The following is a 53,941-nucleotide window of genomic DNA, read 5'->3' on the forward strand; positions in this document are numbered from 1 at the left end:
ACGACAACGATGCGGCGGTGGCGTACGCGCTGAAGGCGGGCGGCGATGTCGTCGCCTACCCGCCCAAGAGCGCGTCCGAGCAGTCCGTCGCCGGCGCCTGACCGATGCCCGCCCCATCCATCGACATCGTCAAGAGCTGGGTACGGATCGGCGATGCGTTCGACACCCTGCTGCCGATGATGATCGCCTCCGCAACGCGGCTGGCCGGTCACGAGACGGGGCAGGGTGACGAGCACTACATCACCGCCGACATGCCCGAGCCCGTGCAGCAGTGGGTCGCGGCCAACGTCGCGTACTGGATCGAGAACCCCGAGGCCGCATCAGAAAAGGCGGCGCAGCCATCGCCGTTCCTGGAGCGGCTGCTCGATCCATACCGGGTGTACTGATGGGCGCCGGCCAGTACACCGAGCACGTCACGCTGCAGCGTCGCGTGCCGGGCCGGGACGCCCACGGCGGCATGGTCGATGCCTGGACAGACGTCTGCACTGCCTGGGCAAGCGAGCCAAAGCTCTACTCCGGCGAAGACAAGAAGGCCACCGCCGCCGCCGGCGGCCAGCTGCCCGTCGCCCGGGTCGAGATCCGCATGCGCTGGCGTGACGACGTCACGCCTGGGCACCGCGTGCTCTGCGGGAGCACCGTCTACAACATCCGCAGCCTGGCCGGCTCCCGCCGCGGCGGGCAGCTCATCCTGGTCTGCGACACGGGAGCAAACGATGGCCGATAGCAAGCCGGAGGTCATCGGCGTCCCGGAGCTGCGCGCCGCGTTTGCCGAGCTGCGCGGTGCGGACCGGGGCGCCCGCGTTGTCGTCGTCGCCGGCGGCCGGGTGCTGAAGGTCGAGGCGAAGCGCCTGGCCGACACGGCGGGCCTGCGCCGCACTGGCGCGATGATCGACAACATCGTCATCAAGCGCGAGAAGACGCCGGCCGGCAGCGGCGTGGCCGAGTACCACCTCGGCGTGCGCCATGGGCACTCCATGACGCGCAAGCAGCGCAAGGAGAGCGGCAAGCGCCTGGCCATCTCGAAGCGCTCCGGCCGCATCGTCACCCGCTACGAAAACGACCCGTGGTACTGGCGGTTCCAGCACTTCGGCACGAAGCATCTGCAGGCCAATCCGTTCCTGAGCCAGGCGCTGGAGAACAAGCGCACTGAGGCGCTGACGGCCATGCAGAAGGCCGCGCTGCGTGAACTGATGCGGCAGAGGAGGCGCGCGCGATGAGCATCAAGAGCCTTGTCCTGGGCCTGCTCACGCCCATCCTGGACAACACATGGGCGGTCGAGCTGCCGCCCGATCCTGCGTGGCCCGCCGTCGTCTTCGACATCGCCACCGAGCCGGAGGACGGCTGGGTGATGGGTGGCGGCTACGACCAGCACGGCGTCACCGTCATTGTTCTCGCCCGCACCCAGGGCGAGATCGAAGCCCTCGTGCAGCCGATCCGGGCAGCGCTGGAGGGACATGAGCAGTCGATGGGCATCCAGTCCCACGGTGACGCGGATTACGAGCCCGACCCGGCGGTCTACGCCTACCACCTGACCGCAATCCTGCGGACTCCCGCTTTCTGAAGGAGCGTTTCCATGGCAACCAAGACGCCGGCCACCGCGCCGGCCAGCACGGCCGCGTCCACGCCGGCCACCGAGTCGCCCGCTGGCGGCGCCGCGCCGGCGCAGCAGGCCTGCCCGCTGGCCGCGATCTTCGGCGACCAGCACGCCGACCGCGGCGGCAGCTTCATCTTCGACCCCGCCACCGGCAAGCGCACGCCGGCGGCTGAAAAGGAGGCCTGACCCATGGGCAAGAAATTCCGACGCGCGCTCATGCTGAGCAAGCGCGAACAGGTGTACGGGCAAGAGCATGCGTCCGGGCTGTCCCCGGCCAACGATGCAATGCTCGTGCGCAATCTCAACTTCAACCCGCTCAACACCGAGCAGGTGAAGCGGGATCATGTGCGCCCTCACTTCGGCAACGCTGGGCAGCTCGTGGTCTGGGGCAACACCACGGCCGATTTCGAGATCGAGCTCGCCGGTCGCGGCGCCCCCGGTGTACCGCCGCGCTACAACGAGCTGCTGCGCATGTGCTCGCTCTCCGAGACCATCACGGCCGGCGTGTCGGTCGTCTATGCGCCGATCTCCGACGTCACCGAGTCGTGCACGCTGCATTACCTGCTGGACGGACTGCGTCACCGTACGACCGGCGTGCGGGGCAACCTGGAGCTGACCTGGGCCACGGGTCAGCTGCCGTCCGCCAAGGTATCCGCCACCGGGCTGTACGTGGATGCCGAGGACTACGCGCTGGCCGAGGCGCCGAACTACACGGTGTGGGGCCAGGCGCTGCCGGTCAACAAGGCCAACACGGTCGTTACGCTGTTCGGCAAGTCCATCGTCATCGAGAGCGTGTCCGTCAACATGGGCAACACCGTCGAGTACGTGAACCGGCCCGGCCAGGAGTACGTGGACGTCACGAACCAGGAATCCAAGGGCACGGTCGTGTTCGAAGCCACGTCGATCGCCTACAAGGACTGGTTCGACGCCATCAAGCGGGGCTTGACCGGCGCCTTCAACCTGGTGCACGGCGGCGGCCAGGCGGGCAAGACCATCACGTTCAACGCCCCGGCGGCGTACCTGAGCAACCCGCGCTACAGCGAGAGCAAGGGGCAGCTGATGATGACCGTGGACATGGACCTGTCCGCCGGCCTCAACGGCGCCAACGACAGCTTCACGCTGGCCTACACCTGACCCGTTTTTCCCTGTCGCGGGGCGCCGCCTTCGGGCGGCTTTTTCTTGCCCCGCGATTTCTTCACCTCACCTCAACCGCGACAGAGGACACCATGGCTTTCAATCTCAACCGCAAGGGCACCTTCAAAAGCGACGTGTCGATCAACGTGCCCGTCAACGAAGGCACCGTCACCGAAACCATCAAGGTCGAGTTCAAGCGTCTGAGCACCGATGAGCTCAAGAAGGCGCAGCGCGGCGGCGATGCCTCGCTGCTGCGCGAGGTGGTCGCCGGCTGGGATGGCGTCACCAACGACGGCGCGCCGGTGCCGTTCACGCCCGAGAACCTGGAGGCGTTCCTGCAGGTGCCGACCGCCGTCCGCGCGACCGCACTGACCTATGCCCAGGACATCCTCGGCATCCGCGAAAAAAACTGATCGCGGCGGCCCGCCGCTGGGCCGGCGCGGATGACGGCGCCGGCGCCGGCGACACCGCCGCGCATCTCAACGACCTGGCCGATGCCATGGCCGCCGCCGGCGCGGCGCCGCACCTGGTTGCCCACGCACGCGGCAGCCCGCTGGAGCGGCCGGGCCTGGAGGTCTTCCCTGACTGCTGGGACGCCGTGCAGGTGTTCCTGCTGCTCGGCCGGCAGTGGCGCATCGAAGTTGCGCCCAACGGCAAGCTGATCCGCCACGGCCTCGACCTGGCCGCGCTGCCCGGCGTCATCGACGCCTACGGCGTGCCGCAACCCGAGCGGCGCGCCCTGATCGCCGACCTCCGACTCATGGAGGAAGCGGCCCTTGAAGTTCTCAACGCCCACCTGGACCAACCATGAGCGCTCTCGGAAGCCTGATCGTCAAGCTCGCCCTGGAGTACGCCGAGTACACCAAGGGCCTGGACAAGGGCGAGCAGGAGGCCCTGCAGTTCGCGAAGAAGGTCCAGGGCCACATGGACACCATGGCCGCCGGCGTGAAGGGCCTGATCGGCGGCATGGCCGCCGGCCTGGCCGGCGCCTTCAGCGTGGGCGCGATCATCAACGGCCTGCAGAACGTGGTGCAGACCATGGGCGAGGTCACACAGGCGAGCCAGCAGCTGGGTATCGCCACCGAGCGCCTGGTGGGGATGAAGCTCGCCGCCGAGCTCGTCGGCATCTCGTTCGACGACTTGGTGGAAGGCATGGCCGGCCTGTCGGAGCAAGCCAGCTCGGGCAAGGAAACCTTCGGCCAGATGGGCATCAATCTCAAGGACGCACAGGGGCATCTCAAGGGGCTGGACACGCTGCTCTACGAGATCGCCGACGCGTTCCAGAAGAGCGCCGACGGCACGGCCAAGGCGGCTATCGCCCAGGACATCATGGGCGACGCCGGCCTCAAGCTCATCCCGTTGCTCAATACGGGCGCGGCCGGCCTGAAGGCCTTCCAGGAACAGGCCGAGCAGCTGGGCCTGACGTTCAACGCTTCTACCGGCAAGGCGGCCAAGGAGTTCGGCAACACGCTGAAGCTCGTGAGCGTCGGCTTCGACGGGGTCTATACCCAGGTCGTGGCCAAGTCGCTGCCTGCGATGCAGGCGGTGGCCGAGGCGTTCATGAAAGCGGCATCGTCTGAAGGGGCCGTCACGGCTGCTTCGCAAGTGCTCACCGGAGGCATCCGCGCTGTCGCCACTGCCGTCGTGGTGACCGCAACGGCGTTCCGCCAGTTCGGCACACTGGTCGGTGGAGTCGCCGCGGGTGTCGTCGAGGTGTCCGGCGGCATCACGGACGCCTTTGCGGCGGTCGTGACACAGAGTGGCTCGATGCTGAGTGCCCTGGGCTCTGCCGTGCGCTTGGCGCTCTCCGGCGATTTCGCTGGCGCGCTTGATGCTGCGAGGAGCGGCTTGATCGGACTGGGTCAGGGTACTGACCAAGCGGCCGCCAGGATTCAGCTGGGCTTCAAGCTCATGACGGACAGCTCGGCCGAAACCATGCGCATCGGCCGTGAGGCCGTGACCACAGTGCGTGGGATCTGGACCGGTACCGGCGACGGTGTGTCCAAGCTCGCTGAGGCCGCTGCCACCGGCAAGAAGCACCTCGGCGACCTCACCGGCGCCGAGAAGGCGGCAGCCAATGAAATGAAGGGGCTGCTGGGCGAGTGGGCTGGTCGCGCCTCCGCGCTCAACGCGGCGTCGGCGGCGACGTCTGCGCTCACGGCAGAGGAGCAAGCCCTTGTCGCGCTGCGGTCGAAGCTCGCGTCCGGCACGTCTGCGCTGGGGGACAAAGAGAAGAAGCTCATCCTGACGTATGCCGAAGCGGTGGCGGAGATGAGCCGGAACAACGCTGCTCAGCAGACCGCGGCGGCGCTCAGCGCGCAGCTGGCGGAGGCATCACACAAGGCAACCGAAGAACTGCAGTCGCAGATCAAGGCCGAGCGCGAGAAGAACGAGGCCATTGGCCTGAGCGCGCGCCAGGTCGTCGAGCTGGAGGCCGCGCGCATGCGGCTGACGGCCGAGGAAAAGGGCGGCTATGCCACGGCGCTGGAAACGGCATCCGTCTACGCCGGCGACTACGCCAACGCCTACATGGCTGCGGCTGCAGCGGCACGGCAGCAGGCGTCTGCACTGCGCGAGCTCGCCAGCGTCAGGGTGTCTGGTGCCGTGAAGGCGCAAGGCGTGGAACTCGACTCGAAGGCGCGCCAGGAGCTCGATGCGTTCCTGGACCCGGCGCGCGCGCAGACGTTCGGAGAAGCGTTGCGCGATGCATTCGGCGCCGCCAGCAGCGCGCTCGGCAATCTCGCCAGTGCCATGGACGAGTACGCACGCAAGCAGGCTGAAATCGAGAAGCAGCGGGTCAACGTTTCCAAGATCGAGGACCAGTCCGAGCGCTGGAGCAAGGAAGCCGAGCTGAGCCGCCGCGAGACCGAGATGCAGGTTTCAACCTATGCGGATCTCACGGGCGCAGCGAAAGACTTTTTTGAAGAGGGCAGCCGCGGTTACAAGATCATGGCTGCGGCCGAGAAGGGGTTTCGGGCCCTAGAGCTGGCCAACGCGGCTGCGAGTGCGGCGCAGCAGCTCGGCCTCATTGGCCAGGTGACGGCAACCAAGGTGGCCGGCGAGGCGGCCAAAGTGGGCGCGGTGGTGGCTGGCCAGGCCACCGAAACCGCCGCGGTGACGGCCGGCGAGGCCGCGCGCAATACCGCCAAGATCCCGGGCGTTTTCATGGCCTTCATGTCGGCGCTCGGTCCCTGGGGCATGGCCGCCGCGGGCGTGGCCATCGCGGCCGTGCTCGGCGGCGCGGTGAGCGGTGGTGGCGGCGCGGTGGTGGATCCGGGCAACACGGGCACCGGCACCGTGCTCGGTGACGTCAGCGCGCAAAGCGAGAGCATCGCCAACAGCATTGACGCGCTGCGCGAAGTGGACACGCTGACAATGCGCTATAGCGCCGCCATGCTGTCCTCGCTGCGCAACATCGAGAGCAGCCTGGCCGGTGTGTCGAGCCTGATCGTGCGCGCTGGCGTGGTTGAAGCCTCTGGCGCGGGCATTGCGGTGGGGCGTGAAGTCTCGACCATGGGCAAGATCGAGGGCGCGGCAGTGCGCGCCGCGGCCGCGTATGTGAGTTTCGGACTCACCGAGGTGCTGGGCATCGGCAAGGCCCTGAGCAACCTCGCCGGCAAGATGTTCAGCACCAAGACGAGCATCACCGGCCAGGGCATTACCGCGGATCCGCAGGCGCTGGGCGCAATCATGGCGAGTGGTTTCCAAGCCAGCTATTACGCCGACGTGTACCAAAAGAAGAAGCGTTTTGGCTTCACGGTGGGTGAGAGCAATTACACGGCCAACACCGGCGCGGCGGATCCCGAGCTTGAGCGCCAGTTTGGTTTGATCCTCACGGGGTTTGCCGATACCGTGCGCGCCGCGGCCGGGCCGCTGGATGAATCCTTCGCCCTGGTCGAGCAGCGCCTGGCGGCCCATGTGGTCAAGATCGGCAAGATCAATATTGCTGGGCTGACTGGCAGCGAGATTCAGGAAAAGCTCTCGGCCGTGTTTGGCGCCGCCGGCGACGAGATCGCAGCAGCCGCGCTGCCTGGGCTGACGGACTTTCAGCGGGTGGGCGAGGGGTATCTGGAAACCGTGGCGCGCGTGGCAAGCGGTGTGGAAGTGGCCGGCGCGGCGCTCGACGGCTTTGGCGTGACGGCCTTGAATTTCCGCAACCTGGCCAACAAGCAAGGAGACGTTGCGGCCGAAATCGTGCGCGAGAGTTTGGTGGCAGCCGAGACGGCGGCCACCAGCCTGACCACCGTGCGGCTTTTCGGGTTCACGTTCACGGTAGCGGCCGAGACAGTCACCAGCGGCATTGGCAAGCTGATCGAGGGATTCGACGGCACGGCCGAGGAAATTGGCGAGGTTTACAGGGCGCTCGATGCCTTGCGCGACAGCATGGCCGCCATTGGCCTACGTGCAGCCGATGTCACCTCGGCCATGCTGCTGGGTGCCGGCGGCCTGGATGCGCTCACCGAGGGCCTGGGATCATTCCGCGAGGGGTATTACAGCGAGGCCGAGCAGCTGGCTGCGCTCGGCATCGAGCTGGCTGATGCGTTTCGCCAGGCGGGCACCGCCATGCCGGCTTCGCGCGAGGCTTTTCGCCTCATGGTCGAGGGCATCGACCGCACCGGCGAGGCTGGACAAAAGTTGTTCGGCCGCCTGGTGACACTGTCCGATGGCTTCGGGCAGTGGGCCGATGGCGTCCAGGCCCAGGCCGATGCCTGGGCACAGCTGCAGAAGACCATTCGCGCGGGCAGTGGCGCGCGTAATCAGCAGGATTCGCGCGCCGATGTGTGGCTGGATGCGCAGCAGGCCGCGGCGGCTTTGCGCGACAACATCACGGACATGCTGAGTGCTGCTCAGAAGCATGGCGCGGCCGCGTATGCGCAAGCGCGCGAAGCTGCGGGCGCCATGGCCGGCGCGCAAGCCGGCTGGATGCTGTTGTCGAAGCCGCTCAACGGCATGGCGCTGGAGATGGAGCGCGTGCGTGCCAATGCCGAAGCGATGCGCCCGGTGCTGGTCGAGCTGTACGGCAGCACGTGGCAAGCGAGCCAGATCATCCCGAAAGCCATCGCCCAGCAGACGGCGGCGCTCAAGAAAAACTTCATGTCCGACGTCACCGACCAACTCCTGCAGCTCACGGACGCCAGCGCCTACGCCGCCAAGCAGCTGAAGGAGGAGCAAGCCCAGCGCCTGGCCGACGCGAAGGCACTGGGCCTGTCGGCCGCGGAGATCGCGAAGGTGACGGCGCTGCACAAGGCGCAGACGTCTGCACTGCAGGCAGAGGCCGCCGCGTGGAAAGCAAGCGCGGCGAGCAATCTGCGCGGCTGGCTCGACGGCCAGCAGCTCAGCGACAGGTCGTCTCTCGACCCGGGGCGCCAGTTCCAGGCCGCGCAGCAGCAGTTCGCGAGCGTCGTTGCCGCCGCGCGCGGCAAGGACCAGGCGGCCCTGGACCGCGTCACATCGGTGGCCGACACGCTGCTGAGCACGGGCCGCGGCATGTACGGCTCGGGCTCGCAGTACGTCGCGCTGGAGGCGATGACGCGGCGCACGGTCGAGTCCCTCGGCCGCGCGCTGGAACTGCCTGGGTTCAGCCTGGCTGAGCAGAAGGCTGAGCAGCTCAAGCAGACGGCGGAGCTGAAGAAGCAGACCGAGGAGCTTAAGGCGCTGGTTGTGCTGCAAGGCGCCGGCACCAAGGACGTGCTCGCGGAGCTGAAGCTGCTGAGGCAGCGCATTGAAGACCTGGAGAGGCCCCTGAGGCAGGCGGTGGCATGAAGACCTACGCGATCGAAATGACGGTAGCCGTCGATGCGGCCGGGACGCTGCGCACGCTCTACGTGTCCAGCGGCCCGCTCGTCACGGGCCCGGATGACACGCCGCCGCACACGGCGTTCATGGGGCGGGTGCAGCAGCCCGCGCTGTACCGCACCGATCTCTGGGAGCCCGGCACCACGGGCGGCGCTTCCCGCGTTTCGACCGGCGAGGTCGTGCTCGTGAACGTTGATGAAGCGCTTGACGACTGGATCGGCTACGGCTGGGCCGGGCGGGAGATCGTGCTGCGTGTCGGCGAGCCGGGCACGGCCTACCCAACAGCATGGTCGCGCGTGCTGACCGGCACCATGGAGCAAGCGACGTTCGAGGGCGACCGTGTCGTGATCCGCGTACGCGACAGGCAGGCGGTGCTGGACGTGCCGGCAAGCCCCAACACCTACGCCGGCGACAACGCGCTGCCGGCCGGGCTGGAGGGCGGCGCCGACGACCTGGCGGACCAGCGCAAGCCACGCTGCTGGGGTCTGGTGCGCAACGTCTCGCCGCCGTGCGTGAACAGCGCCCGGCTGATCTACCAGGTCAGCGACGGTTCGGTTTCGTCCGTGGATGCGGTCTATGACCGTGGCGTCGCGCTCACCGCGGGCGCGGTGTACGCATCGCAGGCCGAGATGGAGACCACCGCGCCGGCGGCAGGGAGCTACCGTGTCTGGCCGGCCGGCGGCTACGTCCGTCTCGGATCGCTGCCGGCTGGCCAGCTCACGGCCGACGTCACTGCCACCACTGGCACAACGGCCCGTGCCGGCTCGCTGTTGCAGTCGCTCGCGCTGACCGCTGGGCTCGCCGCGGGCGATGTCTCCGCGGCCGATGTGTCGGCGCTCAACGCGGCTGCGCCGTATGCGCTGGGCCTCTGGCTGCCGTCTGGCGATGAAACGACGTGCCGCGCGGCCATGGACCGCGTCGCCGCATCGGTGGGTGCATGGTGGGCCTTCGACTCGCTGGGTGTGCTCCGCATGGGGCAGCTCGTGGACCCCGCAGGTGACGTGCCGGCGATGGCAATCGAGTCGTGGCAGATCATGCAGATCCAGCGCCAAGCGCAGCGCGATGCGGGCGCCGGCGTGCCGGCGTGGCGTGTCACCGTGAATGGCAACCGGAATTGGTCGGTGCAAAGCGACGTTGCGGGTGCCGTGACGGCGGCGCGCCGCACCTGGCTTGCCATGGCAACGCGCCCGCAGCGCTCGGCACAGGCCAGCATCAAGCTGCAGCACCTGCAGGCTGCTGACCTGGTCGTCGACAGCCTCATCGACACCCTGGCCGATGCCAAGCTGGAAGCTCAGCGCCTGCTGGCTCTCTACCGCGTCCGCCGTGACATGTTCGAGGTGCGGATCTCGGCCAGCGCCTCGGCGTTGGCATCGCTGTCGCCGGGCTGCTCGGTGCGACTCACCTGGAAGCGCTACGGCCTCCAGAGCGGCCGGATGCTGCGCGTGCTTGGCGTGCAGCTGGATCTCGCGCGCGAGCGCGCGTACTTGACGCTGTGGGGGTAGGTGATGGCCAATATCCTGATCGCCTGGGGCAACGATGCTGATCGCGCGACGCTGTCCGGCGGCGCGTGGGTGTCCACGCTGCCGCGCACGAACCTGCAGACGCGTGAGCTTGCGCGGGTCGCCCGGTCGACATCGGCAGCCACGGCCGCCACGAAGTTCACCGCGACGTTCGCCGGCCGGCCACCGCTGATCGACTGCATCGTCTTGGTCGCTCACAACCTGAGCGCGGCGGCCCGGTGGAAGGTGACCGCCAGCAACGCGGCGGGCAGCAAGGTTCGAAGCACGGGCTGGATGGACGTCTGGAAGCGTAGCGACCCGGCAGAGCTGGAGTGGGAGGATGACCGGTGGTGGAGCGGTCTGCCGGACGCGGAGACCATCGCTGCCTTCACACCGCTACTGGTCTGGACCGGTGGACGCAAGCTCTGGCCGTCTGCTGATGACGTCACGAACCCGGCGACGTGGACGGTCGAGATTGACGACTCAACAAACCCGGCGGGCTATGTGCAATTTGGGCGGCTTTTCATGGGTCGTGCATTCCAGCCGAAATACAACTACGAATGGGGTTCGGGCCTGGGCTACGAAACTGAAACCACCGTCGATCAAAGCCTCGATGGTGTTGAGTTTTTCGGGCGCCGCCCGCCGGTGCGCATATTCAATTTCCGGCTTGGGAATCTGAATGACGCCGAGGCCTACGGCGCGGTACTGCTGCTGCAGCGCACTGTGGGGATTGATGGCGAGGTCGTCGTCATTCCAGATCCCGGCTCTAGCCAGTTCTCGCTGCAACGGAACATTTACGGGCGGCTGCGGCGGTTGAGCCTGATCGAGAACCCGCATTACCAGACCCACGGCCATGCATACGAAGTGAAGGAGATCATCGCGTGACTATCGTCGTGAATATCAACGGCCGAACATACTCGGACGATGACGATCCGGACACTGGCATGGGAGCGGGCGGTCACCGGCGGTTGCTGCTGCCGCTCGTGCATGACATCGTGACAGTCGCCGGAGCCGTGGCCAGCGCCGCTGAGGGGACGGCAACGAAAGCAGCGCAGGCGTCTGCAAGTTCGACGGCGGCTGCGGCCAGCGCTGCCGTGGCCAGCAGCGCCGGCGCCAATGCAACCGCGGCGGCTGCCGCGGTTGCCGCATTGGCGTCTGGCTCGGCAACGGCCCGCGCCACTGTGCCGCCATCACTGCTGCTGCCGTTTGCGAGTGGGCGGTTTGTGGATCCGCGCCTGGTATTCGGGCGCAGCTCCACGGCCCAGCGCATCAACGGACGCGGTCAGGTCGAAGCGGTGCTCGCGGGCGTGCCGCGCCTTGCGCATGATCCGATGAGCCTGGCGTGCCAAGGCGTGATGGTGGAGGCCGCGGCTACAAACCTGTTGCTGCACAGCAGCGACCTGTCCCAGTCGGCCTGGAACAAGAGCACCGTGGTCGGGCTCGATGCGACACGCTATCTGGCCCCGGACGGCACCATGTCGGCCTGGAGGGTGTACGAAACCGCCACCACGGCGCAACACACCGTGAGCCAGGCGTTCAACGTCGTGGCATCAACGACCTATACCGTGTCGGCCTTTGTGAAGGCCGCGGAGCGCACCCGCGTGCGCGTGTATATGGGATCGTTGGCCAACCAAGTGGCGTCCAACATCGTGGAGCTCAACTTGCTGACCGGGGAGTACACGACCCCGGACCCGTCGCGCACGCGGGTTGAGGCCTACCCGAATGGTTGGTATCGGGTGTCGGCCACATCGACCACCATCGCCGCGCCCGGGGCAAGCTGCTCGCTGAGCGTTCAAGTGATCGCGACGGCGAACGTTTCCAGCTACACCGGGGACGGTGCATCGGGTGTCCTGGTGTGGCACGGTCAGGCCGAGCTGGGCGAGCTGTCCACCAGCCCGATTCCTACCGCCGGCGCGCAAACGACGCGCACCGCGGAAACCTGCCCGCTGTCAGTGGGCGCGTGGCTGCGGCAGGGGGAGGGCACGCTCTACGCCGAGTTCATTCGGGCGGCGGCTGTGTCTACCGGTGCCGCGCCGGTGGTGCTCTCGCTGAATGACGGTACCGCCTCCAATCGCGTGGCCCTGGTGCTCGTACGCAATGCCGTGAGCGGGGCGAGCCAGGTAGCGGCATCGATCACCTCGGGCGGGGTGGATGTGACCTCAACGGCTGCGGTCATCGCGGCGGGCGCGGTGGTACGGGTCATGGTGGCCTATCGCGCGCTCGATGCGGCCCTGTACGTCAACGGGGTCGAGGTGTGGGCCGGCACCGGTGCGGCTATTCCCGCGGCGCTGTCGACGCTATGCCTTGGCGCTGACTCGGCGGGTGCCAACCAGGTCAACGGCGTTCTCGGGTGCGTGGCCTATTTCCCGGCGCGCCTGGCCGCCGTGCAGTGCATCGCTATGACGGCGTGAAGGAGAACAGATGCCCGATCTCGACATCATCGGCCTCCTGTGCGCTATCACCGGCGACACCGCCGTACAACTGGCCGGTTGGCACATCAACAGCACGGCGCCGCTGCCAGGCCTCGGCCTGTACGAAGTCACGCCGAAGGCCCCGCAGCGCGTGTTCGCCGGTGTGCAAACCCACTTCTACAGGTTCGAAAGTCGCGAGCAAGCCGAAGAACTGCTGGCCACCGCCGCGAGCCTGCCCGCGCAACAGCCATAAAAGGACGCGACATGCCACAGCTTTCAGGTACCGCAAACAACCAGACCCCAACCAACGGCGACCTGGGTGGGATGGCCCACCAGTCGCCGGAAGGCTTCGTGCTGCGGCCGCAGTCCAGTGCGACTCCGTACAACCCAGGTGACATGGTCTTCCAGTCCACTGAGGCCGCACTCACGGTCAAGCGACGCATGGCAGACGGCAGCGTGAAGTCGATCAGCTGGCCGTGGTCGTGACGCATTGCGCGACAGGACCTCAACGCAGTACCCATGCCCGCCACTTGGCGGGCATTTTCATTTCAGGGAGGCACCCATGGGTGGTGACGCAGTGCAAACGTCTGCACGGGATGGAGAAGCGGCCGATGACGTGGGCGGCGAGTGCTTGGCAGGGCTGACGCCGGAGCAACGGCTGGATGCGATCGAGCAGCGGCTGCGCCGCGGTGCAGACAGGATTGCGGCGCTGGAAAATGGCCTGGCCACGAACACACAGCTCACGACTGAAATCCGCGAGCTGCTGGAGTTTGGCCGTAACGGGCTGCGCCTGCTCGGTCACCTCGGCGTCGTGATGCGCTGGGCCGGCGGCATCGCTGCCGCGGTGAGTGCCATGGTTGGCCTGTGGCATGCCGTGCGCTCCGGCGTGCCGGTGGACAGCGGCGACGTGCTGTCCGCTGTGGTCCAGGCCTACCGCGACGGGAGCCAGAAATGAAATCGGGCCGTGTCGCGATTGCCGGCCTGAGCCTGTCCGCTGCGGCGCTGATTGGTCTCTGGGGTCGAGAGGGGTGGACGGAACGGGCTGTCATCCCAGTGCCCGGCGACGTGCCGACGATCGGCCCCGGGCTGACGCAGCGCGCGGACGGCACGCCGGTGCAGCTCGGCGACCGCATCACGCCGCTCGACGGTGCCCGGCGCAGCCTGGCGCACATCCAGCGCGACGAAGCAGGCCTCAAGCGCTGCGTCACCGTGGAGCTACACCAAGCGGAGTACGACGCGTACTTGAGCTTGGCGTACAACATCGGCGTAGCGGCTTTCTGCAGCTCAACGCTTGTGAAGCGGCTCAACGCCGGCGACTACGCCGGCGCGTGTGCCGAGATCCTGCGTTGGGACAAGTTCCGTGGGCAGCCGCTGCGCGGGCTCACGCTGCGCCGCCAAGCGGAGTACCGGCAGTGCGTAGACGCCGGCTGAGGTTGTGCCGGCATGCATTGCGGAAACGGTGCAGAAGCGATGCGGAAATCATGTACTCGCGCGGCCTGGAATAAGTTGTTCACCGTGCTGCGCACGACCCGCGACGCTTGGAAACAGCGCTTGGCGGCAGCACGGCTCACGGTGAGTTTCTTCCTAGAGAAGGCGTTGCCGCGATGTACATCGCTGCCGCGCGCCGGCCGATGCTTGCCAACTCTTCCGGTGGCGGATGCACATCGCCGGACGCGGCTAAGTCAGCCGACTCCACCAGGATGCAATTACCGGCACTCTTGGCCGCAGCTTCTTGGGCCGCGCGCATGGCCTCCAGGTCGGCCGCACTTTCTGTCGCGATTGACTGCAGTTTCACGATGATGAAGGGCATGTCGGGGTCGCCACGGCCACTGCGCCACTCCGCGATCATGCGTTGCAGGTGGTCGGCATAGTCAGCATGAGCTGGGACGTTGCTTTCGCCTTGCCACCACACCACGCCGCGAGCGGGCATGCGGTATAGCGGCCGCACCCATTCTTTCGCCATGGTGGCGGGCGGCAACTTCCGAACCCATTTTGCGGTGCTCCCCACAGCCTTCGGGTGTCCGGCCGACGAGTACCAGGACTGGATTGGCGTTCCTGGAAATGCGATGCTCGCAATACCGATTGGTATCTGGAGCTGCTCATGCATCTCAATGGCAAATGCAGCGCCGAACCTTGATACTTGGCCGTGAGATACCCACTGGCGACGAATATCAATTAGAGATTGCCAAACGTCGTCTGGGTAAATTCCCTTGTTGGTTGGGCCAAAGCCACTGTAACCGGAGCATCCGTCTGGAAGCTGGAGTTTGGCGTGCTTCCGGGCATTGCTTTGCCCTGCGACTAGCCACACATCGCCGACGTGAATTCTGTTCAGGGTGATCGTCTCGCCCAAACATGAGAAGCTCACCGTGTATGGGCCGCCCTCCGGAAGTGGGTCGAGGCTCAATATCCATTGGCCGTCACGCGAGACCGCTGCCGCAGAAATGAAATCGGCCTCGGCTTGGACTAAAGCGCTATCTGGCGCTGAGCCCCAGAAAACATGAGGCACCCCTCTCTGCAGCACAGCGCCATGCCCGTATACAGCGGAAAGCCGGAAAGGGCGCTCCGGTGTCAGGTCGTATATCACTGTTCGTTGCTGATCGTCTTGTCCAGTCGCTTCAGCTCCGAACGCATCCAGACATGCGGGTCAGGGCCCGCACTGGCGGCAGGTGGCGCAGCGAGCAGCCGGGCAGCTGCGGCGCGGATTGCGGCGCCAATGTCAACGGCTTCGCCAGAGACTTCGTAGGTGCGGCCGTCCCATTCCTGCGCGATCTGCTCGATGACGTGCGGCAGCGTGGTGGCGGTGTCGGTCATGTGTCTTCTCTTGTGTGCGGCACCGGCTGGTGCCGGTGCTGGATTGGACCACGCGGCCAAGCGGCGCTCAGGGGAGAATTCGGGGAGAAATTCCGATTTCGGAGCGGCCGTGCATCTATCGAATTGCTGCGGGAGCAAGGCGCTGGCGAACTCGCACACGTGATAGCAGGCAGGGGATATGGCTGTAATTGACCCACGGCGCTCCCAATGCCGGCGGTTGGTACTGCTGCTGTGGTGTCAATCGGCCAACACCTTGTCGAGCTCTGGAAAGTGTTTGTGCAGGTCCTCAGGCTGCAGGTGGGTGTACCGCTTCAGCTGCGTCCAGTTCGTGTGCCCGCTGACCAAGGCGACCTCCTGGATGCTCAACCCATGCTGGAATAGCCGCGTGATGCCGGTGTGCCGCAGGTCGTGGAAACGCAAGTCCTTGATGCTCGGTATACCGGTCTGGGCAATCCGGTCACGCGTGCGCTCGAAGGCGGCGCAAACCGAGTCGGTGTCATGGGGGAAGACGCGCTCATCAAGCTTTGGGACCTGCTCCAACAACGTCCAGGCGTCACCCAGCAGGGGCACCACCTGGTCGTTGCCCACTTTGCGCTTCGGGTGCTTCACGTCCCGAATCACGATCGTGCGGCGCTTCGGGTCCACGTCGGCCCAGCGCATGCGCGTGAGCTCACCGGCGCGGCGGGGCAGGGCGATGGCCATCTTGTAGATCAGCACCATGTTGATGGCGGTCTGGTGGTGAGCGTTGCGCCGCTCAAACTGTTCCAGCAGCGCGTCCTCCTCGGCTTGGCTCACGATCCGGATCACCTCCCGGCTCTTGGCCGTGAGTCCGTCCTCGCGCAGCTTGCGCATGCCCAGGTCCACCTCGCTGGGGTCCACCGGGATACCGTGCGCGTAAGGCGCCGCGTGGATCGCGGCTGAAACCACTGACAGGTTGGCCAGCACCGTGGCCGGTGTCACGCCGTCTTCCGCGCGCCGGCGCACGGCGAAGTCCACCAGGTGCTTCGCGCGCAGATCGCCCAGCAATACTTTGCTGAACACGCCGGCCATGTACTCGTGGTTGGCGATGGTGGAGCGGCCCAGCGGCCGGAGCTTCCGCTGGTAGCCCAGGTGCTGCTCAATCAGCTCGCCGACTGTCATACGCGCGCCGATGGCGACCGCCGGCCCGTCCTTGCGCACCTTCGCTTCCAGGCGCTGCGCCCAGCTCCTGGCCATGGCCTCGGTCGGGAACGTTTTGGACTCGCTAAATACAATTCGGCCCGCCTCTTTGAGCCGGACCTGAGCCAGCCAGCCGTCGCCGCGGCGCGTGATGGAAGCCATGGTACTTGTGCCTCTTGTCGGTGTGATCGGTCGGTGCAACGGGCGCCGATTGTTGCACCGCCAGTTGCACTGGACGCCCGTTTAAGCCCGGCAAAGCCCTGAAATCCACTGTTCAAAACAACAGCTCTAAAGTCGATCCTGGCGTGCAGACTCAAACAAATCAACAACTTAGTGCAGACGTGAGCCCCTGGCGCCTGTCCGTCGCTCCCATGCTGGACTGGACCGACCGCCACTGCCGCTACTTCCACCGCCTCATCACGCGCCACACCCGGCTCTACACCGAGATGGTGACCACCGGCGCGCTGCTGCACGGCGACAAGCCGCGCCACCTCGACTTCAACCCCGAGGAGCATCCGCTGGCGCTGCAGCTCGGCGGCAGCGAGCCGTCGGACCTCGCCGCCTGCGCCCGGCTCGCGCAGGACTGGGGCTACGACGAGGTCAACCTCAATTGCGGCTGCCCCAGCGAGCGGGTGCAGCGCGGCGCCTTCGGCGCCTGCCTCATGGCCGAGGCCGACCTGGTGGCCGAGGGCGTAAAGGCCATGCGCGACGCGGTGGACATCCCGGTGACGGTGAAGCACCGCATCGGCATCGACCGCATCGAGTCCTACGACTTTGTGCGCGATTTCGTTGGCACCGTGGCCGAGGCCGGCTGTGAGGTGTTCATCGTCCACGCCCGCAATGCCTGGCTGCAGGGCCTGAGCCCCAAGGAAAACCGCGAGGTGCCGCCGCTGCGCTACGGCTTCGTGTACCGGCTCAAGCAGGACTTTCCGCAGCTCACCATCGTGCTCAACGGCGGCGTCAAGGGCGACGACGAGATTGCCGAGCACCTGCGCCACGTGGATGGCGTGATGGTCGGCCGGCAGGCCTACCACGAGCCTTGGAGCATGGCGGACTGGGACGAGCGCTTCTACGGCGACGCACCCGCCCCGCGCGACCGCGCGGAAGTCGAGCGCCTGATGGTCGAGTACATGGCGCGCCAGGTGCCGCGCGGCGTGGCCTGGTCGCATGTCGCGCGCCACATGCTGGGCTTGTGGAACGGCATGCCCGGCGCGCGCCGCTGGCGTCAGGTGTGGAGCGACCACCGCCTGAAGCAGGAGGCGCCGCAGACCGTGTGGCGCCAGGCGCAGCGGCCCGCCGTGGCGGCCTGAATTGCCGCCAGCCGCTCATCTCCAGTCCCTGGCCCGCGCCAGGGGATAACTTCTCCACCCATTCCAGTGGCGGAGGCGGCCCGGAAACTGCCTTGGGCGGTGGCAGCCGGGCAGGACCGCATGGGCGCCGTCCAGGTCCGCTGCAACATTGCCGCGGCAGTCCGCCGCGGGGCGGGTCACGGAGGAGTCGCGATGACAAAGTCCCAGCCGGCACGGCAGTCCGTTCGCCGAGCGTCCTGAGGGGCGCGCCATGTGGTGGACCGTCCTGATCAGCGTGCTGGCCACGCTGGCCGTGGCCTTCGTGGCCATGAACCTGATGTCGGGCGAGAAAAAGATCCAGGAGCAGCTGGACCGCCTCTACGACACCCACGATCCCCAGTTCCGCCGCTCGATGAGCGTGCTGCTCGGCCCGCCGCTGCTCGAAGGCAACCGCGTGCAGGAGCTGCTCAACGGCGACCAGATCTTCCCGGCGATGCTGGAGGCCATCCACGGCGCCAAGCGCAGCATCACCTTCGAGACCTTCATCTACTGGAAGGGAGAGATCGGCGACCGCTTCGCCGAGGCCCTGGCCGAGCGGGCCCGCCTCGGCGTCAAGGTGCACGTGCTGCTGGACTGGGTGGGCAGCATGAAGATGGAAGACCGCTACCTGCAGCAGATGAAGGAGGCTGGCGTGGCGGTGGAGCGCTACCACAAGCCGCACTGGTCGCACCTGGCGCGGCTGAACCAGCGCACGCACCGCAAGGTGCTGGTGATCGACGGGCACCTGGGCTTCACCGGCGGCGTGGGCATCGCCGACGAGTGGCAGGGCCAGGCGCAGGACGAGGACCACTGGCGCGACACGCACTTCCGCGTCGAGGGGCCGGTGGTGGCGCAGATGCAGGCCGTGTTCGTCGACAACTGGATCAAGGCCACGGGCTGCGTGCTGCACGGCGACGACTACTTCCCGGCGCTGCCGCCCGTGGGCGAGCAGCCGGCGCAGATGTTCAGCAGTTCGCCCACGGGCGGCAGCGAGAGCATGCACTTGATGTACCTGATGGCCATCACGTCGGCGCGCGAGACCATCCACCTCTCCAGCAGCTACTTCGTGCCCGACAGCCTGGCGGTGCAGGCGCTGGTGGATGCGCGCAAGCGAGGCGTGCGGGTGTGCCTGATCACGCCGGGCCGCCACATCGACACCGCCACGGTGCGCCGCGCCTCGCGCGCGCGCTGGGGCCCGTTGCTGGAGGCGGGCGTGGAGATCGCCGAGTTCCAGCCCACGATGTTCCATTGCAAGGTGCTGGTGGTGGACTCGCTGCTGGTGTCCGTGGGCTCAACGAACTTCGACAACCGCAGCTTCAGGCTCAACGACGAGGCCAACCTGAACGTGCTGGACGCCGCCTTCGCGCGCCGGCTGATCGCCGTGTTCGAACAGGACTGGCAGCGCGCGAAGCAGGTGAGCTTTCAGGCTTGGCGGCACCGGCCGTGGCGGGAGAAGCTCATCGAGCACGCGGCCGCGTTGCTGCGGACGCAGCTGTAGCCGGCACCCGCGCCGGCCACGTCGCCAGCAGCAACCCGGCCAGCGCCAGCGCGCAAGCCACGGCGTGCGCCGCCGTGAAATGCTCGCCCAGCAGCAGCACGCCGATGGCCGCGGCGGACAGCGGCAGCATCACCGTGAACACGCCGGCCTGCTGCGCCGGCACGCCTTTCAAACCCTGCATCCACAGCCAGACGCTGACCATGCTGGCCGCCAGCGCATAGAACAGCAGCAGCGCCCAGGAGGCGGGAGCCACTTGGGCGAAGTCGAAGCTCAGCGCCTGCCAGATCCCGAAGGGCGTCACCAGCAGCAGGCCCCAGACGTTGATCAGCGCGCTGATGCGCCGCGGCGATAGGCTGGCCGTCAGCCGCTTGCCGATCACGACGTAGCTGGCCTCGCACAGCACCGCGGCCAGCAGCAGTGCATAGCCCCACCAAGGCGCCGCCGTGGTGCCGGGCGTACTGCGCGCGAAGGCCAGCAGCGCGATCCCAGCCACCGCGCAGGCGATGCCCAGCGCCGATCGCGGCGTGATGCGTTCCTTGAGTAGCGCCCACGACAGCAGCGCCACCGCCGCCGGGATGCCGGCCATGGTCACGCCCGCAGCCAGCGCCGAGGTGGCCTGCACGCCGAAGAGCATGCAGATGGAAAACAGGAAGTTGCCGAAGAAGCTCTGCGCGAACAGCAGCCGCTTTTCCGCCGCGCCCAGTGCCGGCTCGTCGGCCGGGCGCCTGATCCAGCCCGCCATCGCCACCGCCGCGATGCCGAAGCGCAGCCATGCCAGCAGGAACACCGGAAACACCGCCACCAGCAGCTTCGACAGCCCGACGTAGCTGCCGACCAGGGCCATGCTCGCGGCCAGGGACAGGACGGAGAGCAGGGGGAAGTGGGGCGTGGGACGGGCGGACGGTGGGGCGGACATCAAGACTGCGGCCTGGGGAACAGCGTGGGGGCGGGGAGTGTGCCTCAGGAGGGGAAGGGATTCGATCGCAGCGCTGATGCCCTTCAGAACAGCTTTCCGCGCGATGGCCTTGCCAGTGCCGGGCGTACTCAAAACGCATCCACATACCTCTCCAATTCCCAAGCGCTGACATGCCGCGTGTATTCCGCCCATTCCAGCCGCTTGAGCCGCACGAATTCCTTCACGAGTGCGGGTGAGAGGGCGCTGACCAGCACCTCGTCCGCTTCTAGCGCGTCCAGCGCCTGTGCCAGGCTGTGCGGCAGCGAGCGCAGGCCCAGCTCGGAGAGCACTTGCGGTGGCGCTTCCAGCAGGTCCACGTCCACGTCCGGCCCCGGGTCCAGCTCGCGCTCGATGCCGTCCAGCCCCGCCGCCACCATCCCGGCCAGTGCCAGGTAGGGGTTGGCGCTGGCATCCGGCAGCCGCCACTCGAAGCGGCCGTGCAGATCGCGCACGAGCGCCGTGCGGTTGTCCGGGCCGTGCGCGATGAACTTGGGCGCATAGCCCGGGCCGGAGAGGGTGGGGCGCAGCCGCTTGTAGGAGTTCACCGTCGGCGCGGCCAGCGCACACAGCGCCGCGCTGTGTGCCAGCACGCCGCCCACGAAATGCCGCCCCAGCGGCGACAGCGCCCGGCCGCGGTCCACCGCGCCATCGGGCAGGTGCGGCGTGAACAGGCTGCGCGCATCCACGCCTTCGCCTTCCCACAGTGACACGTGCACGTGCATGTCGCTGCCCGCCTGGTCGGCGAAGGGTTTGGGCATCAGCGAAAACAGCATCCCGTGCTGCTGCGCGATGGCGTGTGCCGCCTGCTTGAACAGCATGAACTGGTCCGCGCACGACACCGCGTCGATGTGGCCGAAATTCACCTCGTACTGGCCCGGCGCCTCCGCATGCTCCAGCTGCATCACGTCCAACCCGCAGCGCTCCAACGCCTCGCGCAGCTCGTGCAGGTAGCCGGCCTGGCGCGGCAGCGTCTTCAGGTCGTAGGCGGGCTTGTCCAGGCGCTCCTGCGCGTCGGCCGGCACGACGCGGTCGCCCTCGCGGCGCAGCAGGAAGAACTCCGGCTCCAGGCCCACGCGCAGCGTCCAGCCCTGCACCTCCAGCGGCGACAGCGCACGGCGCAGCACCTGGCGCGGGTCGGCATCGAAGGGTTCGCCCGCGACGAAACCGTCGGCCACGATGCGCGCCACGCCGGGCAGCCAGGGCAGGGCCACCAGCGACGAGGCCTGCCCGCGCGCGTGGTAGCGGGCGCGCTCGCCCGTGCGCGGCAGCGCGCTGCCCCAGATCGCCGGCCCGGCGAAGCCCGCGCCGTCGGTCAGCACGTCGTCAAGGTGCGCCAGCGGCACGAATTTCCCGCGCGCCGCGCCGTGCAGGTCGGTGAACTGCACCAGCAGCGTGTGGATGCCTTGCTTCTTCAGCCGCTCGCGCAGGTCTTTCATGTACTTGCTCCGTCAATGCGCAGCCAGGTGGTCTTGAGCTCGGTGTACTTGTCGAAGGCGTGCAGGGATTTATCGCGCCCGTTGCCGCTCTGCTTGAAGCCCCCGAAGGGCACGGTGATGTCGTCCTCGTCGTACTGGTTGACGTGCACCGTGCCCGCCCGCAGGGCCCGCGCCACGCGGTGCGCGCGGCTCAGGTTGTCGCTCCAGACGCTGGCCTGCAGCCCGTACGGCGTGGCATTGGCGATACCCACCGCCTCGGCCTCGTCACGGAAGCGCAGCACCGCCTGCACCGGCCCGAAGATTTCCTCCTGCGCGATGCGCATGCGGTGGTCCACGCCGTCGAAGAGCGTGGGCTCGACGTAGTGCCCGCCGCTGTCCAGCCGCACCTGCCGCCCGCCCGCCAGCAGCCGCGCGCCCTCGGAGCGCCCGGCCTCGATGTAGCCCAGCACCGTGCGCAGCTGCACCTCGTCCACGATCGCGCCCATGGCCGTGCCCGGCAGCAACGGGTCGCCCGGCGCGTGGCGCGGCAGCTGCGCCGCAAGCAGTTCGATGAACTTGTCGGCGATGTCCTCGTGCACCAGCACGCGCGAGGGCGCATTGCAGCTCTCGCCCTGGTTGAAGTACATGCTGCCTGCCGCGGTGGCGGCGGCGCGCTGCAGGTCGGCGCAGTCCGGAAACACGATGAAGGCCGACTTGCCGCCCAACTCGTTGAACACCCGTTTCAAATTGCTGCGCCCGGCGTACTCCAGCATGCGCCGCCCAGTGCGCGTGGAGCCGGTGAAGCCGATGGCGTCCACGTCCATGTGCAGCGCCAGCGCCTCGCCGGCCTCCGCGCCATGGCCCGGCACCACGTTGAACACACCCGGTGGCAGCCCCGCCTCCAGCGCCAGTTCGGCCAGCCGCAGCGCGGTGAAGGGCGATTTCTCGCTGGGCTTGAGCACCAGCGAGTTGCCCATGGCCAGCGCCGGCGCGATCTTCCAGGCCGCCATGATCATCGGGTAGTTCCAGGGCACGATCGCCCCGACCACGCCGACGGGCTCGCGCGTGATCAGCGCCAGCGCCGTCTCCGCCGTCGGCGCGATCTCGTCATAGCGCTTGTCCAGCGCCTCGGCGTACCAGGCGATGCAGCGCGCCGTGGCCGGCACGTCCACCGCCAGCGCATGGCCGATGGGCTTGCCCATGTCCAGCGTCTCCAGCAGCGCCAGCTCCTCGCGCGCGCCGAGCACGGCCTCGGCGAAGCGCTGCAGCACCTTCTTGCGCGCCGCGGGCGGCTGCTTCGCCCAGCGCCGGTCCTCGAAGGCGGCACGGGCGCTGCGCACGGCGGCGTCCACGTCGGCCTCGCGCCCGCGCGCCACCGCGCCCAGGAGCCGGCCGTCCACCGGCGAGTATTTGTCATAAGACACGCTGTCGGCGGCTTCGACGCGGCGGCCTTCGATGAAACAGCGGCCGTCCGGACGCGCCTCGGCGGCGCGGGCATGCCAGTCGATGGCAGGGCGGTTCATGGGGGACTCCTTCAAGGAGAGCTTCGTCATGCCCGCGCAGGCGGGCATCCACGCTGGCCGGGATGCTGCCCGGAGTTCGTGGACACCCGCCTTCGCGGGTGTGACGAGGTGATTGGGTTCGTCATCGCGAAACGGAATCAGAGCCAGCCGTTGCGCTGGGCATCGTCCAGGGTCAGGTCCAGGCAGTACCGGATCAGCGCCGCCATCTCGTCGAGCTGCGCGCGGGTGATCACCAGCGGTGGCGCGACGATCATGCGGTCGCCCACGGCGCGCATGATCAACCCGTTGCCGAAGCAATGGCCGCGGCAAACCATCGCGATATCGATCTCCGGCGCGAAGGGTTCATTCGTGTTCTTGTCGCGCACCAGCGTCAGCGCGCCCATCAGCCCGCAGGTCTGTACCTCGCCCACCAGCGGGTGCTCGGCGATCTGCCGGTACAGCTCGGCCATGTACGGGCCGGTCTCCTCGCGCACGCGCTCCACCAGCTTCAGCTCGCGGATCAGGTTCAGGTTGGCCACGCCCACGGCGCAGGCCACCGGGTGGCCAGAGTAGGTGTAGCCGTGGGTGAACTCGCCTCCCTTCTCGATCAGCGCCTCCGCCACCCGCTGGCCCACCATCACGCCGCCCAGCGGCACGTAGCCGCTGGTCACGCCCTTGGCGAAGGTGATGAGGTCCGGCTTCGTGCCGAAGCGCTCGCAGCCGAACCACTGGCCGGTGCGCCCGAAACCACAGATCACCTCGTCGCTGACCAGCAGGATGCCGTAGCGGTCGCAGATGCGCTGGATCTCCGGCCAGTAGCTCTGCGGCGGCACGATCACGCCGCCCGCGCCCTGCAGCGGCTCGCCGATGAAGGCGGCCACGTTCTCGGCGCCGATCTCCAGGATCTTGTCCTCCAGCCACTGGGCCGCCTGCAGCCCGAAGTCCTCGCGCGAGAAGCCCAGGCGCCGCCCGTGCTCCCACCAGTGCGGCTGCTCGATGTGCACGATGCCGGGAATGGGCAGCCCGCCTTGCTCATGCATGCCCGGCATGCCGCCCAGCGAGGCGCCGGCCATGGTCGAGCCGTGGTAGCCGTTCCACCGGCTGATGATCACCTGCCGCTGCGGCTGGCCCATCAGCGCCCAGTAGCGCCGCACCATGCGTACCACCGTGTCGTTGCTCTCCGAGCCCGAGCTGGCGAAGAAGACGTGCTGGAACTGCGGCGGTGTCAGCTGCGCCAGCAGCTCCGCCAGCTCGATGGCCGGCGGCGTGCTGGTCTGGAAGAAGCTGTTGTAGAAGGGCAGCTCCTGCAGCTGGCGCGTGGCGGCGTCGATCAGCGGCTGCTGCCCGTAGCCCACGTTCACGCACCACAGGCCCGACATCGCGTCGAGGATGCGCTGGCCCTCGCTGTCCCAGAGGTAGATGCCCTCGCCACGGGTGACGATGCGCGCGCCGCGCGCCGCCAGCGCCTTGAAGTCGGTGAAGGGGTGCAGGAAATGGGCCGCATCGGCGGCCTGCCAGTCGCGGGTGCTGCGGCCGCGGTAGAGGTGGTTGGTCATGGCTCCTCCTGTAGCTGTGTGGTGTCAGACGTGCAACAGCAGGTGCTCGCGCTCCCAGGGCGAGATCACCTTCATGAACTCGGCGAACTCGGTTTCCTTGACCTCGGTGTAGACGGTGACGAACGCCTCGCCCAGCACCTCGGCCAGCGCCTCCTCCGCGCGCAGCTTCTCCAGCGCCTCGCCCAGGCTGCGCGGCAGCGCGTAGTCGCCCAGGTACGCGTCGCCCTTGCACTCGGGCGTGGGCTCGATGCGGTTCTTGATGCCCAGCCAGCCGCAGGCCAGCGTGGCCGCCAGCGCCACATACGGGTTGGCATCGGCACCCACGACGCGGTTTTCCACCCGCCGCGCCGCCGGCGGCGCTACCGGCGAGCGGATGCCCACGGTACGGTTGTCGGTGCCCCACTGGATGTTGATGGGCGCGGCCGTGAAGCGCGCCAGGCGCCGGTAGCTGTTGACGTAGGGCGCGAACAGCGCCATCGCCGCGGGCACGTACTTTTGCAGCCCGCCGATGTACCAATAGAACTCGCGGCTGGGGCTGCCGTCGGGGTTGCTGAAGATGTTGAGCCCCGTGTCCTTGCGCAGCACGCTCTGGTGGATGTGCATGGCGCTGCCGGGCTCGCCGGCGATGGGCTTGGCCATAAAGGTGGCGAACATGTCGTGCCGCATGGCCGCCTCGCGCACCGTGCGCTTGAAGAAGAAGACTTCGTCCGCCAGCCCCAGCGGGTGGGCGTGGAAGAAGTTGATCTCCATCTGCCCGGCGCCGATCTCGTGGATCAGCGTGTCCACGTTGAGCTCCATCTTCTCGCAGTAGTCGTAGACGTCCTCGAACAGCGGATCGAACTCGTTGACCGCGTCGATGGAGTAGGCCTGGCGCGAGGTTTCGGCGCGGCCGCTGCGCCCGATGGGCGGCTTCAGCGGCATGTCCGGGTCGGTGTTGCGCGCCACCAGGTAGAACTCCAGCTCGGGCGCGACCACCGGCTCCAGCCCTTCGGAGGCGAAGAGGTCGCACACCCGGCGCAGCACCGAGCGCGGGGCGAAGGGCACCAGGCGTCCTTCGCGGTCGAAACAGTCGTGGATGACCTGGGCGGTGGGGTCGGTGGCCCAGGGAACGATGCGCACCGTGGCCGGGTCCGGGCGCAGGTGCATGTCTCGGTCGGTGGGGGTGATGACGTCGTAGTAGGGGCCTTCTTCCGGGAACTCGCCCGTCACCCCCATCGCCACCACGATTTCCGGGAGCCGCATCCCGCGGTCCTCGGTGAACTTCTCGCGCGGCAGGATCTTGCCTCTTGCCACGCCGGTGAGGTCAGGAACCAGGCACTCGATCTCCGTGACGCGGTGCTGGTCCAGCCAGTGTTCCAGGTCGCTGTATGTGAAGTCTTTGCGTCCCACCATCGGCTATTCCTCCTGTCGGTTGTGGCGGCGCGCCGCCCGTTCGCTGCAGGCCAGGCCGAAAGCCCGCAGCAGCCGCATCGATACCGGGTTGTCTCGGGCACGCCATTCCGGATGCCACTGCACGCCCAGTGCGAAATCCATGCCCTGCACGGAAAAGGCCTCGATCAGCCCGTCCGGTGCGCGCGCTTCCACGCGCAGCCCCGGGGCGAGCCGGTTCACCGCCTGTCCGTGCACCGAGTTGACGCGGAAGGCCGCGTCGTGAATCACCGTCTCCAGCAGCCCGCCGGGCTCCAGGCGCACCTCGTGCGCCGGCGCGTACTGCGACTCCGCCGTCTCGCCCTGGCCGCGGTGGTCCGCGTAGCCGGGCAGGGCGTGCACCGCCTGGTGCAGGCTGCCGCCCAGCGCCACGTTGAGCTCCTGCGCGCCGCGGCAGATCGCCAGCAGCGGCAGCCGGCGTTCGACGAGGCGGGGAATGAAGGGCAGCGTCCAGGCGTCGCGCGCCGGGTCCAGCGGCAGCGTGGCGTCGTGCACCGCCTCGCCGAAATGGCTGGGGTGCACGTTGGACGGCGAGCCCGTGAGCAGCACGCCGTCGGCCAGGTCCAGCAGCGGGTCCAGCTCCTGCACCGACGCATCGGGCACCACCAGCGGCAGCGCGCCGGCCAGCCGCACGGCCTCCACGTACTTGGCGCCGGCGATGTGGAAGGGGTGCTGTCCCAGCAGCCGGTTGCAGGCCGGTACCAGCACCACCGGCAGCCGCTGCTTCATGGCCGGGCTCATGGCCGGAGCTCCGCGTTCAGGCCGCGCGGCGCAGCGCGCCGGCCAGCGTGTCCACGATGCGGTCGATGTGGCTCTTCTCGATGATCAGCGGCGGCGACAGCGCGATGGTGTCGCCCGTGGTGCGGATCAGCACGCCTTGCTCCCAGCAGTCCAGGAACACGTTGAAGGCGCGCTTGGCCGGCGCGTCGGGCATGGGCGCCAGCTCCACGCCGCCCACCAGGCCGATGTTGCGCACGTCCACCACATGCGGCAGGCCCTTGAGGGAGTGAATGGCCTGGCCGAAGTAGTCGTGCAGTTCGCCGGCGCGGGTGAGCAACTGCTCTTCCTCGTAGGTCCGCAGCGTGGCCAGCGCCGCCGCGCAGGCCAGCGGGTGCGCCGAATACGTGTAGCCGTGCGGGAACTCGATCAGCTGCTCCGGCCCGTGCATGAAGGCGTCATGAATGGCGCGCTTGGCGAACACCGCGCCCATGGGCACGCAGCCGTTGGTCAGGCCCTTGGCCACGGTCATGAGGTCGGGCGTGACGCCGAAGGTCTGCGCCCCGAAGGGCTGCCCGGTGCGCCCGAAGCCGGTGATGACCTCGTCGAAGATCAGCAGGATGCCGTGGCGGTCGCAAATCTCGCGCAGCCGCTGCAGGTAGCCCACGGGCGGCAGCAGCACGCCGGTGGAGCCGGCCACGGGCTCGACGATCACCGCGGCGATGGTGCTGGGGTCGTGCAGCGCGCACAGCCGCTCCAGGTCGTCCGCCAGCTCCGCGCCGTGCGCGGGCTGGCCGAAGCTGTAGGCGTTGCGCGCCGGGTCGTGGGTGTGGCGCAGGTGGTCCACGCCCGAGAGCAGCGTGCCGAACAGTTTTCTATTGCCGACGATGCCGCCGACCGAGATGCCGCCGAAGTTCACGCCGTGGTAACCGCGCTCGCGCCCGATGAGCCGGGTGCGGCTGCCCTCGCCGCGCACGCGGTGGTAGGCCAGCGCCATCTTCAGTGCCGTCTCCACCGACTCGGAGCCGGAGTTGGTGAAGAACACGCGGTCCAGTCCCGGCGGCGTCAGCCTCACCAGTTCCTCGGCCAGCTCGAAGGCCTGGGGATGGCCCATCTGGAACGGCGGGGCGTAGTCCAGCACGGAGGCCTGCTGCGCGATGGCCTGCACGATGCGCGGGCGCGCATGGCCGGCATTGACGCACCACAGCCCCGCCACACCATCGAGCACCTGCCGGCCCTCGGGTGTCCAGTAGTGCATGCCTTCGGCGCGGGCCAGCAGGCGTGGCGCCTGCTTGAACTGCCGGTTGGCCGTGAAAGGCATCCAGTGAGCGTCGAGGGAAGGGCTGTCGGTAGTGCGGTCGGTGGTCATGGGCTCTCAACACAAGCGCGGCCCTGCAGCCGCGGGCCGTTCCAGTCTAGTCCCGGGCAAGGGGGGCTGCAGGCGAGCGCCGTGCGGGCCCGGCGCGGGCGTGGGAAGTCTTTCCGGCGAGCTGATGCGCAGGTGCATGCGCAGCGGCCTTGTCATCGGGGCAAACCCATGGTGCATGCGCGGCCTGGCGCCGTTCCCGTGCCTTCTCAACCAAGCCGTCCCTTGCAGGCGACCCTGTATTGGGGTGGGTCATCCATCGCCCGCGCGTCGGTTGCACGGGCATCCTCCGAGCCGCGAACACGTCCAAGGATGTGCAGGAGGACTCGCATGGCGGTGGACCCGGGTTGGCTGGCAGCGCAGCGCGAACAGGCGCTGGCGATGGAGCGGGAGATCGGGCGCGTGGTGGTGGGGCAGGCGCGCGCGATCCGGCTGGTGAACATTGCCGTGTTCGCCCGCGGCCACGTGCTGCTGCAGGGCGACGTGGGCGTGGGCAAGACCACGCTGCTGCGCGCCTTCGCGCGCGTGGTGGGCGGCGCCTTCGCGCGGGTGGAAGGGACCATCGACCTGATGCCCGCGGACCTGCTGTACCACACGCACATCACGGCCGAGGGCCGCCCGGCGGTGGACCCCGGGCCGCTGATCGCTCATGGCCCGGAGCTGGCGGTGTTCTTCTTCAACGAGATCAACCGGGCACGGCCGCAGGTGCACTCGCTGCTGCTGCGCGCCATGGCCGAGCGCAGCGTCTCGGCCTTCAACCGCGAGATCGCATTGCCGCACCTGCTGGTGTTTGCCGACCGCAACCGCGTGGAGCGGGAAGAGACCTTCGAGCTGGCGGTGGCGGCGCGCGACCGCTTCCTGATGGAAGTGACGCTGGACACGCCCGCCGGCGCGGCCGAGCGCGAGGCGCTGGTGTTCGACCCGCGCTTCCACGACACCGACGCGCTGGTGGACACGCTGCCCGCGGGGCTGGTGTCGCACCGCGAACTGGGTGCACTGTCCGCAGTCCTTCAGAGCCACATACAGGCTTCTCCCACGTTGCGGCGCTACGCGCTGGCGTTGTGGCGCGCCACCGAGCAGCCGGCAGAAAGCGGGGTGCGGCTGGCGCAGGCGGACGGCCTGGACCTGTCGCAGCTGGTGCTGGCCGGCGCCAGCCCGCGCGGCATGAGCATGCTGCTGCGCGCCGCGCGCGTGGCGGCCTGGCTGGAGGGCCGCGATCACCTGGTGCCGGAAGACCTGCAGGCGGTGTTCCACGAGGTGCTGGCGCACCGGCTGGTGCTGCAGCCGGTGTACGAGCTGCGCCGCGCGACGCTGGTGCCGGCGTTGACGGCCGCCATCCTGCAGGCGGTACCCGCGCCCTGAGCCGCCATGGACGCCACGCCGGCCGAGTTCTTCTACCGGCTGCCCGCGCCGGCGCAGGGCCTGCGCCCGGGCGCGCACCGCGGACAGGGTGGCGAGGGCGGTCTGGAGTTCCGCGGCCATGCCGATTGGCTGCGTGCGCCGGATGCGCGCCGGCTGGACTTGCGCGCCACGCTGCGCGATCCCTTCCAGCGCTGGCAGGTGCGGCTGCACAGCCCGCCGCGGGCGCAGACGGTGTGGCTGATCGCCGACGTCTCGGGCTCCATGGCCTTCGGCGCGCCGCGGCGCAAGCTCGACCTGCTGGCGGACTTCGCCCAGAGCCTGGCCTGGTCCGCCTGGCGCACGGGCGATCCCTTCGGCTGCGTGGCCTGCGACGACCGTGTGCGCGAGGAGCTGCTGTGGCCGCCCGCGCACCAGGCCGGCCGGACGCTGGACCTTTCGGCGCGGCTGCGCGCGCTGCAGCCGGTGGGCCGCGGCAGCCGGGCGCTGGCACAGGCGGCAGCCGTGACCGGGCGGAGGCGGGCGCTGCTGTTCCTGGCTTCGGATTTCCACGTGCCGCTGGAAGAACTGCGGCGTTGGCTGTCGGCCTTCGCAGCGCACTGGGTGGTGCCGGTGGTGGTGTGGGACCGGCGGGAATTCGAGCCCGGCGGCCGGGCCGGCCTGTTGCCGCTGGTGGATGCGGAAAGCGGCGAGCGCCGCCTGCTGTGGTGGCGGCCCGGCCTGCGCGCGCGCTGGGCCCAGGTGGCGCACGAGCGGCGCGAGGCCTTGAAGGCCGTGTTCGCACAGTCGCGGCTGCGGCCGCTGTTCATCGAGGGAAGGTTCGATGCGGATGCGGTTACGCGGTATTTCCTGCAGGGGTAGGGAGTGGATTCCAGAGCGGGGGTGCGGGCTGAGTCACGCATCCACGTTCCTTGCAGCCGCACTGCTCCTGTCCGTCGGAGCCGCCTTTGGCCAGGCTCTGCAGCTGCGCGAGATGGAGCCCCGCCGCTTCGGCTACCACCTCGGTGACGTCGTTGAGCGTCGCGCCGAGGTGGAGATCCCTGCCGACCTGCGGCTGGACCCGGAGTCGCTGCCCGTGCCGCGCCTCGGCACCTCGCTGGAGCTGCGCGAGGTGCGCTGGGAGCCGCCGCCGTGGTGGCGGCGCGGCGGCAGCGCCACGCTCCTGCTGCGCTACCAGGTGCTGCGCTCGCCCAGCGCGCCGCAACTGCTGGACCTGCCGCCGGTGACGCTGCGCTTCGTCGGCACCGCACGGCCGCAAGAAGCGCGGCTGGACGGATTGCCCATCCTGGTGAGCCCGCTGGTGCCCGAGCCGCCGCCGGAGCGCCGGGGCCTCGGTGCCCTGCAGCCCGACTTGCCACCGCCGCTCATCGATAGCCGTCCGTTGCACTCCCGGCTCGCAGTCGAAGCGCTGATAGCCGTGCTGGCCGGCGCGGCACTGCTGGGGAGCCTGCTGGGCTGGCCATGGCGGCGCCATCCACGCCACTTCGATCGCGCCTGGCGGCAGATACGCCGCTTGCCCGAGCCGGCCAGCGCGGTGCACTGGCGCCAGGCGATGACGGCGCTGCACCACGCGCTGGACCTCAGCGCCGGCGAGGCGCTGTTCGCGCCGGGGCTGGACGCCTTCCTGGCGCGCCGGCCGGCCTTCTCGCCGCTGCGCCCGCAGCTGGAGCGCTTCTTCGAGCTGTCGCGCCGCACCTTTTTCGCGCCCGGTGGCGAGGCCATCCCGGAGTTGGGCTGGCTCAAGGCGTTGTGCCGGCTGGCCCGGGTGCTGGAACGGGAGAGTGAGCGGTGACGCTGGCCCAGCCGCTGTGGTTGCTGCTGCTGCCACTGGCGCTGTTGCCCTGGCGGCGCAGCGCCGAGGCACCGGTGCTGCATGGCGCGCTGGCGCTGCTGCCGCCCGATCCGGCCAGCCGGCTGCTGTCGCTGCTGCTGCGCGCGCTGGGCTCCCTGGCGATTGCCGCGCTGGTGCTGGCGCTGGCCGGACCGCGGCTGGCCGAGCGCGCGGTGCAGCGGGTAGGCCGCGGTGCCGAGATCGTGCTGCTGCTGGATCGCAGCGGGAGCATGGACCAGAGCTTCGGCAGGGCGCGCAACGGCGGCGGCGAGGCGGCGCGTGGTGGGGGGCTGGCGGCCCAGGCGCGGGGCCGGGCCAAGAGCGACGTCGCGCGCGAGGTGCTGTCGGACTTCGTGGCCCAGCGTCCGAACGACCGCTTCGCGCTGGTGGCCTTCAGCGCCGCGCCCATGCCGGTGCTGGACTTCACGCAGCACACCGAGGCCGTGCAGGCCGCCATCGCCGCCGCCGCGGTCGGGCGCGGTCTCGGCGAGACGGACATCGGGCGCGGCGTGCTGGCGGCGCTGGACCACTTCGGGCAGCGCCCCTTTGCCGGGGGGCGCATCGTGATGCTGGTGTCCGACGGCGGCGATCACCTGGAGCCGGCCATGCGCGAGCGCATCACGCAGCGCATGCGGCGCGACCGCGTCTCGCTCTACTGGCTCTACCTGCGCTCGGCCGGCAGCCCGGGCCTGCAGCCGCCGCCGGGCAGCGACCCCGAGGCGGCCTCCAACGTGCCGGAGGTGTTCCTGCACCGCTACTTCGGCACGCTGGGCCCGCAGTACCACGCCTACGAGATCGAGGACCCGGCGGCGCTGCAGCGCGCGGTGGCGGACGTGGGCCGCCTGGCCGACCTGCCCAGCGCTTTCGAGGAACGGCTGCCGCCGCGGCCGCTGGACGGCGCCTGCTTGGCGGTGGCGCTGGGAAGCTGTCTGTTGCTTTGGGGGGCGCAATGCGTACAGCGCACACGCTGGGGCTGAGCCGCCGCGCGCGCCGGTATTTCCTGATGGTGCTGCTCGTCGCGGCACTGGGCGCGCTGGCGTGGGACGGGCTGGCGCAGTGGCGCGCGCAGGGCTGGAACACGGTGATCACGCAGCGGCAGGTCCTGGCCGCGGCCGGTGCGCAGGCCGCCAGCGCGCCGCAGGCGCTGCCGGCCGAGCTGCGCTTTGCCGTCGCGAGCGAGCAGGCCGCCGCCGGCAACGACGCGGCGGCGCTGGACGGCTGGCGCGCGCTGCAGTCCGGCACGCCGTTGGGCCGCGCCGCGCGCTTCAATGCCGCCAATGCACTGCTGCGCGAGGCCGCACGGCTGCGCGCGGGCGAGCAGCCCGGGCAGGCCATCGCGCTGGTGGAGCTGGCCAAGGAGAACTACCGCGAGCTGTTGCGCCAGGACCCGGGGCACTGGGCCGCCCGCTACAACCTGGAACGCGCTCAGCGACTGCAGCCCGATGCCGAGGACGCGGAGACGGCGCCCGCCGCCGCGCCGCGTGATGCGGAGCGCGCGCCCACCACGGCGCGCGGCGTGGCGCAGGGGCTGCCATGACAGGCGGCCGATTCGCCGCCCCGGCAGCGCTGCGCCGTGTCCTGGCCGGGCCGCCGGGGCGCCGGGCGCTGCTGCCGTGTGCCATCGGGCTGCTGCTCCTGGCGCTGGCCGATCCGCGGCTGCCGCTGGTGCGCGCGCAGGTGGAATCGGTGGTGGTGCTGGACATCACGCAGAGCATGGACGTGGTGGACGTGCAACTGCAGGGCCGCAGCGTTTCGCGGCTGGCGCTGGCGCGCGCCGCGCTGCACGAGGCGCTGGGGCGGCTGCCTTGCGGCTCGCGCATCGGGCTGGGCGTGTTCACCGAGCACCGCAGCGTGCTGCTGCTGGCGCCGCTGGAGGTCTGCGCGCACCTGCAGGAACTGCGCGGCGCGCTGGCGCGCATCGACGGCCGCATGGCGTGGAGCGGCAACAGCGAGGTGGCCAAGGGGCTCAACAGCGCGCTGCGCCTGGTGCGCGCGCTGCCCGAAGCGCCTTCGCTGGTCTTCGTCACCGACGGCCACGAGGCGCCGCCGCTGAACCCGCGCTACCGCCCGCCCATGGACGGCACCGACCGCGCCTCGGGCTGGCTGGTGGGCGTGGGAGGGCTGGCGCCGGTGCCCATCCCGCGCAGCGACCCCGAGGGCCGGCCGCTGGGCTTCTGGGGCGCGCGCGAGGTGCTGCAGGTCGAGCCTTACAGCCAGGGCCGCGGCGGCAGCGTGCAGGGCGAGCGCATGGTGGAGGACCCCGCCGGCCCCGCGCCACCCGACCTGGGCGCCACGCCGGGGCGCGAGCACCTGTCCTCCCTGCGCGAGCCCTACCTGCAGCGCCTGGCGCAGGAGACCGGCCTGCGCTACGCCCGGCTGCACCCGGGCGTGCCGCTGCTGGCGCTGCTGCGGGATCCGGCGCAGCAGCGACGCCAGCCGGTGCCGTTGCGCCCGCTACTGGTGGTGCTCGCGCTGGCATTGCTGGCGCTGCGGCATGCGGGCCGCGTGCGCCCGGGTGTTTGAGTCGGTCCGGGCATTCCACCCGCGTCCGGCTCGGGCCCGCTCGCCACGCTCCATCTGGTTGAGTGCGCTCCGGGTTGCTGGGGATGCGCGCGCCCACGCGCTGTGCTTGCTTCCTTCGTCGCACGGTGAAAAACGGCATTTCGCATTGTGAAGTTCTGGTTTTTCGCGGCGCAGCAATTTTTCTCATTACGGAAAACGGCATCCCGCATTGCGAGAGTGTTTTTGTAAGTGCTTGATTTTTTTGAAGAAAAAAATCTGTCTTATATAAGACATAAGTCTTCTGTCCGGCGCGTTCCGCCTTTAGGCTTTAGCCATCGATTCGCCACTTGCATCTCACCCCTGAAGGAGTACCTGATGAGCCAACTGACCCGCGAACAGCAGATCGCCGCCCTGGAGAAGGACTGGGCTGAGAACCCCCGTTGGAAGCTCGTGAAGCGTGGCTACAGCGCCGCCGACGTGGTGCGTCTGCGCGGCAGCCTGCAGCCCGAGTACACGCTGGCCCAGCGTGGTGCCGAGAAGCTGTGGGAGAAGGTCAACGGCGGTGCCAAGAAGGGCTACGTGAACGCCTTCGGCGCGATCACCGCCGGCCAGGCGATGCAGCAGGCCAAGGCTGGCCTGGAAGCCGTGTACCTGTCGGGCTGGCAGGTCGCCGCCGACGGCAACACCTCCGAGACGATGTACCCGGACCAGTCGCTGTACGCCTACGACTCGGTGCCGACCATGGTTCGCCGCATCAACAACACCTTCAAGCGTGCCGACGAGATCCAGTGGTCGCGCGGCATCAATCCCGGCGACGAAGGTTTCGTGGACTACTTCCTGCCCATCGTGGCGGACGCTGAAGCCGGCTTCGGTGGCGTGCTCAACGCCTTCGAGCTGATGAAGAACATGATCGCCGCGGGCGCCGCCGGCGTGCACTTCGAGGACCAGCTGGCCGCCGTGAAGAAGTGCGGCCACATGGGCGGCAAGGTGCTGGTGCCGACCCGTGAAGCCGTCGAGAAGCTGATCGCCGCGCGCTTCGCCGCCGACGTGATGGGCGTGCCCACCATTGTGCTGGCCCGTACCGACGCCGAGGCTGCCAACCTGCTGACCAGTGATTGCGACGACAACGACAAGCCCTTCATCACCGGTGAGCGCACCCAGGAAGGCTTCTACCGCGTCAAGAACGGCCTGGAGCAGGCCATCAGCCGCGGCGTGGCCTACGCGCCCTACGCCGACCTGGTGTGGTGCGAGACCGGCGTGCCCGACATCGGCTTCGCCCGCGAGTTCGCGCAGGCCGTGCACGCTGCCTGCCCGGGCAAGCTGCTGAGCTACAACTGCTCGCCCTCGTTCAACTGGCGCAAGAACCTGGACGACAAGCAGATCGCTTCGTTCCAGGAAGAGCTGTCGGCGCTGGGCTACAAGTACCAGTTCATCACCCTGGCTGGTATCCACATCAACTGGTACAACACCTTCCAGTTCGCCCATGCCTATGCCCGCGGCGAAGGCATGAAGCACTACGTCAACATGGTGCAAGAGCCCGAGTTCCAGGCGCGCGAGCAGGGCTACACCTTCGTGTCGCACCAGCAGGAAGTCGGCGCCGGCTACTTCGACGACGTGACGACCGTGATCCAGGGCGGCTCCTCCAGCGTCAAGGCGCTGACCGGTTCCACCGAGGAAGAGCAGTTCCACTGATCAACCAGATCCACTGAGCCTGTGCGTGGGGTGCGGGCTGCCGGCGAATCCAAGCCGGCCCTTCAGTGAGACATGCGGCGGCAACCCTGCCGCATGCAGCCCGACGGCTCAAACGGCCGTCGGGCTTTTTACTTTTTGGGCCGCTCAACGGGCAGGGCAGGGCGCACGGGCATACTCGCCGCCCGTTGCAACCCGGACCGTCGTCGCTTGAGCACCCAATTCCTGACGCCGCAGATGGCCGGCCTGCTCGCGCGCATGTCGCGCGTGAAGACCCCGCCGCTGCACACCATGACCCCGGCCGACGCGCGCGCGGCCTATACGCTGCGCGCCGAGGTGCTGGACCTGCCGCGAGCCCCGCTGGCGCGGGTGGAAGACTTCACGCTGCCCGCCGCCGACGGCACGGCGTTGCCCGCGCGCCTCTACGCGCCTTCGCACGAGCGGCTGCCGTTGCTGCTGTACCTGCACGGTGGCGGCTTCGTCATCGGCAACCTGGAGACGCATGACAGCCTGTGCCGCCAGCTGGCGCTGCGCAGCGGCGGCGCGGTGGTGGCGCTGGACTACCGGCTCGCGCCCGAGCACCGTTTCCCGACCGCGGTGGATGACGCCTGGGCCGCGCTGCACTGGTTGGCCCGGCACGCGCACACGCTGGGCCTGGACGCGTCGCGGCTCGCCGTGGGCGGCGACAGTGCGGGCGGCACGCTCGCGGCGGCCACGGCGCTGCACGCGCGCGACGTGGGGCTGTCGCTGGCGCTGCAGCTGCTGATCACGCCCGGCACCACGGCGCATGCCGACACGGCCAGCCACAAGCTCTTCGCCAGCGGCTTCGTGCTGGACGCGGCGGCGATTGCCTGGTTCTTCGATCACTACATCGACGTGCACCACCGCCGCGACTGGCGCTTCGCGCCGCTGGAGGCGGAGGTGGACGGCGTGGCGCCGGCCTGCCTGATCCTGGCGGAGTGCGACCCGCTGGTGGACGAGGGCGTGGCCTACGCCGACAAGCTGCGCCTGGCCGGCGTGCCCGTGGATCTGGAGCTCTACCGGGGCCTTACCCACGACTTCATCAAGATGGGCCGTGCCATCCCGCAGGCGGCTCAGGCGCAGCAGGTAGCGGCCGAAGCCCTGCGACAGGGGTGGGGCGGCTGACGTTAGACAACGTACATGGCTTGTGGAGCTACCGACCGCAACGTACAAGCAACTTGGTATGCGCTCCCGCCTTCGTGTCTACAGTCGAATGGCCGCTGGAGGAATGGCCGCTGGAGCGGCGCTGTCCCGGAGTGGCCGAGGCGAGGCACCGCCAGGCTACGGGGTGCTTGAAACCGCAGCACAACGTACATGGTTATAAACACTTCTCAACGCCTACCTGACACCACTTACCTGCAAACCGGCAACTGGCAGGACCTGGGGGAGGTCGCCCAAACGATCCGGCACGCCGTGTTCGTGGAGGAGCAGCGCATCCCGGCGGACCTGGAGCGCGATCCGGCCGATGCCGGTTGCATGCACGCCGTGGTCTTCAACGCGACTGGCCAGCCCGTGGGTACTGGGCGTCTGCTGCCGCTGTCCGACGGCGTCATGAAGCTCGGACGCCTGGCGGTGCTGCGCTCCTGGCGTGGTCACGGCATAGGCCAGGCGCTGCTGCAGGCCTTGTTGGAAGCGGCGCGCGGGCAGGGTGCGCGCGAGGTGATGCTGCATGCGCAGCAGTCCGCGGCGAGCTTCTACTTAGAGGCCGGCTTCGAGCCCCGTGGCGAGGAGTTCATGGAGGCAGGCATCCCGCACCTGGAAATGGTGCTTGGGTTGCAACGCGGGGATCGAGGCCAGTGACCTTGTTCGCGCATTCCCGCGCCTTCGCCGAGGGCTGACGGAAGCTTCCTACAGCAGCGCCTGCACCTTGCCCGCCATCTGTACCGCCGGCCTGGCTGGCCAGCGCGGCAGCTCCACGCGGGTACGGAAAGGCTCCGGCCCGTGCGTGAGCTCCACCGCCACCAAGCGCTGGCTCTCGCGCTCGCGCACCAGCACCGTCGAGCAGCGCGTGGCGTAGTGCGGCATGTCGATGAAAACGGAGGAGAGGTAACGCTCCACCTCCAGCGGCACGCCCGTGCTGGGCAATGCCGCATCGGGCGCCGGCGTGCGGTTGGACAGCGCCAACAGCAGGGTGTCGATCAGCCCGTCCACGTCGTCATGGCGCTGCAGCGCTTGCGCCAGATCCTGCTTGAGCTGCACAGTCTTGGGCCAGGGTGTGTCCAGCGCGGCATTGGACAAGCCGTGCACGCCGGGCCGCAGCGCGTGCGGAGCCGGGTGGTCAGTGCCGGTCCAGAAGAACTCGCCGCGCACGAGATCGGCCGCGAGCAGGTTGAAGGGGTTGTGCCGGGCGATGCTCAGCGCGTCACAGAAACCCGTTGCGTCCGCGCCACCCAGCAGCCATTGCGGGACGATTTCGCCGCGCGAAGGCGCGTCCGGCTGCACGGCGCCGGGCCGGCGCACGTTGGTGAGCATCGCCAGGCGGCCGGCGTCGGTGAAACCGCACCAGGTGCCACCGGCGCGCAGGTCCCGGCCGGCCACGATGCCTTCCGCCCAGCGGTGCAGCGCGGCGGCGGGGCGATCCAGAAACTCGTCACGGTTGGCGGCCAGTACGAGGTCGAAGCGGGGATGCATGTCCCACGCCAGGGCGATCAGGCACATGGCTCGAACACTTCCACGTGGCGGGGACCCGCCACCAGCAGCGCCAGCGCTGTTGCGGCGGCATGGGCGATGTGGGCCTCCAGCGCCGCATCGATGCCGCCGGGGCGGGCATAGGTTTCCATCAGCGTGCGCTGCCCGTCCATGTCCTGGGGTTGCGGCCGCTGCAGCAGCGCACAAAGCAGGTCCGGGTGCGCGCGCCGGAGTTCGGCCTGGAAGGTCTGCACGGCCAGTACGCACGCACCCAGATCGGGCAGAGCCACGCGGTAATACACGAAGAGCTGGCGCCCGTCCGGGGCTCCGGACGGGTCAGGCGGCATCCAGAGGTACGTCGTAGGGCAGGGGCGTGTGCCGCAGTGCCGGGCCATCCGGGCTGCGCAGATGCAGCGAGGGTGCCTGCAACGCCGCGATCTTCAGTTCCACCAGCGTCGCGGTGCGGCCCTGCAGCGTGGCGGCATCGACCACCATGCCCGAGGGCTGCGTTGGATCGTCGCCAGCGGCAAACACTTCCTGGCCTGGGGCTGCATCGGCGGCATCGCTGTCGAAGAGGAACGCTCGGCGCTTGGTCGTGCCACGGTACTGGCTACGTGCCACCACCTCCTGGCCCGGGTAGCAGCCCTTCTTGAAATTGACGCCGCCCACCAGTTCCAGGTTGATCATCTGCGGCACGAACTGCTCGGAGGTAGCGGCGGCCACGCGCGGCAGGGCGCTGCGCACTTCCAGCCAGCGCCAGGCCTCCTCGGACAGCGCGGGCAGTGCCGGCGGTTCACCTGCGGCCAGCAGCCAACGCGGCACGCCGTCGACGTCGGGCAGGCGCACCACGTCGGCGTCCTGCACCCGCGCGCGCTGCCAGGGCTGCTGCGGCGCGGTCTCGCCGAGCCAAGCTGCGGCGCGGGGACCGGCCAGGCCGTAGAGGCGCAGGTCGGTGGCCTCGCTGAGCTTGCACTTGGCGCGCAGCACGAACATCGAGAGCCGCTTGACACTGGCCGCGAGCACGTCGGCGCTGCAGGCCAGCAGCACCTCATCCGGCGCCGGGCGCCATATGACGAAGCTCGCCAGCAGGCGGCCCTTGGCGGTGCAGTAGCCAGCCAGGCGGGCGGTGGTGGCGTTGAGGGAGTTCACGTCCTGCGTAAGTTGGCCATGCAGGAAGGACGCGGCATCCTCGCCGCTCGCGCGCACCAGGCCCCAGTGCGTCAAAGGCGCGGCACCGTCGAAGGTACCTGCCTGAATGAGGGTGTCGGTCATGCGGCCATTATGATCAGCGGCTTTGCCCCGGGCGGGTGTTGGTGTGGTGATGAGGCGGATCTTGCTGGCGCTCGTGCTGCTGGTGGCCACGGTGACGCTGGCTGCGGGTGGCGTCGTGTGGTGGTGGTTGCAGCGGCCGCTGCAGCTGGAGTCGGCTTCGGTGGAGCTGTCCATCGAAGCGGGCGCCGCGCCGCGCGCGGTGGCACAGGCCTGGGTGCAGGCGGGAGTGCAGACCTCACCGCAGTTCCTCTACCAGTGGTTCCGTTGGTCGGGCCAGGCGCGCCAGATCCGCGCCGGTAGTTACGAGATCGAGCCCGGCGTCACGCCGCGGCAGTTGCTGGACAAGATGGTGCGCGGCGACGAGGTACTGGAGAGCGTGCGCTTCATCGAGGGCTGGACCTTCAGGCAACTACGCGCCGAGCTGGCTCGTGCCACGACGCTCAAGCCCGCCACAGCTACCCTCAGCGACGCAGAACTCATGGCTGCCCTGGGTGCGCCGGGCGTAGCGCCGGAAGGGCGCTTTTTCCCGGACACCTACGCGTACAGCCGCGGCGTGAGCGATCTCACAGTGCTCAAGCGCGCGCATGCGGCGATGCAGCGCCGCCTGGCGCAGACCTGGGCCGAGCGCCCGGCTGACACGCCACTGCGCAGCATGGACGATTTGCTGGTGCTGGCCTCCATCATCGAGAAGGAAACGGGCCAGGCTGCGGATCGTCCCAAGGTGGCGGCGGTGTTCCTCAACCGGCTGCGCGTGGGCATGCCGCTGCAGACCGATCCGACCGTGATCTACGGCCTGGGCGAGCGCTTCGACGGCAACCTGCGCAAGCGCGACCTGCAGACCGACACGCCCTTCAACACCTACACCCGTACCGGGCTGCCGCCCACGCCGATCGCCATGCCGGGACTGGAATCGCTGCGCGCTTCCGTGAAGCCAGCTCCCACGAAGGCGCTGTACTTCGTCTCGCGCGGCGACGGCAGCAGCGTCTTCAGCGACAACCTCGCGGACCACAACCGGGCCGTCAACCAGTACCAGCGTGCGCCCCGAACCTCGGGCACACCCTGATCCACCGTTTCCCTATCCCACGTGAACCACGGCTTCATCACCTTCGAAGGCATAGACGGCGCGGGCAAGAGCTCGCACATCGAGGCGCTGGCGCAATGGCTGCGCGCTCGCGGGCGCGAGGTGCTGCTCACGCGCGAGCCCGGCGGCACGGCGCTGGCGGAGCGGCTGCGCGAGCTGCTGCTGCACGAGGCCATGGACACACTCACGGAAAGCCTGCTGGTATTCGCCGCGCGGCGTGACCACCTGCGCCAGCGCATCGAGCCGGCCTTGGCACGCGGCGCCACGGTGCTGTGCGACCGGTTTACGGACGCCACCTTCGCCTACCAGGGCGGCGGGCGCGGCTTCGATCTGGACGTGCTGGGCCGGCTCGAAGGCTGGGTGCAGGAGGGCCGGCAGCCGGACCTGACACTGTGGTTCGACCTGCCGCCACGGATCGCGGCGCAGCGCCGTGCCGCGGCTCGTGCGGCGGACCGCTTCGAGCGCGAGGACGAAGTCTTCTTCACCCGCGTGCGCGAGGGCTACGCAGCGCGCGCGGTGGCGGCGCCGGGGCGTTTCGTGTGCATCGACGCCGCGCAGCCGCGCGAGGCAGTGTGGACGCAGATCGAGCGCTCGCTGCTGGAGCGCGGCTGGTGAGCGCGCCGCTGCCCTGGCTGGAGGGGCCGCTGCAGCAGGCCCTGAGGCAGCGCGCGCATGCGCTGCTGATCCACGGTCCGGCGGGCGTGGGCCAGTACGAGTTCGGCTTCGAGCTGGCGCGCGCACTGCTGTGCGAGATGGCGGGCGACGGCACGCATCGGCCCTGCGGGCGCTGCACGGCCTGCCACCTGATGGACACGCATGGGCATCCGGATTTCCGGCTGCTGCTGCCCGAGGCATTGAGGGAGCCGCTGGGCTGGGCGGAGGAGGAGCCGCGCAAGAAGGATGCGAAGCCCAGCAAGTGGATCCGCATCGAGGAGGTGCGTCAGGCCATCGACTGGACGCACCAGAGCGTCTCGCGCGGCGTAGCCAAGGTGCTGTTGATCCACCCGGCCACCGCGATGCAGGAAGCCAGCGCCAACGCGCTGCTCAAGACACTGGAGGAACCCTCGCCGCAGGTACGGCTGCTGCTGACCGCCACCGATCCCGAGCTGCTGCTACCCACCATCCGCAGCCGCTGTCAGCGCCTGGGCCTGGCGCTGCCGCCGCGCGGGCAGGCGTTGGAATGGCTGAAGGAGCGCGGGCTGGCGCAGCCGCAGGTGCTGCTGGACGCCGCGGGCGGCCGGCCGCTGGAGGCGGTGGCCTTGGCAGGCGAGGGCATCGACGCCGCCGCCTGGACCGCGCTGCCGCAGCGGCTGCGCCAGGGCGACGCGACCGCCGTGGCGTCATGGAATCTGCCCCGGCTGCTGGAGACGCTTTTGAAACTCTGCCACGACCTGATGGCCCAGGCTGCGGGCGGTGCACCGCGCTACTTTCCGGCCGATGCCTTACCGCCGGGTGCGACGCTGGCCGAGCTAGCGAACTGGTCGCGCGAGTTGACGCAGCTCTCTCGCCACGACGAGCATCCGTGGAACGCGTCGCTGCTGGCGGAGTCGCTGGTGGCGCAAGCCGCGGCGTTGTGGCCGGCACGTGCCGGCTCCGGCCGCGCCCGGGTCACTACACTGGGCCGTTGATGAACGCCTCTTCTTCCTTCGACCTGGATGCGGCCCCGGCGACGCGGGTGCAGCTCGTGTTCAACGACAAGGCCGCTCTCTACGCGGCCTACATCCCGCTGTTCACCGAGGGTGGTCTCTTCATTGCCACGTCGCGGGAGCACTGTCTAGGCGATGCCTTCGAGCTGGAGCTGACGCTGCCCGGCGAAACCGAATGCCGGGTGGTGGCAGGCAAAGTGGCGTGGATCACGCCGGCCCATGCCGCCGGCGGACGTGCCCAGGGCGTGGGCGTGGCCCTTATGGGCGACGCCGAGTCGCGCACGCTGCGAGCCCGGATCGAGGAGATCCTGGGCAGCGCGCTGGCCTCGGCCCGGCCGACGCAGGTTTTCTGATCCTTTCTTTCCGCCCCCGGCCGCGGATTTCAACTGCCGACTGCGATGTACGTCGATTCCCATTGCCATTTGAGCTTCCCTGAGCTGCACGCGCGGCTGGACGAGATCCGGGCCGCCATGGCCGCTGCGGATGTAGACCGCGCGCTGTGCATCTGCACCACGCTGGAGGAGTTCGAGTCCGTCCATGCGTTAGCCATGGCTTACGACAACTTCTGGGCCAGCGTGGGTGTGCACCCGGACAACGAGGACGTCATGGAGCCCACCGAGGGCACGCTGTGCGAGTGGGCGGCGCGCCCGCGCGTGGTGGGCATCGGCGAAACCGGGCTCGATTACTACCGGCTCAATGGCCGCAGCCTCGCGGATATGGAGTGGCAGCGCGAGCGTTTCCGCGTGCACATCCGCGCTGCGCGTGCCACTGGTAAACCGCTGATCATCCACACCCGCAGCTCCAGCGAGGACACGCTGGCGATCCTGCGCGAGGAGGGCGGCGAGCAGGTGGGCGGTGTCTTCCACTGCTTCACCGAAACCGAGGCCGTGGCGCGAGCGGCACTGGACCTGGGTTTTCACATTTCCTTCTCCGGCATCCTCACGTTCAAGAACGCGGCGGATTTGCGAGACGTCGCCAAGTTCGTGCCCATGGACCGGCTGCTGATCGAAACCGACAGCCCATACCTGGCGCCGGTGCCGTACCGCGGCAAGGTGAACCAGCCGGCCTACGTGCCGCATGTCGCGGCGCAGCTGGCCGAGCTCAAGGGCTGCAGCGCCGAGGACATCGGCCGCGCCACGAGCGCCAACTTCGAACGGCTGTTCGAGGTAGCGGCGGTATGAGCGGGATGCTTGACGGCTGGAGAGCCCAATCTGCAGGCGTGCAGGCGGGCCGTCGGCGGCTGGTCAGTGGTCTGGGACTGGCAGCTGCTGCCTGGGCGCTCGCGAGCCCAGTCTGGGCGGGCAGCTACGAGGATTTCTTCAAGGCGGTTGAACGCGACGACGCACGCAGCGTCGCGGCACTACTGCAGCGCGGCTTTGACCCGAATGCCCGAGACGAGCTTGGCCAGCCGGCCTTGACGAGGGCTTTCAAGGAAGACGCGCTGAAGGCTGCGGAGGCGCTGTGGACGCATCCGCAGCTCGACCTGGAAGCCGTCAACGCTGCCAACGAGACGCCGCTGATGATGGCGGCGCTGCGCGGCCACGTGGCCTGGATGCAGCGGCTGATCGAGCGCGGTGCACGCGTGCACCGGGACGGCTGGGCACCGGTGCATTACGCAGCATCGAGTGCGGAGCTGGAGCCGATGGAGCTGATGCTGCGCGCTGGCGCGCCGGTGGACGCCGTGAGCCCCAACGGCAACACGCCGCTGATGATGGCCGCCGGCTACGGTGCGATCGATGGGGCACGGCTGCTGCTGCGCCGCGGTGCCGATGCCACGGTGCGCAACCAGCGCGGGATGACGGCTGCCGATTTCGCGCGCTCGATGGGGCGCGATGGCCTGGCGTCGGAAATCGAAGCCGCCGCAGCGCGACGCCGGACCGCGGTGGCACCGGTGCAGTGAGCTGCATGCTGTGGCATCGAGATCAATCTCGGCGGTGATGGCTGGTATCCGGTGCCGGCACAGCTGGTGAGGGGGTGCCCGCCGGGTGTTAAGAAATCGCCTCAATGCATATTATGTTAAATCAAGTTGCTCACAGGCTTCTTTTCTACCCTGGGTTTGTGTTCCTGTCGCATCCTGGGCTGAGTCATGAATAACGCGGCCTCCTCGCTCCAGTCCCTGCTCTTCGATGAGCCGGTGCCGCCCGTCGCGGCCTCGGTGCAACCAGCGCCGCCCAATCCGGAATGGTTGGAGCTTGCTCAGCGATTGCGCGAGCGCTGGGGTGGCCGGCTGCATCTGGGCACGTCCTCGTGGAACTTCAGCGGCTGGTCGGGGCTGGTATGGGCACAGGCCTATCCGGAGGCACGTCTATCGCGCGAAGGTCTGCCGGCCTATGCAGCGCATCCGCTGTTGCGGACCGTGAGCTTGGACCGGGCGTTCTATCGCCCACTGGACGCGGCTGCCTACGCGGGGTTGGCGGGACAAGTACCGAAGGATTTCCGCTTCGTGGTCAAGGCGGCGGCGCTGGTGAGCGACGCTGTGCGGCGCGACGCGGGGGGACGTGCAGAGCGCAGCAATCCGTTGTTCCTGGATCCCGGCGTGGCGCTGGAGCAATGCCTGCGGCCGGCTGTCGAGGGTCTCAAGGACAAGCTCGGCGTGCTGGTGTTTCAGCTTTCTCCATTGCCTGCCGCGTGGCTGCACGACCCGGTACGGCTGGAAGCTCAACTGGAGCGCTTGTGGCAGGCGTTGCTGCCCGAGTTGCCCGCCGACAGCCGCCTGGCGCTGGAACTGCGCGACCCCGAGTCGCTGCAACCGTGGCTGGCGGCGCATCTCAAGGCCTTCGGTATTCGGTATTGCCTGGGTCTGCACGACCGCATGCCGCCAATCGAGCGACAGGTGCCGATGCTGCGCGCCACCTGGCCTGGTGACCTGGTGTGCCGCTGGAACTTGCACGCTGGCCAGAGCTATGCCGGCGCCAAGGACGCCTGGGCGCCTTTCGACAAACTGGTGGCGCCGGACCTGCCCACGCGCCAGGGCCTGGTGCGTGTACTAACCGGCACGCTGTCGGCGGGATACCAGGCTTTCGTGACGATCAACAACAAGGCTGAGGGCAGCGCGCCCTGCTCCGTCCTGGCGCTGGCACGCGATTTGGCAGCAGCTCCAGGCTGATGGGGTTTCCGCGCCCTGCTCCGCGTTCCATACCCGAAACTCCCGCGGCCTTTCACAGCGGCTATCGAGTCACCCCTGGCGACTGGGCAAACCCCCAAAGCAAAAAGACCGAAGGCCCTTGCGGAACCTTCGGTCTTTTGCTTGTTTGGCGGAGTCGGAGTCCGCCAGCATGTTGTCTGCTACCGTTGGCGTTGTCTGAAAAAGTGTAGTCACAGAGCGAACTTAGCAAAAACCATTGTCTGATAGTGTCTACTCTCGTATGATGCCATTCATCATTTTTTGATGGGTGCGTTGATGGGTTCTATACAGGCACTTTGGAAAGGCTCTTCGACATGCCCAAGGTGATTGCCCCGCTTGGCCAACTGGCCGTCTCTCGCTTGACCGACCCCGGAATGCACTTCGTCGGCGGTGTGCCCGGCCTGGCACTGCAGGTGCTGCCCACCGGCGGCCGGACATGGGTGCTGCGCATGATGGTGGCCGGCAAGCGGCGAGATATGGGGCTGGGCGGCTTCCCGGCCGTGACGCTGGCCGAAGCTCGGGAGTCGGCCCGCGCGGCCCGCGCGAAGGTGAAGACCGGCACTGATCCCATTGAGGAGGCCCGAGCCGCCCGGTCGAAGCTCCTGGCCGAGCGAGCCACTGCGCTGACCTTCGACCAGTGCGCCGCCAAGTACATCAAGACACACTCTCCGGGCTGGAAGAACGCCAAGCATCGCCAGCAGTGGGAGAACACATTGGCGCAGTACGCAAGCCCTGTGATGGGCTCGCTGCTGGTGCGTGATGTCCAACTGGCGCACGTCCTGAGCGTGGTCGAACCGATCTGGCACACCAAGACGGAGACAGCCAGTCGGGTGCGCAGCCGCATGGAGTTGGTGCTTGACTGGGCCACCGCACGCGGCTACCGGCAGGGAGACAACCCGGCACGCTGGCGCGGCCACCTGGACAAGCTGTTGCCCTCGCCGGGCAAGATCGCCGAGGTGGAGAACTTCCCGGCGGTGCAAGTTCATGAGGCCGGCGAGTTCATGCGCCAGCTGCGCAGCGAGCGTGAGGGCATGGGCGCGCGGGCGCTGGAGTTCCTGATGCTCACCGCCGTGCGCTCGCAGAACGTGCGCGCTGCCGCCTGGTCCGAGATTGACCTGGAGAGCGCCGTGTGGGAGATCCCCGGCGAGGCCCGCGGCGACAGCGCCCAGCGCATGAAGACCGGCAAGGCGCATCGGGTGCCGCTGTCGCCTGCTGCGGTGGAACTGCTCCGCGCCCTGCCCCGGATGGCCGACAACCCGCTGGTGTTCCCGGCGCCGCGCGGCGGCATGCTCTCGGATATGACGCTGAGCGCTGTGATGCGCCGCATGCAGTTCAAGGACAAGCACGGCCAGAACACGGTGCCGCACGGCCTGCGCTCCACCTTCCGCGACTGGGCGGCCGAGCGCACCAACTATCCGCGCGAGGTGGCCGAGATGGCGCTGGCGCACTCCATCGGGAACAAGGTGGAGGCGGCTTATCGCCGCGGTGACCTGTTCGAGAAGCGGCGCCGGATGATGGACGACTGGGCTGCTTTCCTGGCTCGCGTTGAGCAGGCCGGCCAAGTGGTGCCGCTGCGGGCTGTCGCCACTGCAGTCGAGGGCTGATGCGATACTGATTTTCTGCTGCGCCTACTTCGACGGGAGGAAAACCAGGTTCCCTACTTGGCTGGCGCAGCATTCTTCTAGGGGCGACGCAAAGGGAATCGCATTGAACGCACAAACAGAAAAAGAAGCCGAGTTATTTGACTTGGGGAATTCTCTCCGGGAAAGATTTGACAGATTTATTGACAACGATCTGTGTATTCATCGGGAAGCTTTTGACCGCTACGGCGCTCCGATGCTTGTGTCCCAGATGTTGCAGACCAAGGGTCTAGGACCAGACGCACCTATTGATGAGGTGTTCTTCAACATCAAGCAAGAGCACTTGGGGGTCCCTGACGAACTGCTTGCCAAGTTGTGTGCTGCGGCACCGCATGTGGACAGGTTCTGCCTTCAGGCCTTAGCGATGGCCTACGGTATTCCGCTGATATATACGTCGGAAATTTGTCGCAACGGAAAATTCCTGATTGAGACATACCAAATTATGCAGCTTCTTGAGGCCGCGAGAGTGTTTGGCCTAGTGGAGGCGCTGATTCACACAAATAAAAAGTCGGGTGATTCAGAGGCGTTCATGAAGGAAGCGATATCACGCCTTGCTATTGCTGGAGCCGATGCACGACATGCCCCCAACCGCGCCCGCAAAGCTACCTGGGAGGCTTGGCACAAGGCCAACAAGGACCGGTTCAAGAGCAAGGATCAAGAGGCTGAAGTCCTTTCTGGCAAAGCGTCTGTGACGTTCCGGACAGCCCGCGAATGGATCACGGAGTGGAGCCGTAAGCAGAGTTGACGCTTTACGGTCTGCCGGCAGACCGCAGGTTGTAGCGGCAGACCGTCCTCCATCCCGGCATCCCGTCCGCCTTGCCTGCAGTGAGGCTTACAGAGCTGGTTTGTTGCGTGTCGAATGGCGCTGTCTCGATTCGTTTCGTACAGCGCAATGCCTGCTAACACCGTCTCCCAAGCCCCCCTCAATCTCGACACGCTGCCCGATGGCGCGTGGTTGCGAGATAAACAAATCGCTGGACCTGTCCTGCCCATCGCCCGCTGCACCCTGTGGGCGTGGGTCCGCGAAGGCCGATTTCCCAAGCCCGTGAAGCTCAGTCCGCGCGTCACCGCCTGGAAGGTCGGCGACGTCCGCGGCTTCATCGCCAGCCAGGTCAACGCGTGAGGTCTCAGATGCAAGAGCAACTGCAGGCCCCAAAGGCAGGGCGACGCACGCCCATAAAGGATGAGGCCCCGGGCGTGTGGTGCGCCAAGGGCCTCGGAGAAGGACTCAGTGAAGGTTTCCATGGTACGGCGAGCCAAGTAGTGCCGCAAGGCGCCGCTACCGCTTTCACGTTCGATCGATCTGCCGTGCGCGCGATCGTGAAGGACGGCGAGGTATGGTTCGTCGCGACCGACGTGTGCGCGGTGCTTGGCTACGACCACACCCCCAGCGCGATGCGTCGTCTGGACGATGACGAGAAGGGTGTGCATTCAACGCACACCCCTGGCGGCATGCAGGAACTCACGATCATCAGCGAGTCCGGCCTGTTCAGCCTGATCCTTGGCAGCCGCAAGCCCGAGGCGCGGCGCTTCAAGAAGTGGGTCACGTCCGAGGTGCTGCCGGCGATCCGCCGGACAGGGGCCTATGCCGCGCCTGCGGCCAGCGCGGCGCCGGCGCTGCCGCGCACCTACAAGGAGGCACTGCTGGCTCTGGTGGCCGCCGAGGAGGAGAAGGAATCGCAGCGCTTGCAGCTGGAGCAGCAGCGCCCGGCCGTCGAGTTCGTTGACCGGTACGTGGAGAGCACCGGCACGATGGGCGTGCGCCAAGTAGCCAAGACGCTGCGCGCCAACGAGCGGGAGCTGGTGGCCTGGCTGCTGGAGCGGGGTGTCATGTATCGCCTCGCCGGTCGGCTCACGCCGACGGCGGCGCACCTGGACGCCGGCCGGTTCGTGGTCAAGACCGGTAGCGCCGACAACGGCCACGCCTACACCGACGCACGCTTCACGCCCAAAGGCGTGGAGTGGGTGGCCGGCGAGTGGGGCAAGCGCTTGGCCGGTACCGCGTCGCTCAGCAAGAAGGGGCGTGCATGATGGCCGTTCTCTCTTTGGTGGGTCAGATGATGGGTGGCTCCTCAAGAGGATGCCTTTTTCCCTCAGAAGCATGGCGGAGTACGGCTCCGCCATTGCCGTGGAGTGCTGCCGATCGTAGCGCGCGACCTGTGCTGACCAAACAAACCAAAACCCACCAACGTAAGCCCGTGGCGCGGTTACACTTCGCCGCAGGTGCTAGTCACACCTCAGACAACGCGGACAGCCGCCCCGACAGTGCGGCTTTGCCATGCCCGAATTCCGTCCGGTTTTGGGGCTGGGAGCGCCTATCCGTAAGGACGGCGGCACGACGTTGTCCGTGTGACTATCCCCAGCCCCACCCCGTTGCGCTAGTCACGCGGCGGGTGGGTTCCAAAGCTCACAACGGAGCCCGGACCATGGCCCAAAGCCCGAAGACCGCCCACGCTGGCGGCAATCTGCGCACGCCTGCGCAATCCCTCGCTTCCTCGCACACTGCTGCCCAATCGGCTCAAAACTGCGCCGATTGCCCGCCCCCGCATTACCTGCGCCGCGTAGCGCGCTCGATCCTGCTGCGCGCCGCTGTGCGCGGTCGCATTTCCTGGATCGTTGCGCTACAGGTGCTGGCGCTGGTGGACGGAGGTGCCCAATGAGCACGACCACGACGATGAAATCGTCTGCCGAGCTGGCCGCTTGGCTGCTGCTGGACGCCTGCGAGAGCGCCACCATCGAGCGCGGCAACAAAGCAATGTTCTTCGGCCCCAACGAAGGCGAGGCAGGCTTGCTCGACGGTGCATATGAGGCACTGACCGACGGCGACCATGGCCGCGCGGTGGGACTGCTGCGCGAGGCCGTGCGCCTGGCCGGTGAGCCGGTGCCCGAGGTCAAGGAAGGCCGCAACCGTGCGGAGTGCCAGCGCCGTGCCCAGAGGCAGTGCGAGCGACTGCTGAACGTCGCTCAAATCGCCATGGCACTGCTGGAGCAGCCAGCCGCCGTGCCGGTTGCGCTGTCACCGGCACCCACCATCAACCTGATGGCCGCCGCCGATGCAGCTGAGTCGTTCGCTCGCGCCCTGCGCGTGGTGGTCGGGCAAGAAGGTGGTGCCGCATGAACGTGCTGGCAGAAGCAACCCTGATTGCGTGTTTCAAGCTTGTGCGAGGCGAGGAAATCAACGGCTTGCCCGCACCGGTGGCCCGCTACATCAGCGGCGAAACCGACCGCCTGCCTGACGACATAGGCTGGATCCCGGAGGACATGCGCGACGTGCTGCCCATCATGCGCGAGATCGCCGCGGACAACCGTGCGGACCGCGCCAAGGCGAAAGGAGCTGCAGCATGAACGCCCCCCGGAACCAAGACGCCCGCCACGGCATTGAGCGCCGTAGCGGTCACGACCGCCGCTCTGGACTGGATCGCCGCGAGTTGCGCGCCGTGCTGCTGCAGCCGGACGCCGCTATGCCGCCGCGCTACCGTACCGGTGAGGCGGTAGTGATTGAGCTTGCGGCCGTGCCGCAGCCCGGTGACGACGTAATGCTGGTGCTGCACGACGGCCGCACGCTGGTGCGCGAGTTGGCCGCCATCGACGCCAAGGCTTTCAAGGTGCTGGACGCTACCGGCGCAGCCGTAACGCTTCCCGTGTCGGAAGTTCGCCAGGCATCGCTGGTGGTGGGCGCTGCGCGCCGTAGGAACGCCAAGCGCACGGTGGCAACTCCGCATGCGGCTGCGTACTACGACAGCGATGGGCGCATGCGCGTGCATGGCTGGTACGCCGACTATGCCGAAGCTAAGCGCCAAGCCGAGGCCCTCAAGGCACTGCATGGGAACGCCGGCATCTTCACCAGAGAGGAGGACGGCGATGCATGAGGCCACCCAGGAGTACGCCCTGAAAGGGCTTTCCCACGCCGACAGCGTGTCATCCATTCAGGAGACATTCGACGCCTATGTGGCGCAGTTCGGAGGGCGCCATGGGTGAGTTCCGTAAAGATCTGCTTCCCGAGCCGACAAGCTACTTCGAGGCGCAAGGCCTAGCGCTCACCGGCCGCGGGAAGTGGCGCACCACGCGCTGTGACTTCCACGACGGCAGCGACAGCATGCGCATCAACACCGAGTCCGGCGGCTGGTGCTGCATGGCCTGCGGCGCTCACGGTGGCGACGTGCTGGCCTTCCACATGCAGCACCACGGTCTGGAGTTTGTGGAAGCTGCCCGCGAGCTGGGTGCCTACGTGGACGACGGCAAGCCGCACCGCGGGCCAGTCAAGCCTGCTGGCCTGTCGCCTCGCGCGGCGCTGGAGGTGGTGGCCTTCGAGGCGCTGCTGGTGGCCGTGGCCGCCGGCAACTTGGCGCATGGTGTGGTGCTCAATGATCAAGACCGCCAGCGGCTGATGCAGGCTGCCGGCCGCATCGATTTGATTGCGCAGGAGGTGCTTACGTGCGCATGAATCGAGAAGAAGTAGCACGCGCTGCTGGAACGCTGGACGCACAGTTGCCGGCGGTGGCTCGTGGTGCTGAGCCGGCGGGCATGTTCGAAGATCTGGAAACGGCTGCAGCCGCGCGCGCCCAGGAGGCCGTGCCGCGCGTGGTGCTCCAGTGCGCTGCAGACGTTGTTCCTGAGCCGGTGCGCTGGCTTTGGCCTGACTGGCTGGCGCTGGGGAAGCTGCACATCCTCGCCGGCGCCCCGGGCCAGGGAAAGACGACCATCGCGCTCGCGCTGGCCGCAACTGTCACCACGGGCGGACGCTGGCCAGACGGCACGCGCTGCCCGGCGGGCAACGTGCTGGTGTGGAGCGGCGAGGATGACCCGGCCGACACTTTGCTGCCGCGGCTGCTGGCTGCTGGTGCCGACCGCTCGCGCGTTTTCTTCGTCACTGGGGCTCGCATCGGTGGCCGTGTAGAGCCCTTCGACCCGGCCCGTGACATGGCCGCGCTCCAAGTCCAGGCCGCAAGCATTGGTGATGTCCGCCTCATCATCGTTGACCCGGTGGTGAGTGCTGTCACGGGCGACAGCCATAAGAACACCGAGGTACGCCGGGCGCTGCAGCCGCTGGTGGACATGGCCGCCAGCATGGGCGCTGCGCTTCTGGGCATCACGCACTTCAGCAAAGGCGGACAGGGGCAAGACCCGGCTTCTCGCGTCGTTGGCTCCATCGCCTTCACAGCGGTGGCGCGGGTGGTGCTCGTGGCCGCCAAGGCGAAGGGTGAGGATGGCGAGGACCGCCGCATCCTGGCGCGCTCCAAGTCCAATATTGGCCCGGATGAAGGCGGGTTCGCCTACAGCTTGGAGCAGTGCGAGCCAGTCCCTGGTATCCACGCTTCCCGCGTGACCTGGGGCGAGGCTGTGGAGGGCAGCGCGCGCGAGCTACTGGCGGAACCCGAGGACACGGGCGAACCGCGCGCAACTTCGGACGATGCCGCCGCCGCGCTGGTGCGCATCCTGGCGGGCGACATGGTGCCGATGCAGGCCGCCGTGGAGGCCATGAAGCGCGAGGGCTTCACCGACAAGGTGATCCGCAAGGCGCGCGAGCGACTGGGCGTCATCGTCAAGCGAAGCGGATTCGGGAAGGAGTTGCGCAGCTACTGGAAGCTGCCGCCCGGCTTGGCGTTGCCGTCTGATGATGGGTGTGAGGACGCCAAGGATAGTTCCCATTCCTGCCCATCGAACGCCATTCCTGCCCACTCATGCCCACGTAAGACGTTGGGCACGAGTGGCACGAATGGGCACGAATGGATGGGGCGAGGACACGAATGGGCCGGTTCTGAGCCAGAGCCGCAGGCCAACCAGGAGTCGAACTTGGAGTCGCAGCCGTGATTGAAGGACTCATTTCCACGTTTCCCCGGGGATGGCGCATGGTTGGCAGGCGGTGCGCCGTGACGGCGGCGCCCTTCCCTGATCAGCACACGGGGCCGTTGACGAGCGACGAACTGCGCGCGCTGCGACTGATGGCCGAGGCCAGCCCGGCGCCGCTGCTGGTGATGCGCGTGCTCCAGCAATACGACACCGCAATGCATCTGGGGCTGGAGTTACTACGCGCGCGCGGCTGGGTGCGTCTGCGAGGTTGGCCGAGCGTAACTCGGACTCGCTGGGAGATGACGCCGCGCGGACTGCGGGAGGCCGCCGCACACCCGGACTTCAACGGCTGGGGGGGCTGGTGCACCTGGTGGCGGATCTGGCGCCGCGCGCTGGGGATCTACTTGCGTGGACGGTTGCGCGATCCAGCGACCGGCCGGAGAACCTGAGAAAACCTGAGACCGCCAGCAACCGCCTCACTTCTTTGGCGATTGGTTCATGGCGGAGATTGACTCCGCCACGAATAGAGCGAAAACGCGCCTCCGGAAAATTACACCCATCAACCGACCCATCAAAAAGGGTTCAGGGAGGGTGTGGTGGAAGCGTTCAAAGACCCGGCGCAGGACGAGCGCCTGCTGGAAATCCTTGCTGATCTGCTGCCGCTGGCAACGCGGCACCGCGGCGACCACGACGACGAGGAGCCGGTGCACCGCGTGCGGACTAAGGCCGGCGCCCTGCCTCCGCCTGAGACGAACTCGCCGCGCAGCGTGTTTGAACTTGGGTACAGCGTGGCATCAGCTCCGGTGCGCCTGCATCGGTACTGCGTGCCCGGTAGCTCTACGGGATCCGCTGCTAGTGCCAGCGCGCCGCCGCGCCGGGCCGTCAACATCGTGGCCCGCGCCGGTGACCGCGTGCGCGTGTCCGGGCTCGCTTACCCGGGCGACCGGTGGACGGCAGAGCGCGCGGAGAAGGAGCGCATCCGCCGAGCAAAGCAGATCGTGCCGCGCCCCAGCGCAGCGGCCAAGCAGTTCAATTTCAAGCGCGAGCCGCTGGTGGGCGCCGCAGCATGACGCCTGCCGTTCTTGCCTCCATGCCTGAGGCCGTCGACCGGCTGCTGAGCCTTGCCGGCGAGGGCGAGGCCCGCCGCATTCTGGAAGCGCTAGGTGGGCGCGCCGCGCTGGCCGAGCTCG

Annotated in this window: 61 protein-coding genes (2 of these 61 cut by a window edge); 48 read left to right on the forward strand and 13 right to left on the reverse strand. The window is 68.3% G+C overall.

The window, feature by feature from the left end; all coding sequences use genetic code 11:
• From Q0741_RS25000 to Q0741_RS25080, 17 genes are all read left to right on the forward strand, one after another.
• A protein-coding gene (locus Q0741_RS25000) for a hypothetical protein (RefSeq protein WP_298235908.1) crosses the window boundary here: on the forward strand, positions 1-101 show its 3' end. 130 nt of this gene lie to the left of the window's left edge; 101 of the gene's 231 nt are visible here — the last part of the coding sequence; its start codon lies off the left edge, out of view; its stop codon occupies positions 99-101.
• A 3-nt stretch (positions 102-104) separates the two neighbouring features.
• Positions 105-386 carry a head-tail connector protein gene (locus Q0741_RS25005; protein ID WP_298235909.1) on the forward strand — a complete coding sequence of 94 codons (282 nt, stop codon included), beginning with the start codon at positions 105-107 and terminating at the stop codon, positions 384-386.
• Positions 386-724: a phage head closure protein gene (locus Q0741_RS25010; RefSeq protein WP_298235910.1), complete on the forward strand. Its 339-nt coding sequence runs from the start codon at positions 386-388 to the stop codon at positions 722-724. The genes Q0741_RS25005 and Q0741_RS25010 overlap by 1 nt, the downstream gene beginning before the upstream one ends.
• On the forward strand, positions 714-1,217 hold the full coding sequence (locus Q0741_RS25015) for an HK97-gp10 family putative phage morphogenesis protein (protein ID WP_298235911.1): 504 nt from the start codon (positions 714-716) through the stop codon (positions 1,215-1,217). The genes Q0741_RS25010 and Q0741_RS25015 overlap by 11 nt, the downstream gene beginning before the upstream one ends.
• On the forward strand, positions 1,214-1,561 hold the full coding sequence (locus tag Q0741_RS25020; protein WP_298235912.1) for a hypothetical protein: 348 nt from the start codon (positions 1,214-1,216) through the stop codon (positions 1,559-1,561). The genes Q0741_RS25015 and Q0741_RS25020 overlap by 4 nt, the downstream gene beginning before the upstream one ends.
• Before the next feature lie 12 nt (positions 1,562-1,573).
• Complete coding sequence (locus Q0741_RS25025; RefSeq protein ID WP_298235913.1) at positions 1,574-1,780, forward strand: hypothetical protein; 207 nt, start codon at positions 1,574-1,576, stop codon at positions 1,778-1,780.
• Between the two features lie 3 nt (positions 1,781-1,783).
• Complete coding sequence (locus Q0741_RS25030; protein WP_298235914.1) at positions 1,784-2,728, forward strand: phage tail tube protein; 945 nt, start codon at positions 1,784-1,786, stop codon at positions 2,726-2,728.
• A gap of 92 nt (positions 2,729-2,820) precedes the next feature.
• Positions 2,821-3,141, forward strand: coding sequence for a hypothetical protein (locus tag Q0741_RS25035; protein WP_298235915.1), 321 nt, complete (start codon positions 2,821-2,823; stop codon positions 3,139-3,141).
• Between the two features lie 86 nt (positions 3,142-3,227).
• Positions 3,228-3,539, forward strand: a complete 312-nt coding sequence (locus Q0741_RS25040; RefSeq protein ID WP_298235916.1) for a DUF1799 domain-containing protein — start codon at positions 3,228-3,230, stop codon at positions 3,537-3,539.
• Positions 3,536-8,491, forward strand: a complete 4,956-nt coding sequence (locus tag Q0741_RS25045; RefSeq protein WP_298235917.1) for a hypothetical protein — start codon at positions 3,536-3,538, stop codon at positions 8,489-8,491. Before Q0741_RS25040 ends, Q0741_RS25045 begins: the two co-directional genes overlap by 4 nt.
• A complete protein-coding gene (locus Q0741_RS25050; protein WP_298235918.1) occupies positions 8,488-10,026 on the forward strand; it encodes a hypothetical protein in 1,539 nt (512 codons plus the stop codon). Before Q0741_RS25045 ends, Q0741_RS25050 begins: the two co-directional genes overlap by 4 nt.
• Before the next feature lie 3 nt (positions 10,027-10,029).
• Complete coding sequence (locus tag Q0741_RS25055) at positions 10,030-10,908, forward strand: hypothetical protein (RefSeq protein ID WP_298235919.1); 879 nt, start codon at positions 10,030-10,032, stop codon at positions 10,906-10,908.
• Positions 10,905-12,434 carry a hypothetical protein gene (locus tag Q0741_RS25060; protein ID WP_298235920.1) on the forward strand — a complete coding sequence of 510 codons (1,530 nt, stop codon included), beginning with the start codon at positions 10,905-10,907 and terminating at the stop codon, positions 12,432-12,434. Before Q0741_RS25055 ends, Q0741_RS25060 begins: the two co-directional genes overlap by 4 nt.
• Positions 12,435-12,444: 10 nt before the next feature.
• Entirely contained in the window at positions 12,445-12,687 is a 243-nt protein-coding gene (locus tag Q0741_RS25065; protein ID WP_298235921.1) for a hypothetical protein, read from the forward strand.
• Between the two features lie 11 nt (positions 12,688-12,698).
• Positions 12,699-12,920: a hypothetical protein gene (locus tag Q0741_RS25070; RefSeq protein ID WP_298235922.1), complete on the forward strand. Its 222-nt coding sequence runs from the start codon at positions 12,699-12,701 to the stop codon at positions 12,918-12,920.
• A gap of 76 nt (positions 12,921-12,996) precedes the next feature.
• Positions 12,997-13,389, forward strand: coding sequence for a hypothetical protein (locus tag Q0741_RS25075; protein WP_298235923.1), 393 nt, complete (start codon positions 12,997-12,999; stop codon positions 13,387-13,389).
• Positions 13,386-13,865 carry a glycoside hydrolase family protein gene (locus Q0741_RS25080; RefSeq protein ID WP_298235924.1) on the forward strand — a complete coding sequence of 160 codons (480 nt, stop codon included), beginning with the start codon at positions 13,386-13,388 and terminating at the stop codon, positions 13,863-13,865. The genes Q0741_RS25075 and Q0741_RS25080 overlap by 4 nt, the downstream gene beginning before the upstream one ends.
• 136 nt (positions 13,866-14,001) lie before the next feature.
• Here the strand turns inward: Q0741_RS25080 and Q0741_RS25085 are convergent, their stop codons facing one another.
• The 3 genes from Q0741_RS25085 to Q0741_RS25095 all read right to left on the reverse strand — a co-directional run bounded on the left by Q0741_RS25085 (position 14,002) and on the right by Q0741_RS25095 (position 16,565).
• On the reverse strand, positions 14,002-14,784 hold the full coding sequence (locus Q0741_RS25085; RefSeq protein WP_298235925.1) for a sialate O-acetylesterase: 783 nt from the start codon (positions 14,782-14,784) through the stop codon (positions 14,002-14,004).
• 230 nt (positions 14,785-15,014) lie between these two features.
• Positions 15,015-15,245 carry a hypothetical protein gene (locus Q0741_RS25090; RefSeq protein WP_298235926.1) on the reverse strand — a complete coding sequence of 77 codons (231 nt, stop codon included), beginning with the start codon at positions 15,243-15,245 and terminating at the stop codon, positions 15,015-15,017.
• A gap of 237 nt (positions 15,246-15,482) precedes the next feature.
• A complete protein-coding gene (locus Q0741_RS25095; RefSeq protein WP_298235927.1) occupies positions 15,483-16,565 on the reverse strand; it encodes a site-specific integrase in 1,083 nt (360 codons plus the stop codon).
• Positions 16,566-16,708: 143 nt separating this feature from the next.
• On the opposite strand from Q0741_RS25095, the gene dusA reads away from it, so the two are divergent.
• Together dusA and cls are read left to right on the forward strand one after the other, a co-directional pair.
• Positions 16,709-17,713 carry a tRNA dihydrouridine(20/20a) synthase DusA gene (gene dusA, locus Q0741_RS25100; RefSeq protein WP_298235928.1) on the forward strand — a complete coding sequence of 335 codons (1,005 nt, stop codon included), beginning with the start codon at positions 16,709-16,711 and terminating at the stop codon, positions 17,711-17,713.
• Positions 17,714-17,963: 250 nt separating this feature from the next.
• Positions 17,964-19,229: a cardiolipin synthase gene (gene cls / locus Q0741_RS25105; RefSeq protein ID WP_298235929.1), complete on the forward strand. Its 1,266-nt coding sequence runs from the start codon at positions 17,964-17,966 to the stop codon at positions 19,227-19,229.
• Here the strand turns inward: cls and Q0741_RS25110 are convergent.
• From Q0741_RS25110 to Q0741_RS25140, 7 genes are all read right to left on the reverse strand, one after another.
• The gene (locus Q0741_RS25110) at positions 19,189-20,145 is read right to left on the reverse strand and encodes a DMT family transporter (protein WP_298235930.1); all 957 of its coding nucleotides are present in this window, start codon (positions 20,143-20,145) and stop codon (positions 19,189-19,191) included. The two genes, cls and Q0741_RS25110, sit on opposite strands and share 41 nt — an antisense overlap.
• A gap of 128 nt (positions 20,146-20,273) precedes the next feature.
• Positions 20,274-21,620, reverse strand: a complete 1,347-nt coding sequence (locus tag Q0741_RS25115) for a glutamine synthetase family protein (protein ID WP_298235931.1) — start codon at positions 21,618-21,620, stop codon at positions 20,274-20,276.
• Complete coding sequence (locus tag Q0741_RS25120) at positions 21,617-23,122, reverse strand: aldehyde dehydrogenase (RefSeq protein WP_298235932.1); 1,506 nt, start codon at positions 23,120-23,122, stop codon at positions 21,617-21,619. The genes Q0741_RS25115 and Q0741_RS25120 overlap by 4 nt, the downstream gene beginning before the upstream one ends.
• Positions 23,123-23,259: 137 nt before the next feature.
• Positions 23,260-24,657 carry an aspartate aminotransferase family protein gene (locus Q0741_RS25125; protein ID WP_298235933.1) on the reverse strand — a complete coding sequence of 466 codons (1,398 nt, stop codon included), beginning with the start codon at positions 24,655-24,657 and terminating at the stop codon, positions 23,260-23,262.
• 24 nt (positions 24,658-24,681) lie between these two features.
• Positions 24,682-26,049 carry a glutamine synthetase family protein gene (locus tag Q0741_RS25130; RefSeq protein ID WP_298235934.1) on the reverse strand — a complete coding sequence of 456 codons (1,368 nt, stop codon included), beginning with the start codon at positions 26,047-26,049 and terminating at the stop codon, positions 24,682-24,684.
• 3 nt (positions 26,050-26,052) lie between these two features.
• Positions 26,053-26,826: a gamma-glutamyl-gamma-aminobutyrate hydrolase family protein gene (locus Q0741_RS25135; protein ID WP_298235935.1), complete on the reverse strand. Its 774-nt coding sequence runs from the start codon at positions 26,824-26,826 to the stop codon at positions 26,053-26,055.
• A 16-nt stretch (positions 26,827-26,842) separates the two neighbouring features.
• Positions 26,843-28,171 (reverse strand): aspartate aminotransferase family protein, encoded by a 1,329-nt coding sequence (locus tag Q0741_RS25140; protein ID WP_298235936.1) that lies wholly within the window; start codon positions 28,169-28,171, stop codon positions 26,843-26,845.
• A gap of 327 nt (positions 28,172-28,498) precedes the next feature.
• On the opposite strand from Q0741_RS25140, the gene Q0741_RS25145 reads away from it, so the two are divergent.
• From Q0741_RS25145 to Q0741_RS25185, 9 genes are all read left to right on the forward strand, one after another.
• On the forward strand, positions 28,499-29,530 hold the full coding sequence (locus Q0741_RS25145; protein ID WP_298235937.1) for a MoxR family ATPase: 1,032 nt from the start codon (positions 28,499-28,501) through the stop codon (positions 29,528-29,530).
• Positions 29,531-29,536: 6 nt separating this feature from the next.
• Positions 29,537-30,388 carry a DUF58 domain-containing protein gene (locus Q0741_RS25150; protein ID WP_298235938.1) on the forward strand — a complete coding sequence of 284 codons (852 nt, stop codon included), beginning with the start codon at positions 29,537-29,539 and terminating at the stop codon, positions 30,386-30,388.
• Positions 30,389-30,500: 112 nt separating this feature from the next.
• Positions 30,501-31,319: a hypothetical protein gene (locus Q0741_RS25155; RefSeq protein WP_298235939.1), complete on the forward strand. Its 819-nt coding sequence runs from the start codon at positions 30,501-30,503 to the stop codon at positions 31,317-31,319.
• Complete coding sequence (locus Q0741_RS25160; RefSeq protein ID WP_298235940.1) at positions 31,316-32,335, forward strand: vWA domain-containing protein; 1,020 nt, start codon at positions 31,316-31,318, stop codon at positions 32,333-32,335. Before Q0741_RS25155 ends, Q0741_RS25160 begins: the two co-directional genes overlap by 4 nt.
• Positions 32,308-32,895 (forward strand): hypothetical protein, encoded by a 588-nt coding sequence (locus tag Q0741_RS25165; protein ID WP_298235941.1) that lies wholly within the window; start codon positions 32,308-32,310, stop codon positions 32,893-32,895. The genes Q0741_RS25160 and Q0741_RS25165 overlap by 28 nt, the downstream gene beginning before the upstream one ends.
• Complete coding sequence (locus Q0741_RS25170) at positions 32,892-33,881, forward strand: vWA domain-containing protein (protein WP_298235942.1); 990 nt, start codon at positions 32,892-32,894, stop codon at positions 33,879-33,881. Before Q0741_RS25165 ends, Q0741_RS25170 begins: the two co-directional genes overlap by 4 nt.
• A 354-nt stretch (positions 33,882-34,235) precedes the next feature.
• Complete coding sequence (gene aceA, locus Q0741_RS25175; RefSeq protein ID WP_298235943.1) at positions 34,236-35,552, forward strand: isocitrate lyase; 1,317 nt, start codon at positions 34,236-34,238, stop codon at positions 35,550-35,552.
• Between the two features lie 234 nt (positions 35,553-35,786).
• Entirely contained in the window at positions 35,787-36,695 is a 909-nt protein-coding gene (locus tag Q0741_RS25180; protein ID WP_298235990.1) for an alpha/beta hydrolase, read from the forward strand.
• Between the two features lie 189 nt (positions 36,696-36,884).
• Positions 36,885-37,370 (forward strand): GNAT family N-acetyltransferase, encoded by a 486-nt coding sequence (locus tag Q0741_RS25185; protein ID WP_298235944.1) that lies wholly within the window; start codon positions 36,885-36,887, stop codon positions 37,368-37,370.
• Positions 37,371-37,418: 48 nt separating this feature from the next.
• On the opposite strand, the gene Q0741_RS25190 is transcribed toward Q0741_RS25185, so the two are convergent.
• From Q0741_RS25190 to Q0741_RS25200, 3 genes are read right to left on the reverse strand one after another with little or no spacing between them, the layout of a single operon-like run.
• Positions 37,419-38,228 carry an NRDE family protein gene (locus Q0741_RS25190; protein ID WP_298235945.1) on the reverse strand — a complete coding sequence of 270 codons (810 nt, stop codon included), beginning with the start codon at positions 38,226-38,228 and terminating at the stop codon, positions 37,419-37,421.
• Complete coding sequence (locus Q0741_RS25195) at positions 38,219-38,545, reverse strand: DUF4936 family protein (RefSeq protein ID WP_298235946.1); 327 nt, start codon at positions 38,543-38,545, stop codon at positions 38,219-38,221. Before Q0741_RS25195 ends, Q0741_RS25190 begins: the two co-directional genes overlap by 10 nt.
• Entirely contained in the window at positions 38,535-39,470 is a 936-nt protein-coding gene (locus Q0741_RS25200; RefSeq protein WP_298235947.1) for a folate-binding protein YgfZ, read from the reverse strand. The genes Q0741_RS25195 and Q0741_RS25200 overlap by 11 nt, the downstream gene beginning before the upstream one ends.
• Before the next feature lie 49 nt (positions 39,471-39,519).
• On the opposite strand from Q0741_RS25200, the gene mltG reads away from it, so the two are divergent.
• The 20 genes from mltG to Q0741_RS25300 all read left to right on the forward strand — a co-directional run.
• Positions 39,520-40,533, forward strand: coding sequence for an endolytic transglycosylase MltG (gene mltG / locus Q0741_RS25205; RefSeq protein ID WP_298235948.1), 1,014 nt, complete (start codon positions 39,520-39,522; stop codon positions 40,531-40,533).
• Between the two features lie 21 nt (positions 40,534-40,554).
• Entirely contained in the window at positions 40,555-41,166 is a 612-nt protein-coding gene (gene tmk, locus Q0741_RS25210; protein WP_298235949.1) for a dTMP kinase, read from the forward strand.
• Positions 41,163-42,179, forward strand: a complete 1,017-nt coding sequence (locus Q0741_RS25215) for a DNA polymerase III subunit delta' (RefSeq protein WP_298235950.1) — start codon at positions 41,163-41,165, stop codon at positions 42,177-42,179. Before tmk ends, Q0741_RS25215 begins: the two co-directional genes overlap by 4 nt.
• Positions 42,179-42,550 (forward strand): PilZ domain-containing protein, encoded by a 372-nt coding sequence (locus Q0741_RS25220; protein ID WP_298235951.1) that lies wholly within the window; start codon positions 42,179-42,181, stop codon positions 42,548-42,550. Before Q0741_RS25215 ends, Q0741_RS25220 begins: the two co-directional genes overlap by 1 nt.
• A 45-nt stretch (positions 42,551-42,595) precedes the next feature.
• Complete coding sequence (locus Q0741_RS25225; RefSeq protein ID WP_298235952.1) at positions 42,596-43,378, forward strand: TatD family hydrolase; 783 nt, start codon at positions 42,596-42,598, stop codon at positions 43,376-43,378.
• A 5-nt stretch (positions 43,379-43,383) separates the two neighbouring features.
• Positions 43,384-44,097 (forward strand): ankyrin repeat domain-containing protein, encoded by a 714-nt coding sequence (locus Q0741_RS25230; protein ID WP_298235953.1) that lies wholly within the window; start codon positions 43,384-43,386, stop codon positions 44,095-44,097.
• Positions 44,098-44,283: 186 nt separating this feature from the next.
• Positions 44,284-45,303: a DUF72 domain-containing protein gene (locus Q0741_RS25235; RefSeq protein WP_298235954.1), complete on the forward strand. Its 1,020-nt coding sequence runs from the start codon at positions 44,284-44,286 to the stop codon at positions 45,301-45,303.
• A 377-nt stretch (positions 45,304-45,680) separates the two neighbouring features.
• The gene (locus Q0741_RS25240) at positions 45,681-46,925 is read left to right on the forward strand and encodes a tyrosine-type recombinase/integrase (protein WP_367184178.1); all 1,245 of its coding nucleotides are present in this window, start codon (positions 45,681-45,683) and stop codon (positions 46,923-46,925) included.
• A 103-nt stretch (positions 46,926-47,028) separates the two neighbouring features.
• Positions 47,029-47,706: a hypothetical protein gene (locus Q0741_RS25245; RefSeq protein ID WP_298235956.1), complete on the forward strand. Its 678-nt coding sequence runs from the start codon at positions 47,029-47,031 to the stop codon at positions 47,704-47,706.
• Between the two features lie 114 nt (positions 47,707-47,820).
• Positions 47,821-48,084: an AlpA family transcriptional regulator gene (locus Q0741_RS25250; RefSeq protein ID WP_298235957.1), complete on the forward strand. Its 264-nt coding sequence runs from the start codon at positions 47,821-47,823 to the stop codon at positions 48,082-48,084.
• A gap of 8 nt (positions 48,085-48,092) precedes the next feature.
• On the forward strand, positions 48,093-48,992 hold the full coding sequence (locus tag Q0741_RS25255) for a BRO family protein (protein WP_298235958.1): 900 nt from the start codon (positions 48,093-48,095) through the stop codon (positions 48,990-48,992).
• A gap of 395 nt (positions 48,993-49,387) precedes the next feature.
• Positions 49,388-49,621 carry a hypothetical protein gene (locus Q0741_RS25260; RefSeq protein WP_298235959.1) on the forward strand — a complete coding sequence of 78 codons (234 nt, stop codon included), beginning with the start codon at positions 49,388-49,390 and terminating at the stop codon, positions 49,619-49,621.
• A complete protein-coding gene (locus Q0741_RS25265) occupies positions 49,618-50,079 on the forward strand; it encodes a hypothetical protein (protein ID WP_298235960.1) in 462 nt (153 codons plus the stop codon). The genes Q0741_RS25260 and Q0741_RS25265 overlap by 4 nt, the downstream gene beginning before the upstream one ends.
• A complete protein-coding gene (locus Q0741_RS25270; protein ID WP_298235961.1) occupies positions 50,076-50,306 on the forward strand; it encodes a hypothetical protein in 231 nt (76 codons plus the stop codon). Before Q0741_RS25265 ends, Q0741_RS25270 begins: the two co-directional genes overlap by 4 nt.
• A complete protein-coding gene (locus tag Q0741_RS25275) occupies positions 50,303-50,830 on the forward strand; it encodes a hypothetical protein (RefSeq protein WP_298235962.1) in 528 nt (175 codons plus the stop codon). Before Q0741_RS25270 ends, Q0741_RS25275 begins: the two co-directional genes overlap by 4 nt.
• 101 nt (positions 50,831-50,931) lie before the next feature.
• Positions 50,932-51,405: a CHC2 zinc finger domain-containing protein gene (locus Q0741_RS25280; RefSeq protein ID WP_298235963.1), complete on the forward strand. Its 474-nt coding sequence runs from the start codon at positions 50,932-50,934 to the stop codon at positions 51,403-51,405.
• A gap of 80 nt (positions 51,406-51,485) precedes the next feature.
• The gene (locus Q0741_RS25285; protein WP_298235964.1) at positions 51,486-52,772 is read left to right on the forward strand and encodes an AAA family ATPase; all 1,287 of its coding nucleotides are present in this window, start codon (positions 51,486-51,488) and stop codon (positions 52,770-52,772) included.
• A gap of 98 nt (positions 52,773-52,870) precedes the next feature.
• Complete coding sequence (locus Q0741_RS25290) at positions 52,871-53,200, forward strand: hypothetical protein (protein ID WP_298235965.1); 330 nt, start codon at positions 52,871-52,873, stop codon at positions 53,198-53,200.
• Between the two features lie 147 nt (positions 53,201-53,347).
• The gene (locus tag Q0741_RS25295; RefSeq protein ID WP_298235966.1) at positions 53,348-53,821 is read left to right on the forward strand and encodes a hypothetical protein; all 474 of its coding nucleotides are present in this window, start codon (positions 53,348-53,350) and stop codon (positions 53,819-53,821) included.
• Positions 53,818-53,941, forward strand: the start of a protein-coding gene (locus Q0741_RS25300; RefSeq protein WP_298235967.1) for a hypothetical protein. It continues 1,031 nt past the right edge of the window; 124 of the gene's 1,155 nt are visible here — the first part of the coding sequence; it begins with the start codon at positions 53,818-53,820; the stop codon falls past the right edge of the window. Before Q0741_RS25295 ends, Q0741_RS25300 begins: the two co-directional genes overlap by 4 nt.

Source organism: uncultured Azohydromonas sp., from assembly GCF_937926365.1.
GTDB lineage: Bacteria > Pseudomonadota > Gammaproteobacteria > Burkholderiales > Burkholderiaceae_C > Azohydromonas.

What these genes read in the sequence shown, in the direction of transcription:
- Q0741_RS25005 (WP_298235909.1), top strand. Translation starts at nt 105, where the DNA reads ATGCCCGCCCCATCCATCGACATCGTCAAGAGCTGGGTACGGATCGGC.
- Q0741_RS25010 (WP_298235910.1), top strand. Translation starts at nt 386, where the DNA reads ATGGGCGCCGGCCAGTACACCGAGCACGTCACGCTGCAGCGTCGCGTG.
- Q0741_RS25015 (WP_298235911.1), top strand. Translation starts at nt 714, where the DNA reads ATGGCCGATAGCAAGCCGGAGGTCATCGGCGTCCCGGAGCTGCGCGCC.
- Q0741_RS25020 (WP_298235912.1), top strand. Translation starts at nt 1,214, where the DNA reads ATGAGCATCAAGAGCCTTGTCCTGGGCCTGCTCACGCCCATCCTGGAC.
- Q0741_RS25025 (WP_298235913.1), top strand. Translation starts at nt 1,574, where the DNA reads ATGGCAACCAAGACGCCGGCCACCGCGCCGGCCAGCACGGCCGCGTCC.
- Q0741_RS25030 (WP_298235914.1), top strand. Translation starts at nt 1,784, where the DNA reads ATGGGCAAGAAATTCCGACGCGCGCTCATGCTGAGCAAGCGCGAACAG.
- Q0741_RS25035 (WP_298235915.1), top strand. Translation starts at nt 2,821, where the DNA reads ATGGCTTTCAATCTCAACCGCAAGGGCACCTTCAAAAGCGACGTGTCG.
- Q0741_RS25040 (WP_298235916.1), top strand. Translation starts at nt 3,228, where the DNA reads ATGGCCGCCGCCGGCGCGGCGCCGCACCTGGTTGCCCACGCACGCGGC.
- Q0741_RS25045 (WP_298235917.1), top strand. Translation starts at nt 3,536, where the DNA reads ATGAGCGCTCTCGGAAGCCTGATCGTCAAGCTCGCCCTGGAGTACGCC.
- Q0741_RS25050 (WP_298235918.1), top strand. Translation starts at nt 8,488, where the DNA reads ATGAAGACCTACGCGATCGAAATGACGGTAGCCGTCGATGCGGCCGGG.
- Q0741_RS25055 (WP_298235919.1), top strand. Translation starts at nt 10,030, where the DNA reads ATGGCCAATATCCTGATCGCCTGGGGCAACGATGCTGATCGCGCGACG.
- Q0741_RS25065 (WP_298235921.1), top strand. Translation starts at nt 12,445, where the DNA reads ATGCCCGATCTCGACATCATCGGCCTCCTGTGCGCTATCACCGGCGAC.
- Q0741_RS25070 (WP_298235922.1), top strand. Translation starts at nt 12,699, where the DNA reads ATGCCACAGCTTTCAGGTACCGCAAACAACCAGACCCCAACCAACGGC.
- Q0741_RS25075 (WP_298235923.1), top strand. Translation starts at nt 12,997, where the DNA reads ATGGGTGGTGACGCAGTGCAAACGTCTGCACGGGATGGAGAAGCGGCC.
- Q0741_RS25080 (WP_298235924.1), top strand. Translation starts at nt 13,386, where the DNA reads ATGAAATCGGGCCGTGTCGCGATTGCCGGCCTGAGCCTGTCCGCTGCG.
- Q0741_RS25090 (WP_298235926.1), bottom strand. Translation starts at nt 15,245, where the DNA reads ATGACCGACACCGCCACCACGCTGCCGCACGTCATCGAGCAGATCGCG.
- Q0741_RS25095 (WP_298235927.1), bottom strand. Translation starts at nt 16,565, where the DNA reads ATGGCTTCCATCACGCGCCGCGGCGACGGCTGGCTGGCTCAGGTCCGG.
- cls (WP_298235929.1), top strand. Translation starts at nt 17,964, where the DNA reads ATGTGGTGGACCGTCCTGATCAGCGTGCTGGCCACGCTGGCCGTGGCC.
- Q0741_RS25110 (WP_298235930.1), bottom strand. Translation starts at nt 20,145, where the DNA reads ATGTCCGCCCCACCGTCCGCCCGTCCCACGCCCCACTTCCCCCTGCTC.
- Q0741_RS25115 (WP_298235931.1), bottom strand. Translation starts at nt 21,620, where the DNA reads ATGAAAGACCTGCGCGAGCGGCTGAAGAAGCAAGGCATCCACACGCTG.
- Q0741_RS25120 (WP_298235932.1), bottom strand. Translation starts at nt 23,122, where the DNA reads ATGAACCGCCCTGCCATCGACTGGCATGCCCGCGCCGCCGAGGCGCGT.
- Q0741_RS25125 (WP_298235933.1), bottom strand. Translation starts at nt 24,657, where the DNA reads ATGACCAACCACCTCTACCGCGGCCGCAGCACCCGCGACTGGCAGGCC.
- Q0741_RS25130 (WP_298235934.1), bottom strand. Translation starts at nt 26,049, where the DNA reads ATGGTGGGACGCAAAGACTTCACATACAGCGACCTGGAACACTGGCTG.
- Q0741_RS25135 (WP_298235935.1), bottom strand. Translation starts at nt 26,826, where the DNA reads ATGAGCCCGGCCATGAAGCAGCGGCTGCCGGTGGTGCTGGTACCGGCC.
- Q0741_RS25140 (WP_298235936.1), bottom strand. Translation starts at nt 28,171, where the DNA reads ATGACCACCGACCGCACTACCGACAGCCCTTCCCTCGACGCTCACTGG.
- Q0741_RS25145 (WP_298235937.1), top strand. Translation starts at nt 28,499, where the DNA reads ATGGCGGTGGACCCGGGTTGGCTGGCAGCGCAGCGCGAACAGGCGCTG.
- Q0741_RS25150 (WP_298235938.1), top strand. Translation starts at nt 29,537, where the DNA reads ATGGACGCCACGCCGGCCGAGTTCTTCTACCGGCTGCCCGCGCCGGCG.
- Q0741_RS25155 (WP_298235939.1), top strand. Translation starts at nt 30,501, where the DNA reads ATGGAGCCCCGCCGCTTCGGCTACCACCTCGGTGACGTCGTTGAGCGT.
- Q0741_RS25165 (WP_298235941.1), top strand. Translation starts at nt 32,308, where the DNA reads ATGCGTACAGCGCACACGCTGGGGCTGAGCCGCCGCGCGCGCCGGTAT.
- Q0741_RS25170 (WP_298235942.1), top strand. Translation starts at nt 32,892, where the DNA reads ATGACAGGCGGCCGATTCGCCGCCCCGGCAGCGCTGCGCCGTGTCCTG.
- aceA (WP_298235943.1), top strand. Translation starts at nt 34,236, where the DNA reads ATGAGCCAACTGACCCGCGAACAGCAGATCGCCGCCCTGGAGAAGGAC.
- Q0741_RS25180 (WP_298235990.1), top strand. Translation starts at nt 35,787, where the DNA reads ATGGCCGGCCTGCTCGCGCGCATGTCGCGCGTGAAGACCCCGCCGCTG.
- Q0741_RS25185 (WP_298235944.1), top strand. Translation starts at nt 36,885, where the DNA reads ATGGTTATAAACACTTCTCAACGCCTACCTGACACCACTTACCTGCAA.
- Q0741_RS25190 (WP_298235945.1), bottom strand. Translation starts at nt 38,228, where the DNA reads ATGTGCCTGATCGCCCTGGCGTGGGACATGCATCCCCGCTTCGACCTC.
- Q0741_RS25195 (WP_298235946.1), bottom strand. Translation starts at nt 38,545, where the DNA reads ATGCCGCCTGACCCGTCCGGAGCCCCGGACGGGCGCCAGCTCTTCGTG.
- Q0741_RS25200 (WP_298235947.1), bottom strand. Translation starts at nt 39,470, where the DNA reads ATGACCGACACCCTCATTCAGGCAGGTACCTTCGACGGTGCCGCGCCT.
- mltG (WP_298235948.1), top strand. Translation starts at nt 39,520, where the DNA reads ATGAGGCGGATCTTGCTGGCGCTCGTGCTGCTGGTGGCCACGGTGACG.
- Q0741_RS25220 (WP_298235951.1), top strand. Translation starts at nt 42,179, where the DNA reads ATGAACGCCTCTTCTTCCTTCGACCTGGATGCGGCCCCGGCGACGCGG.
- Q0741_RS25225 (WP_298235952.1), top strand. Translation starts at nt 42,596, where the DNA reads ATGTACGTCGATTCCCATTGCCATTTGAGCTTCCCTGAGCTGCACGCG.
- Q0741_RS25230 (WP_298235953.1), top strand. Translation starts at nt 43,384, where the DNA reads ATGCTTGACGGCTGGAGAGCCCAATCTGCAGGCGTGCAGGCGGGCCGT.
- Q0741_RS25235 (WP_298235954.1), top strand. Translation starts at nt 44,284, where the DNA reads ATGAATAACGCGGCCTCCTCGCTCCAGTCCCTGCTCTTCGATGAGCCG.
- Q0741_RS25250 (WP_298235957.1), top strand. Translation starts at nt 47,821, where the DNA reads ATGGCGCTGTCTCGATTCGTTTCGTACAGCGCAATGCCTGCTAACACC.
- Q0741_RS25255 (WP_298235958.1), top strand. Translation starts at nt 48,093, where the DNA reads ATGCAAGAGCAACTGCAGGCCCCAAAGGCAGGGCGACGCACGCCCATA.
- Q0741_RS25260 (WP_298235959.1), top strand. Translation starts at nt 49,388, where the DNA reads ATGGCCCAAAGCCCGAAGACCGCCCACGCTGGCGGCAATCTGCGCACG.
- Q0741_RS25265 (WP_298235960.1), top strand. Translation starts at nt 49,618, where the DNA reads ATGAGCACGACCACGACGATGAAATCGTCTGCCGAGCTGGCCGCTTGG.
- Q0741_RS25270 (WP_298235961.1), top strand. Translation starts at nt 50,076, where the DNA reads ATGAACGTGCTGGCAGAAGCAACCCTGATTGCGTGTTTCAAGCTTGTG.
- Q0741_RS25275 (WP_298235962.1), top strand. Translation starts at nt 50,303, where the DNA reads ATGAACGCCCCCCGGAACCAAGACGCCCGCCACGGCATTGAGCGCCGT.
- Q0741_RS25280 (WP_298235963.1), top strand. Translation starts at nt 50,932, where the DNA reads ATGGGTGAGTTCCGTAAAGATCTGCTTCCCGAGCCGACAAGCTACTTC.
- Q0741_RS25285 (WP_298235964.1), top strand. Translation starts at nt 51,486, where the DNA reads ATGTTCGAAGATCTGGAAACGGCTGCAGCCGCGCGCGCCCAGGAGGCC.